The 57,671-nt window shown below is 37.5% G+C and carries 49 protein-coding genes and 4 pseudogenes (2 of these 53 running past the window's edge); 24 read left to right on the plus strand and 29 right to left on the minus strand.

Going from position 1 to position 57,671, the window contains the following annotated elements:
• The 7 genes from ACFILN_RS01820 to thiC form a co-directional block, all read right to left on the minus strand.
• On the minus strand, positions 1-267 hold the 5' end (the start) of the coding sequence (locus tag ACFILN_RS01820; RefSeq protein WP_273791211.1) for a uracil-DNA glycosylase family protein. It extends 573 nt beyond the left edge of the window; the window shows 267 of its 840 coding nt (coding positions 1-267); it begins with the start codon at positions 265-267; the stop codon falls past the left edge of the window.
• A 445-nt stretch (positions 268-712) separates the two neighbouring features.
• Complete coding sequence (locus tag ACFILN_RS01825; protein WP_273791118.1) at positions 713-1,471, minus strand: hydroxymethylpyrimidine/phosphomethylpyrimidine kinase; 759 nt, start codon at positions 1,469-1,471, stop codon at positions 713-715.
• A complete protein-coding gene (locus ACFILN_RS01830) occupies positions 1,462-2,067 on the minus strand; it encodes a thiamine phosphate synthase (protein ID WP_273791117.1) in 606 nt (201 codons plus the stop codon). Before ACFILN_RS01830 ends, ACFILN_RS01825 begins: the two co-directional genes overlap by 10 nt.
• Complete coding sequence (locus tag ACFILN_RS01835; protein ID WP_273791116.1) at positions 2,064-2,837, minus strand: thiazole synthase; 774 nt, start codon at positions 2,835-2,837, stop codon at positions 2,064-2,066. Before ACFILN_RS01835 ends, ACFILN_RS01830 begins: the two co-directional genes overlap by 4 nt.
• A gap of 4 nt (positions 2,838-2,841) precedes the next feature.
• The gene (gene thiS / locus ACFILN_RS01840) at positions 2,842-3,039 is read right to left on the minus strand and encodes a sulfur carrier protein ThiS (RefSeq protein ID WP_273791115.1); all 198 of its coding nucleotides are present in this window, start codon (positions 3,037-3,039) and stop codon (positions 2,842-2,844) included.
• Positions 3,040-3,042: 3 nt separating this feature from the next.
• Complete coding sequence (thiO, locus tag ACFILN_RS01845) at positions 3,043-3,993, minus strand: glycine oxidase ThiO (RefSeq protein WP_273791114.1); 951 nt, start codon at positions 3,991-3,993, stop codon at positions 3,043-3,045.
• A gap of 4 nt (positions 3,994-3,997) precedes the next feature.
• Positions 3,998-5,824, minus strand: coding sequence for a phosphomethylpyrimidine synthase ThiC (thiC, locus tag ACFILN_RS01850; RefSeq protein WP_375670742.1), 1,827 nt, complete (start codon positions 5,822-5,824; stop codon positions 3,998-4,000).
• Between the two features lie 3,354 nt (positions 5,825-9,178).
• On the opposite strand from thiC, the gene ACFILN_RS01855 reads away from it, so the two are divergent.
• Positions 9,179-10,153: a tail fiber protein gene (locus tag ACFILN_RS01855; protein WP_375670744.1), complete on the plus strand. Its 975-nt coding sequence runs from the start codon at positions 9,179-9,181 to the stop codon at positions 10,151-10,153.
• 1,126 nt (positions 10,154-11,279) lie between these two features.
• Here the strand turns inward: ACFILN_RS01855 and ACFILN_RS01860 are convergent.
• The 5 genes from ACFILN_RS01860 to ACFILN_RS01880 form a co-directional block, all read right to left on the minus strand.
• The gene (locus ACFILN_RS01860) at positions 11,280-12,113 is read right to left on the minus strand and encodes a heme ABC transporter ATP-binding protein (RefSeq protein WP_375637393.1); all 834 of its coding nucleotides are present in this window, start codon (positions 12,111-12,113) and stop codon (positions 11,280-11,282) included.
• Positions 12,110-13,207: a FecCD family ABC transporter permease gene (locus ACFILN_RS01865; protein ID WP_375630798.1), complete on the minus strand. Its 1,098-nt coding sequence runs from the start codon at positions 13,205-13,207 to the stop codon at positions 12,110-12,112. The genes ACFILN_RS01860 and ACFILN_RS01865 overlap by 4 nt, the downstream gene beginning before the upstream one ends.
• A gap of 5 nt (positions 13,208-13,212) precedes the next feature.
• Positions 13,213-14,115, minus strand: a complete 903-nt coding sequence (locus tag ACFILN_RS01870) for a hemin ABC transporter substrate-binding protein (protein ID WP_273791109.1) — start codon at positions 14,113-14,115, stop codon at positions 13,213-13,215.
• Between the two features lie 18 nt (positions 14,116-14,133).
• Complete coding sequence (locus ACFILN_RS01875) at positions 14,134-15,177, minus strand: hemin-degrading factor (RefSeq protein WP_375659685.1); 1,044 nt, start codon at positions 15,175-15,177, stop codon at positions 14,134-14,136.
• A 271-nt stretch (positions 15,178-15,448) separates the two neighbouring features.
• Positions 15,449-17,629, minus strand: a complete 2,181-nt coding sequence (locus ACFILN_RS01880; protein WP_375670746.1) for a TonB-dependent hemoglobin/transferrin/lactoferrin family receptor — start codon at positions 17,627-17,629, stop codon at positions 15,449-15,451.
• Between the two features lie 244 nt (positions 17,630-17,873).
• On the opposite strand from ACFILN_RS01880, the gene ACFILN_RS01885 reads away from it, so the two are divergent.
• Positions 17,874-18,644 carry an energy transducer TonB gene (locus tag ACFILN_RS01885; protein WP_375670760.1) on the plus strand — a complete coding sequence of 257 codons (771 nt, stop codon included), beginning with the start codon at positions 17,874-17,876 and terminating at the stop codon, positions 18,642-18,644.
• A gap of 1,039 nt (positions 18,645-19,683) precedes the next feature.
• Here ACFILN_RS01885 and ACFILN_RS01890 read toward each other — a convergent pair.
• Positions 19,684-21,774 carry a lytic transglycosylase domain-containing protein gene (locus ACFILN_RS01890; RefSeq protein ID WP_375657727.1) on the minus strand — a complete coding sequence of 697 codons (2,091 nt, stop codon included), beginning with the start codon at positions 21,772-21,774 and terminating at the stop codon, positions 19,684-19,686.
• 250 nt (positions 21,775-22,024) lie between these two features.
• Between ACFILN_RS01890 and dapA the strand changes: the two genes are divergently transcribed.
• Entirely contained in the window at positions 22,025-22,909 is an 885-nt protein-coding gene (gene dapA / locus ACFILN_RS01895; RefSeq protein WP_273791105.1) for a 4-hydroxy-tetrahydrodipicolinate synthase, read from the plus strand.
• A gap of 18 nt (positions 22,910-22,927) precedes the next feature.
• Positions 22,928-23,404 (plus strand): SsrA-binding protein SmpB, encoded by a 477-nt coding sequence (gene smpB / locus ACFILN_RS01900; protein WP_012231306.1) that lies wholly within the window; start codon positions 22,928-22,930, stop codon positions 23,402-23,404.
• Positions 23,405-23,452: 48 nt separating this feature from the next.
• Here the strand turns inward: smpB and ACFILN_RS01905 are convergent, their stop codons facing one another.
• Positions 23,453-24,121: a uracil-DNA glycosylase gene (locus tag ACFILN_RS01905; RefSeq protein ID WP_273791121.1), complete on the minus strand. Its 669-nt coding sequence runs from the start codon at positions 24,119-24,121 to the stop codon at positions 23,453-23,455.
• 568 nt (positions 24,122-24,689) lie between these two features.
• Here ACFILN_RS01905 and rpoZ point away from each other — a divergent pair.
• From rpoZ to panB, 11 genes are all read left to right on the plus strand, one after another.
• Complete coding sequence (rpoZ, locus tag ACFILN_RS01910; protein ID WP_273791104.1) at positions 24,690-25,088, plus strand: DNA-directed RNA polymerase subunit omega; 399 nt, start codon at positions 24,690-24,692, stop codon at positions 25,086-25,088.
• Between the two features lie 128 nt (positions 25,089-25,216).
• A complete protein-coding gene (locus tag ACFILN_RS01915) occupies positions 25,217-27,442 on the plus strand; it encodes a bifunctional (p)ppGpp synthetase/guanosine-3',5'-bis(diphosphate) 3'-pyrophosphohydrolase (RefSeq protein ID WP_273791103.1) in 2,226 nt (741 codons plus the stop codon).
• A gap of 16 nt (positions 27,443-27,458) precedes the next feature.
• On the plus strand, positions 27,459-28,037 hold the full coding sequence (pyrE, locus tag ACFILN_RS01920) for an orotate phosphoribosyltransferase (RefSeq protein WP_273791120.1): 579 nt from the start codon (positions 27,459-27,461) through the stop codon (positions 28,035-28,037).
• 94 nt (positions 28,038-28,131) lie between these two features.
• The gene (locus tag ACFILN_RS01925) at positions 28,132-28,740 is read left to right on the plus strand and encodes a DUF2062 domain-containing protein (RefSeq protein ID WP_375630786.1); all 609 of its coding nucleotides are present in this window, start codon (positions 28,132-28,134) and stop codon (positions 28,738-28,740) included.
• Positions 28,741-28,767: 27 nt separating this feature from the next.
• Positions 28,768-29,169, plus strand: coding sequence for a holo-ACP synthase (gene acpS, locus ACFILN_RS01930; RefSeq protein ID WP_273791101.1), 402 nt, complete (start codon positions 28,768-28,770; stop codon positions 29,167-29,169).
• 80 nt (positions 29,170-29,249) lie between these two features.
• Complete coding sequence (gene lepB / locus ACFILN_RS01935) at positions 29,250-30,062, plus strand: signal peptidase I (RefSeq protein WP_273791100.1); 813 nt, start codon at positions 29,250-29,252, stop codon at positions 30,060-30,062.
• A complete protein-coding gene (gene rnc / locus ACFILN_RS01940; RefSeq protein ID WP_273791099.1) occupies positions 30,043-30,750 on the plus strand; it encodes a ribonuclease III in 708 nt (235 codons plus the stop codon). The genes lepB and rnc overlap by 20 nt, the downstream gene beginning before the upstream one ends.
• Positions 30,743-31,648, plus strand: a complete 906-nt coding sequence (era, locus tag ACFILN_RS01945; protein ID WP_273791098.1) for a GTPase Era — start codon at positions 30,743-30,745, stop codon at positions 31,646-31,648. The genes rnc and era overlap by 8 nt, the downstream gene beginning before the upstream one ends.
• Positions 31,649-31,674: 26 nt before the next feature.
• Positions 31,675-32,421, plus strand: a complete 747-nt coding sequence (gene recO, locus ACFILN_RS01950; RefSeq protein WP_273791097.1) for a DNA repair protein RecO — start codon at positions 31,675-31,677, stop codon at positions 32,419-32,421.
• A gap of 23 nt (positions 32,422-32,444) precedes the next feature.
• Positions 32,445-33,305: a pantoate--beta-alanine ligase gene (panC, locus tag ACFILN_RS01955; RefSeq protein ID WP_375611217.1), complete on the plus strand. Its 861-nt coding sequence runs from the start codon at positions 32,445-32,447 to the stop codon at positions 33,303-33,305.
• Positions 33,302-34,117, plus strand: coding sequence for a 3-methyl-2-oxobutanoate hydroxymethyltransferase (gene panB / locus ACFILN_RS01960; RefSeq protein ID WP_375670748.1), 816 nt, complete (start codon positions 33,302-33,304; stop codon positions 34,115-34,117). Before panC ends, panB begins: the two co-directional genes overlap by 4 nt.
• Positions 34,118-34,215: 98 nt before the next feature.
• Here panB and ACFILN_RS09685 read toward each other — a convergent pair.
• The 3 genes and pseudogenes from ACFILN_RS09685 to ACFILN_RS01975 form a co-directional block, all read right to left on the minus strand.
• Positions 34,216-34,499 (minus strand): annotated as a pseudogene (locus ACFILN_RS09685) (integrase arm-type DNA-binding domain-containing protein); the annotation flags it as partial.
• 210 nt (positions 34,500-34,709) lie between these two features.
• Positions 34,710-35,327: a YfbR-like 5'-deoxynucleotidase gene (locus ACFILN_RS01970; RefSeq protein WP_375630780.1), complete on the minus strand. Its 618-nt coding sequence runs from the start codon at positions 35,325-35,327 to the stop codon at positions 34,710-34,712.
• Entirely contained in the window at positions 35,320-36,192 is an 873-nt protein-coding gene (locus ACFILN_RS01975; RefSeq protein ID WP_375670750.1) for a YgfZ/GcvT domain-containing protein, read from the minus strand. The genes ACFILN_RS01970 and ACFILN_RS01975 overlap by 8 nt, the downstream gene beginning before the upstream one ends.
• Positions 36,193-36,256: 64 nt before the next feature.
• Between ACFILN_RS01975 and ACFILN_RS01980 the strand changes: the two genes are divergently transcribed.
• On the plus strand, positions 36,257-37,585 hold the full coding sequence (locus ACFILN_RS01980) for a dihydroorotase (protein WP_375630776.1): 1,329 nt from the start codon (positions 36,257-36,259) through the stop codon (positions 37,583-37,585).
• Positions 37,586-38,004: 419 nt separating this feature from the next.
• Here the strand turns inward: ACFILN_RS01980 and ACFILN_RS01985 are convergent, their stop codons facing one another.
• Positions 38,005-38,373, minus strand: a complete 369-nt coding sequence (locus tag ACFILN_RS01985; RefSeq protein WP_375657721.1) for a TIGR02301 family protein — start codon at positions 38,371-38,373, stop codon at positions 38,005-38,007.
• 498 nt (positions 38,374-38,871) lie between these two features.
• Between ACFILN_RS01985 and cysS the strand changes: the two genes are divergently transcribed.
• The 5 genes from cysS (at position 38,872) to pssA (ending at position 44,753) form a co-directional block, all read left to right on the plus strand.
• A complete protein-coding gene (cysS, locus tag ACFILN_RS01990; protein WP_375630772.1) occupies positions 38,872-40,380 on the plus strand; it encodes a cysteine--tRNA ligase in 1,509 nt (502 codons plus the stop codon).
• Between the two features lie 39 nt (positions 40,381-40,419).
• Positions 40,420-41,091 (plus strand): DUF421 domain-containing protein, encoded by a 672-nt coding sequence (locus ACFILN_RS01995; protein WP_375670751.1) that lies wholly within the window; start codon positions 40,420-40,422, stop codon positions 41,089-41,091.
• 114 nt (positions 41,092-41,205) lie between these two features.
• Positions 41,206-43,089, plus strand: coding sequence for an ABCB family ABC transporter ATP-binding protein/permease (locus ACFILN_RS02000; protein WP_375637390.1), 1,884 nt, complete (start codon positions 41,206-41,208; stop codon positions 43,087-43,089).
• 117 nt (positions 43,090-43,206) lie between these two features.
• On the plus strand, positions 43,207-43,905 hold the full coding sequence (locus ACFILN_RS02005; protein WP_273791087.1) for a phosphatidylserine decarboxylase: 699 nt from the start codon (positions 43,207-43,209) through the stop codon (positions 43,903-43,905).
• A gap of 8 nt (positions 43,906-43,913) precedes the next feature.
• Positions 43,914-44,753: a CDP-diacylglycerol--serine O-phosphatidyltransferase gene (gene pssA, locus ACFILN_RS02010; protein WP_273791086.1), complete on the plus strand. Its 840-nt coding sequence runs from the start codon at positions 43,914-43,916 to the stop codon at positions 44,751-44,753.
• Between the two features lie 70 nt (positions 44,754-44,823).
• Here pssA and ACFILN_RS02015 read toward each other — a convergent pair whose 3' ends face one another.
• The 11 genes and pseudogenes from ACFILN_RS02015 to rpsF form a co-directional block, all read right to left on the minus strand.
• Positions 44,824-45,573 (minus strand): SDR family NAD(P)-dependent oxidoreductase, encoded by a 750-nt coding sequence (locus ACFILN_RS02015; RefSeq protein WP_273791085.1) that lies wholly within the window; start codon positions 45,571-45,573, stop codon positions 44,824-44,826.
• A 2-nt stretch (positions 45,574-45,575) separates the two neighbouring features.
• The gene (gene purF, locus ACFILN_RS02020; RefSeq protein ID WP_375630765.1) at positions 45,576-47,069 is read right to left on the minus strand and encodes an amidophosphoribosyltransferase; all 1,494 of its coding nucleotides are present in this window, start codon (positions 47,067-47,069) and stop codon (positions 45,576-45,578) included.
• 82 nt (positions 47,070-47,151) lie between these two features.
• On the minus strand, positions 47,152-47,727 hold the full coding sequence (locus ACFILN_RS02025; RefSeq protein WP_375666857.1) for a CvpA family protein: 576 nt from the start codon (positions 47,725-47,727) through the stop codon (positions 47,152-47,154).
• Between the two features lie 142 nt (positions 47,728-47,869).
• Entirely contained in the window at positions 47,870-49,246 is a 1,377-nt protein-coding gene (gene radA / locus ACFILN_RS02030) for a DNA repair protein RadA (RefSeq protein ID WP_375630763.1), read from the minus strand.
• A 6-nt stretch (positions 49,247-49,252) separates the two neighbouring features.
• Positions 49,253-50,197: pseudogene (locus ACFILN_RS02035) on the minus strand (DnaB-like helicase C-terminal domain-containing protein); the annotation flags it as partial.
• A gap of 516 nt (positions 50,198-50,713) precedes the next feature.
• Positions 50,714-50,818 (minus strand): annotated as a pseudogene (locus ACFILN_RS02040) (hypothetical protein); the annotation flags it as partial.
• A gap of 6 nt (positions 50,819-50,824) precedes the next feature.
• Positions 50,825-52,367, minus strand: a pseudogene (locus ACFILN_RS02045) (replicative DNA helicase).
• Positions 52,368-52,961: 594 nt separating this feature from the next.
• Entirely contained in the window at positions 52,962-53,558 is a 597-nt protein-coding gene (gene rplI, locus ACFILN_RS02050) for a 50S ribosomal protein L9 (RefSeq protein ID WP_273791080.1), read from the minus strand.
• Positions 53,559-53,583: 25 nt separating this feature from the next.
• A complete protein-coding gene (locus ACFILN_RS02055) occupies positions 53,584-54,564 on the minus strand; it encodes a hypothetical protein (protein WP_375630761.1) in 981 nt (326 codons plus the stop codon).
• 148 nt (positions 54,565-54,712) lie between these two features.
• Positions 54,713-54,961, minus strand: a complete 249-nt coding sequence (gene rpsR, locus ACFILN_RS02060; protein WP_375659956.1) for a 30S ribosomal protein S18 — start codon at positions 54,959-54,961, stop codon at positions 54,713-54,715.
• Entirely contained in the window at positions 54,961-55,368 is a 408-nt protein-coding gene (gene rpsF, locus ACFILN_RS02065; RefSeq protein WP_273791078.1) for a 30S ribosomal protein S6, read from the minus strand. Before rpsF ends, rpsR begins: the two co-directional genes overlap by 1 nt.
• Positions 55,369-55,703: 335 nt before the next feature.
• On the opposite strand from rpsF, the gene ACFILN_RS02070 reads away from it, so the two are divergent.
• The 3 genes from ACFILN_RS02070 to fabG all read left to right on the plus strand — a co-directional run.
• A complete protein-coding gene (locus tag ACFILN_RS02070) occupies positions 55,704-56,291 on the plus strand; it encodes an undecaprenyl-diphosphatase (RefSeq protein WP_375625018.1) in 588 nt (195 codons plus the stop codon).
• Between the two features lie 77 nt (positions 56,292-56,368).
• Positions 56,369-57,313, plus strand: a complete 945-nt coding sequence (gene fabD / locus ACFILN_RS02075) for an ACP S-malonyltransferase (protein ID WP_273791076.1) — start codon at positions 56,369-56,371, stop codon at positions 57,311-57,313.
• 18 nt (positions 57,314-57,331) lie between these two features.
• On the plus strand, positions 57,332-57,671 hold the beginning of the coding sequence (fabG, locus tag ACFILN_RS02080; RefSeq protein WP_375670753.1) for a 3-oxoacyl-[acyl-carrier-protein] reductase. Its footprint extends 398 nt past the window's final position; only the first 340 of its 738 coding nucleotides appear in the window; the start codon lies at positions 57,332-57,334; the stop codon falls past the right edge of the window.

Genomic DNA, 57,671 nt, shown 5'->3' on the forward strand with positions numbered 1-57,671 from the left:
TTTTGCACTCTCTATAGCTGTGGATTCATTTTGTATAGTCCTAGAGTTATGCAGCTGATGATGATCTAATTTTACGGTTGGAGATGTTTTGGGAGATGCTTGTTGATTATGAGAAATGTTCACGACAGATATTAATTTTCTCTCTGAACAAGCAGACTGCTTAAAACGATCAATAGGGAAATCCGTCAGAACGGCATCCGCACCACTTTCTTTATAAAAGTTTAAGAGTTCTTCATAGGAAATTGAGCACGGCGTTTGATTTAACATTTTACTTTTTCTAATGATCTAGCGATTATAGATCAAACAAAATTATCCTTCAAGTTTTATTAAATGTATTCGCTAGCCATTAATGTATAAGAACGCTGATAGGATTCTCTCTTTTCACAAAAAAGGCAAATCGTAAAATGCGAGTGTTCGCGATTATATACATCTTTAAATGTACAATTTGTTTAAATTGCGCTATTTCAACTTTTTAAACAGACTAAACTCATTCATAATAAAAGATTTTTTTACTGAATGCAAGTGGTGTTATAATATTTGTTATCATTGTATTATATATTTAATACTTAATTAAAGTTACTTTTGTAGTATTTTATTTATAAAATAAAGTATAATTTTTTTATTATTATATTTTTTAAATAATTTTTATTAAAAAATAAATATATTAATGAATATATAAATATTAATTTTATATGAGAAAAATACTAAGACATTATAAACTATTTTTACAATGGGTTAAAAGCAATGTGTGGATATATTCTTTTGCTTTTTTTACCGCTGAAATGAGAGGTTCATTTAATGCTAAATGCGCTGCAATAGCGCTTGAGAGAATGCAACCTGTTCCTCGCATTGTTCCTTTTAAACGTGGAGTAGAGATATTTATGACTTCAGTTTTGTCAATGAAGCTATCAATTGCAAGAGGCCCCTCCGCATGTCCCCCTTTTACTAAAATAGAGCGAGCTCCCAATGACAAAAGTTTTTTTGCTTGTTGTATTGCTTGCTTATCATGAGATGCCAATGGACTTTGGCTAAGAAGAGCGAGTTCTTCTCTATTCGGTGTTAAAAGATCAACATGAGGAAGCAGTTTATCGATCATAGTGTCGATGATTGTTTCCGTTATTAGTTTTCCTCCTGATGAAGCGACAAGTACAGGGTCCAAAATAACTGGAACATGGGGATAGTCTTTGAGTACGTTACAGATTGCTGCTATAATTGCTTTTGTCCCCGTCATACCGATTTTTATTGCGCTTATTGGATTTGCTTCTAGGGCAGCACGCATTTGCGCAGCGACGAGGTCTCCACGCATTGGAATGATTTCGACAACGCGATTATCATCTTGTACGTTAACACAAGTAATTGCTAAATTTGCTTTTATTTGAAAATGCGCAGAGGTTTCTATATCACGAACAATACCAGCACCTCCTGTTGGATCAGTGCCCGCAACAATAAGAATGGAAGGTATCAACGCCATGTTTGTGTCACTTTTATCCACTGCTGTACACGCTCTTCAGGTTTTTTATGGAGGATAATATCAGTCACAACAGCAGCACTATTTGCTCCTGCTTTTAAAACACCAACTGCGCGTTCTGGTGTTAAACCACCAATACCCACCAAAGGTAAAGCACCAATCCGCTTTCTCCATTGTTTGATTTTCTCTAATCCTTGCGGCATCCATTTCATTTTTTTTAAGATTGTCGGATAAATAGGACCAAGTGCAATATACTCAGGATTAGCAGAGAGTGCGGTATCCAATTCATGTTCATCATGTGTACTAAGACCAACTTTTATATCACTTTTACGAATTGCGTGAAGATCAGCATTGCTCAGGTCTTCTTGTCCCAGATGAATAAAATTGCACTTTTCATCAATTGCTATTTCCCAATGATCATTAATAATTAATTGTGCTCCCAATTTATTGCATATGTTTTTTGCACGCTTGATATGTTGACGGATTATTTGTTGATTTTCATGTTTCATACGCAATTGTACGAGCTTGATACCAAGAGGAAGCAAACGTTCAATCCAATCAGCGTTATCAACGATGAGGTAAAATGGATCCAGTTTCATGAAAATACTGCTTTTCCAATGATTGGCGTTGAAGGGACTGCTACACTGCGTGCTTCGATCATGCCAGCTTTATATCCCATACGTCCTGCTTGAACAGCTTTAGAAAATGCTTCAGCCATTAAGACAGGATCACCTGCTTTAGCAACTGCGGTATTAAGCAGTACTGCATCATAACCGAGTTCCATCGCAATGGCGGCATGTGATGGGCGTCCAATGCCGGCATCAATAACAAGAGTAGCATCAGGAAGGTAAGCACGGATAGAACGCAATCCATCAGTATTATGAGGTCCTTTGGCAGAACCAATAGGAGCACACCAAGGCATAATAACACGGCAACCAATGTCAAAAAGTTTTTCAGCAACAATGAGATCATCCGTTGTATAGGCAAAAATTTTGAAACCTTCATTGTTTAAAATTTGAGCAGCTTCGATTAAGGAAAAAATATTTGGCTGTAAGGTATCTGAATTACCGATAATTTCGAGTTTAATCCAAGCCGTTTTAAAAAGATCTCTTGCTAATTGGGCTGTGGTTACGGCCTCTTTAACAGTATAACAACCAGCAGTATTAGGAAGCACTGTTACCCCAAGCTCTTGAAGAAATTTCCAAAATTGTCCACCTTGTTTTCCACCTGCAGTTTCACGGCGCAAGGAAACAGTTACAATTTCCGTATTCGATTTATGAATAGCATCACGAAGGATTGCTGGTGAAGGATATTGCGCTGTACCTAATAGAAGACGGGAAGAGAATTGTCGTCCATAAAGATTCAGCATAATTTTAGCCTCCTTGCATTGGGCTTAAAATTTCAATTTTATCTCCTTCATGCAAGACAAATTGGCTTCGTGCATCTATGGGAACAACTTCAGCGTTAACAGCAGTTGCAAGCCAATTTCCTTCATATCCCAATTCTTCAAGCAAGAGACCGAGAGTCATAACTTCTGTTTGGACTGTTTCACCATTAACAAATATTTGCATGTTTTATTCCAATGCCAATTCCATTGCTCGTTTTGCCATTTCTGGAGACAACAGAAAACCATGTCTATAAAATCCATTAATAGAAATAAAGTTACCATCTTTATGCACAGAAGGGAAGTTATTAGGATAACATGGACGAACACCAACGCCAGATTCAATAATTTCTGCTTCAGCAAAAGCAGGATGTAAAGTATAAGCCGCGTTGAGCAGTTCCATCATTGATCTTACAGAGATTGCACCATCAAAGTCACTTTCAATCATCGTTGCACCAATCATAAAAATATTATCTTGTCGAGGTACAATGTAGAGAGGAAACCGTGGATGAAGAAGACGAATTGGACGCGAAATTTTAATATCGGTGCAGCGCACGAGAAGCATTTCACCACGTACGCCCCGTATATTTTTATCTTTTCCTAAACGTGCTATTCCTGTCGCATCAATAACAATATCAAATTTTTTTTCAGCTATTTCTACATCAACAAAACAGGCTCCATTGTTGAGAAGCTTTTCTTTTAAAGCCATAAGTGCTTTGCGAGGATCAATATGGGCTTCATTTTCATAAAAGAGTGCACAGTTAAAACGTTCCGCAAGATCTGGTTCAAGATGAGCTATTTCTGTATTATCTACGGTTTTGTGATTATGCGTACGCACAGAAAATCGTTCAAGCTCTCCTCTATCTCGTGTAGGTGCAACCACTAAAGTGCCTTTTTGTATGACAAGGTTGGGGAGCGTTTTACGCCACCATTGTATAGCTTGTACACCAAGATCTTCAACAATTTGTTCTGCACTTTCCCTTTCACAGTAAGGTGCAAGCATTCCTCCTGCATACCAACTAGCACTTCCTATAGGTGAATGAGGGGGGGCCGATACAGTAACAGAAGCACCTTTTTGCTGTAACATAAAGGCAACTGTTAAGCCGCCTACACCTGCACCTTTGATAAGAATGTTTTTCAACTGTTTACTTTCTTTTTTGAGGAGGAACAGTTTCCATATAAAGGTCACCATTTTTCTGATATTTTTCGGCCATGGCGATCATACCTTCCCCTTTTGTTTTTCTTATTGCAGCTGCCTCACGAATATCATGGGAAATACGCATAGAACAGAATTTTGGTCCACACATGGAACAAAAATGCACTAATTTATGGGCTTCTTTAGGCATTGTCTCATCATGAAAGGCACAGGCTGTTTCTGGATCAAGAGAAAGGTTAAATTGATCGTGCCATCTAAAATCAAATCGTGCACGCGAAAGAGCATTGTCGCGCAGTTGTGCTCTAGGCAAACCTTTAGCAAGGTCAGCGGCATGAGCAGCAATTTTATAAGTGATCACACCAGTTTTTACATCATTCCTATCGGGGAGTCCTAGGTGTTCTTTAGGTGTTACATAACACAACATAGCAGTTCCAAACCATCCAATCATAGCGGCACCAATTGCTGATGTAATATGGTCATAACCAGGAGCAATGTCCGTTGTAAGAGGTCCCAAAGTATAAAAAGGCGCCTCATGACAAAGATCTAATTGTTGCTCCATATTTTCTTTAATTTTGTGCATTGGGACATGCCCAGGACCTTCAATCATAACCTGTACATCTTTTTTCCAAGCAATTTTTGTCAATTCTCCCAAAGTTTTAAGCTCTGCAAATTGGGCTTCATCATTGGCATCGGCAATAGAGCCAGGGCGCAATCCATCCCCCAATGAAAGAGAGATATCATATGTTTTTGCAACATCACAAATTTCATCAAAATGTTCATAGAGAAAGCTTTCTTTGTGATGATGGAGACACCATTTTGCCATAATAGAACCGCCTCGTGAAACAATACCTGTTACACGATCAATGGTCATAGGAATAAATGGTAATCTTAATCCTGCATGAATGGTAAAATAATCAACACCTTGCTCTGCTTGCTCAATAAGGGTATCACGGAAAATATCCCATGTTAAGTTTTCGGCAATACCCTGTACTTTTTCGAGTGCTTGATAAAGAGGGACTGTTCCGATGGGCACAGGAGAATTTCGGATAATCCATTCACGAATATTGTGAATATTTCGTCCTGTAGAGAGATCCATAACTGTATCTGCTCCCCAGCGAATGGCCCAAACCATTTTATCAACTTCTTCTTCCATAGATGACGTTACTGCTGAATTACCAATATTGGCATTAATTTTAACACGGAAATTACGCCCAATAATCATGGGTTCGCACTCTGGATGATTAATGTTTTGTGGAATAATGGCGCGTCCACAAGCAATTTCATTGCGAACAAATTCGGCAGTATAAATTTCTGGTATTGATCCAGAAAATGTTTCATTTGATGGTACATTCTGCCGTTCTTTTACTGCTAATCCTTCATTTTCTCGTATAGCCACATATTCCATTTCTTCGGTAATAATGCCTGCGCGTGCGTAAGCCATTTGTGTAATTGCTTTGCCATTTTTTGCTCGTAAAATAGGACGTTTTTGTTTAAAGGCTGGTGTAAGGTTTTTATCAGAAGTCAATCCATTATCTTCAGGTTTAACTAATCGTGCAGGATAAGTTTCAGTATCATCCCGCTTAGAGAGCCAAGGCAAGCTAATTGCCGGCAAGCCTTTTGTAATATCAATGATCATATCTTTATCTGTGTAGGGGCCAGAAGTATCGTAGACGTTTAAAGGTTTTTCACCACTGCCATCAGTCAGTGAAATTTCACGCAATGGTACGCGCACATCAGAAAAGAGAAGGCTCTGTTGATAAATTTTGCGTGAAGCGGGAAAGGGGCTACAACTGATTGATGGAGTATTTTTCTGCACAAACTTTTTCCTTATAGACACAGAGTTCAAAAATAGGTTGCGATGTTAATGGAGTTACGATGTTAATGGAGATGTATTCAAATTATCAATCACGAGCATTCGGGTGAATAGGAATAATATTGCTTTGTAGCAAAGAAAATCCAATACAGCTCAAGCAAAGTTATTTTGAAAATTGATACAATATCTATTCTAATATTTGCATGCCTCCTCCCACTTGAAGTATTTTTGTTAATACGAATATGGTTGGCTTAAATATCTATATTGTCAATCATAAAAATATATTTTAAACGATTTTGGTGTGTTTTTAAGAGTGTAAATAGATATTATGAAGTGATAAACTATGATATTGAAGCTTTTATAAACCAGAATAAAGTTAAAAACGGATTATCAGGGAAAAAGTAGATAGTTTATGGCTCTGATTGAGATTTTTTTCATATTAAAATAATAACTCAGAATACCATAAGATTCTCTCATCATACATCTTTTCATATAAAATCACTTCCTTGCACGTCATAAGTGGGGGCGTATGGGGCAAAACACTTGAAGAAAGGAAGCCAAATGTCATTTAATGAACATTCTAAGATGTGAGGACTGTCAAAACGTGGGGGACAGTAAAATGTATAATGGGTTCCAGCTTGTATCTTCAAAAGCTTAACGCTGATGATCTATAATGGCTTACTATTTTATTATTGATGTGCGCTGTCGTAAAATAAAAGGAGTATATTTTGAGCAATATTTCTTAAAAAAGTGTGTAATATGCAATATCATTATATTTTGTTTGGGGCATTCTATTCTTCATGAGGGGGATGTTCCCATTAAGAATGCGATAAACAAAAGCGTGAAACAATACCTAATCTTTATTATTAAAAATAATATTGTTTTGAATGTTTTGAAAATCGTAAGCTGAATTAAAAAATGATGATGAAAATGAACAAAGGCTTTTTATCTTGAAATTTCATCAACAATTTTAAATAGTTGGAAGAGAGAGGAAAGCAAAAGGATGTATCTCAGCACAAAAGTATACGTAAATTCATTAATTAGTTTGCAATAGAAATGCGTGCAAAGCGCTGTGTTTTAGCTTAAGACGAGGTGAAAATTCATTTTCTGAGACATAAAGCTCTTTGTTTTCAAGGTAAAGTTATTCAAGTGTCATGTGATATCGTGCAACAATATTACAGATAAGAAATCACTAATTATATACAAAAAGCTTTCTAATTATAATGAAGTGCTCTTATTATTATAATACAACAAGAGAAAAATTGAGAAAATTTGCGTCAAAAAAAATTTTAAACACTAAAATAGGTAATAATTAAAATAAACACAAACACAGAATTATTATAATGATGATTAATAAAGCCGAAAACCAATTTTTGAATAAGTAGGGAATTATGAGGAAGAGTAACCAAATTCCCACCAATATTACTATTATTAACAGTATTATAAATGGTAGCCATATAAAAGCTGCAGCTATACAGCCAGTGATGATTGGTGCACCCCAAAGATAGACAAATGTGTTGACAAGAGATTCATAAATAAATTCGTTAGTGAATTCTTTATCTGCAGTATCATAGCATTCTATAATCGCTTTGCATTACCCCACTCACATCATAAAACTCGTTATGCACCTTATGAAGGATATAAAAACAGCTTATCTTTTAAATCTTGTTAAAAAGATCATATTTAAGTAGTGCAATTATACTAAATAATGAGGTAAATGCTGGAAGGAATAGAAAAGGACACCTAAACTATTCTTTTTTCAATTCTACTGTAACGATTTTAAGCATCCCCCCAATGAAAAGATTGTAAACAAAAATCCTAATATACTGCATACGATAAGATCTCCAAAACTCATATTTCCATCTTTCTTTTTGAGTGTTGGTTTTGTTGATTCATCAATACGTATTATATTTTGTAGAATAGATCACATTTTATTCATGTATTGTAAGGTTATATATTAGCGTTATGTATGTAAAAAGTCTGGAATTTCTGAGTTTTTTATTACCTAAAGAAAATGTTTCTGACATTAGAAAATATAGCAATAACTTCAAAAACAGTAAAAATAACCCCATCGAGAGCTGGTAAAGGGTGTAGCTAATAAATGATGTGTATTTTAAAGGGAAGATAGAAGTTAAAGGTGCAGAGAACACTGAAAATAAAGTCGGTAATGAGTGGAGGGGATATTTTATTTGGAAAAAACAAGCCATGGATAGACCAATTGTCTGGCTACTTATGCAAGATTTTGTAAGGTGTTTTCTTTGATAGTTAAGGGTATAGCAAGTGTTAAATCGATGGAGCGTATTTTTTGTTTGGATTGATGAAGCAGATGAGTTAGAAAAACAGTTTAGAGAATGCTTTTTGATATTGCCATGAATTAAGAAGGACACCAATAATTGCAAGATGTTGTTTAGAATGATTTATTGTTCTTGCAAAAAAGATATACATATAATAATATATAGAGGCAGATGTGCTAAGTGTGGGAGGGGAAAAGTTGGTTATGGGGCGTTTAAAAAACAAGGATATTGTTCATAAAAATTGGGGGAGGGCGCTAGGTTATGCTTTTTAATTTTTTCCGGATCGGATACAACCTTCAAATTTTGTGAAGGTGTGTAGTGTTTCTTTAGTATTTCAAAGTATTTCTTTTCAGTTCAATGAAAGCGTGAGGAAATAGCCATATTGAATATATTCTCTATGATGTATTTAGATTGAACAAAAGCTTGTTCAAAAAAACATTGGTGATAATCCTGTAACACAATTTCAGGAATAAATTGAATAAAATAGAACAAAGTATCTGCATGTGAATAAAAACATAATGAAGCATGCAAAAAATTTGAAGCTAATTTTAAAATTTTAATACAAATGATAGCTAAAAGATAGAATTTCTTTGTTTAAAATATATGGTATAAAATATCGACGAGATAGATTTAAACTATTGAAAAAATAAAAAAAGATAATGTTTAAGTCAGAAACTTTCTATGTGGGTGATAAGTTATTACATTCAGTAATGGTTATATTAAATCCATAATAAGAAAAATTTTGAACAGTATTTATAAATTTTGCAACAAGATGCAAGATTTGAGAAATAATTATATAACAACAGCAAAGCAACAAAACAAGATACTGAGTAACCTCAAATGAGGTGGTTACATTACACATTAGAAGAGAAAGCATTAATACTAATGTTATGAAAAGCGTCTGGTGAATTTAGGTTATAAAATTGGAAGGAGTGAAGAGAGATAAAATGCGTAAATACGGATGGTACAGTGGTTATGATGTACCAATCAACAGCGTCCGCACATTTTAGTGCACAGAACGAGAAATTGTTAGAAAAACTATGAAAATAATGGGGGATTTAAAATGTCTAATATTTACGATTGGTCTCTAAAGGCTGATGAAAATGCTTATTCAGATAGTATCATTAATTGGGCAGAAGGTCAGCCGCCTAGTTCTGTTAATGATAGTGCACGGGCGATGATGCAGCGCGTACGTGAATATCTTGCAGATAATGGAGGATCTATTAATTCAAGCTTTACAGTAAATGTGGATGATAAAACAACATTAATTACTTTAAAGACAGTTTCGCCTATAAAGAAATACAACAATGATATCGTCATACGTTTTAAAGCTTGTGGTGTAAATATTGGCGCTACAACCATAACTGTTAATAATATAGAAGAAAAGCTTATCTATAAAGCCACTGATGTGGGGGTTATACCATTAGAAGGTGGAGAATTTCAAACAGATGGCATTTATGAAATGGTATACAATAATGGTGTTTTAATAAAAGAGCATGAGGGTTGGTATTTATTAAATCCTACACCACCAAAGATAGAAAGTTTTCCCGCTGGATTCATTGCAACATTTGCTATGCAAAATGTGCCAAATGGTTGGCTTTTATGTGATGGTAAGGCCTATAAGCGTGAAGATTATCCGCAGTTATTCAAGGCAATAGGTGATAAATGGGGAAAAGACAGCAATAAAACTTTTAAAGTTCCTGATTTTAGAGGCATGTTTTTACGCGGCTTTGATAATGGTCGGGGTTTAGATGGTGGTAGAAAGTTTGCAGATGAACAACAAGATAGCATAAAATTGCATACGCATATTGGGAGCATTGAAAACGCAGGCGAGCATGCACACAATTTTGAGTATCAAGGGGTAGGCTGGCCCGTTGGTGATATTGGGAGACTCCCGAATCATTATACTTATAATGCGACCCTGAAAGGGAGAACAGCTTCTGCTGGTGCACATACACACAAGGTAACTCTTTCCCATACGGGTGAGGCAGAAACGCGCCCTGTTAATACAACCGTTGTCTATGCTATAAAATCATGAGTATGGTCGGGTCCATAAATAATCTATAGACCTTGATAATTTTGTTAACGCGGAGCAATTCCGCGTTATTTTCTATACATATGAAGAGGACATCTATATTGTTAATAGGATACTTGAGAGAGTCAAAAAACAATTTAAAAATGATTGAAAGAAAGAGTTAAGGATATAATTTATTTTATAATTGTATGATAACATAGGGAAAATATGTAAAAATCATTTAAACTGTACCGTGAAGTGATCTAGAGATACATTTTTTCATAAGGTGTTTTGATAGGGGGTAAGGTGATAAAATTATTCAACCTGAGGCATAAATAAAGTACAATATTTTAACGTTTTTTTGTGCAAAAACAGCATACCCCCGTATGAGTTAATTCATCTTATAAAGATATCTCTCACCTTGTTGTCGATTTCATTTCTTTGCATTGCCATGGTGGAGGCTTTATCTGTAAATGATAGTACTCCTTGAGTGGAATCATCATTATGCTTGTGAAGCAGAAGACAAACGCTATTTCTATACTCTCTCCTCATCCCTATATTTCGCATTGTTTTTGCATTAGGGGGCTTACAAGAAGCGTTATTGAGTTTATTTTAAAGTTTTTATTCAATAGGTTAATTCTTTGTGATATGCCAATAAACAATTTTTTAATAGAAAGAGAAAAGTAAAAAATATTAGTATAAATTAATATTTATTTATAAAAAAAGTTAAAGTATATGTGTTATAAAGAAGATGTTACTATTAAAGCTACAAACAAATCTTTTGTGGAGGGGAGAAAAGTACTTGATTTCTATATGGTCCTTAGAAGATATAAATAATACACCCGTTATTATAACAAAGGCATTTGTACGCATTTCTTGAATCATTTTTATAAAGATAAAAGTGATAGAAAGAGTAGGAAAACGCATATTTATGTTGTATAAATTCGTATTATCTAACAGTTTGATAGCAAAACAAAACTTCACATGTTTTTAGTTACGTAAAATCTTGAAAGATTTTAAACTGGTAGTTTTTTCAAAAAATATCTTTAGGGTGCTTGGTCTTCTTTTTTAATGATAGATGACAAAAAGGAGTTCATATAAAAATAAAAAAGATTCTTGAATATTTGCGTGTTTTATTTTGCTATGGACTTTAGTTTTTAGATTGAAGCCGACAGCTTAGAGATCTAATTTCATAGGAGGATGCCGTTTGAGGGAGTATAAAAGGGATATCTTCTTTAGGTAATTCAGAAACGTTTAAAGAACAATGATAAACATTGCGGAGATTTTGTGTTGTCAAAACATTAGTTGCATTTCCTTCGCAATAAATCTCACCTTCCTTGAGCAAGATCATGTTATCTGCATAATGTGCCGCGAGATTGAGGTCATGAAGAACAGCAAGAACGCCGCCACCAGAATAGGAAAATTGTTTAGCAATATCCATAACGATGATTTGATGTTGAATATCGAGGCTAGCAATAGGTTCATCTAATATCATCCAGCGAGGAATCCCATTATGAACAGGTTTCCAGACTTGGCAAAGTACACGGGCAAGTTGTACTCTAGCTTGTTCTCCGCCTGATAATTGGTGATAATACAGGTTGCCATAATCAGAAAGGTCAACGCACTCTAAAGCTTTCTGGATAAGATTTTGCAATTCGGCTGTGGCAAAGGTAAATTGGTTTACAGAAAGACCAAGTCCTACAACTTCATGGACTAAGAATGGAAATACGAGCGTTGTTGATTGTGGTAGTACAGCGCGCATTTTTGCCATTACATGAGTTTTTGTTTGGCATACATTATAACCATTTAAGGTTATTTTTCCACTGTAAGGAATTTCACCACTCAGAGCTTTGATAAAAGTACTTTTTCCTGATCCATTAGGACCAATAATAATGGTAAAAGCGCCACTTTTAGCTTGAAGATTAATGTGTTTAAGAATCTTCTTCTTTCCGCGCTGAACACAAATATTTGTCGCTTCAATCATGAAAAGTCTGTTCCTCGTTTGCATATAAGGATCCATAGAAAGAAAGGTGCACCAAAAAGTGCTGTTACAATCCCAATCGGCAATTCTGCGGGGGCAACAATTAAGCGTGCAAACATATCAGCAAAAATAAGTAATGCTGCTCCCAGGAGAGCAGAGCAAGGAATGAGATAGCGATGATCAGGACCTATGAGCTGACGTAAAATATGAGGAACAATAATACCAATAAAACCAATACCACCACTGACAGCAACAGCACTACCACACATAAGAGCAACAAGGGGAATAGCAATATTTTTGACGCGTTGAATATGGAAACCAATATGGCCAGCAACAGCTTCTCCAAGAGCAAGGGCATTAAGTGCTCGTGATAAAAAGGGAGAGAAAAGAAGACCAATAACGATAAAAGGAAGAACGAGCCATACTTTTAACCATGTAGCGCCCGCAAGAGAGCCAAGACTCCAAAAAGTGATATCACGCAGTTGTTGGTCATTTGCGACAAAAATCAATGTTCCGACAACTGCACTGCTTAATGCACCAAGAGCAATACCAGCAAGCAGCATGGTTGCAATAGAGGTAAAGCTATTATGCGTTGCTATTATGTAGAGAATAATCGTTGATAAAAGTCCACCAAAAAAAGCACCTATGATAACTTTATAAGGCTCTAGAAAAGGTGCAAATGAAACAGGAAAAGCAATGCCGACAACAATTGCTAAGACTGCTCCAAGTCCAGCACCTGCTGATACACCTACAATTCCGGGATCTGCAAGAGGATTACGAAAAAGCCCTTGCATAAGAACACCGGAGACAGCTAAAGCTGCTCCAATCAATAATCCCAAGATAACACGGGGAAGCCTTATGTCTATGAGCACGAGGTAATCACGCGTTTTACTACTTACCGAAAAATCTTGTGTAAGCATCACATGGAGGAGATCAACGAAAGAAACTTTTGCAGCACCATTCAAGAGCCCACCAAAAATACTGAAGATAAGGAAGATTATTAAGCTTAATAATAAAATCTTCCCCTGCTTTGAACGGCTTATTTTTTTACCTTCTTTTGCTTCAGGTAAATGCATCATGGATGTACCGTCTACCATTTTTATCAGCTCTTACCGTTTTGATTTGCACCATAAAGTATCTCAATAAGCTCTCTTGATGCGTCTGCAGTGCGTGGACCAAATCCCAAAAAATACATGGCATCCATCTGTTTTATGGCATGATTTTTTGCTGCAGTTGTTGCTTGAACTGCCGGTATGGCTAAAATCTTATCAATGCTGGTTGATCTTGCACCATGTTTTACAAGTAAGATAACATCGGGATCTGATTTCAATAACGCTTCGCCGTTGAGAAGTTTATATCCTTTATAATCGGTGATAGCATTGATAGCGCCTGAAAGTTTTATCATACTATCAGCTGCAGTACCTGTTCCAGATGCCATGACGCGTCCATTTTGCACAGAGAAAACAAAAAGAACACGCTTTGGTCTTGTTACTTTCGCCAAAAGCGCATCGTTATCTAAAAAATTACGCTTCAATTTCTCAATTAACGCCGCGGCTTGCACTTCCCGATGAATGGCTTGACCAACGAGGCGAATCTTTTCTATCACATTTTCACGGGAGTAGTCTTCTGGTATGATCACCAGAGGTATCGATGTTTTTTTGAGAATATCAATTGTTGAAGCGGGACCGCTTCCTTCAACAAGCAATATACCCTCTGGAGCAAGTGATAAAACACCCTCAGGTGAAAGAGCACGCATATATCCAAGCACAGGAAGCTTGAGCGCTTCTTGTGGGTAGACACTTGTACTATCACGGGCGACAAGTTGATCTTGGGCTCCTAATGCATAGACAATTTCTGTAAGTGCTCCGCCGATAGAAACAATTCGAGCATTTTCAGGAAAACGCGTTGCAGGTTCAGCAATTACTTGTTTAGAAAAACAAGTAAGAGAGAGCAGTAAACACATAAGAAAAAGGTTTGATAACCTATGTAAAAGAGATATGAACATGTCCAACCTTACCTTATCTTAGTTACTGCTGTTTTCTTGGCATGATGGCAAACTATTCAATAAAGAGCGCCAATCGTCACGTTCTTTTTGTCCCTCCTTGCGTACGCCAAAGAATTGAATAACCATCTCATCAGCTTTATCGAAAACTTCAAGTGAGCTGACATACCCATCAATCGTAGGCTTGCGAACACGCCATACCTTATAAAATCCAGAAACGAGTAAATGGAGGTGAAATTTCTGATCGAGAACATTAAGCCAAGGTCCCATTTGCTTAATGTTCTTTACTTGCCCAGTGAAAATTTGAATACATCCTTTATTACCAACAAAACACATAATTGGTAACTCTTGTTGTGCAACTTGTCTGAGCATCATTTCAACAGCTTCTATTTTTAACTCATCGGCAAACTCATTTCCGACATGTTTTACAGCATCATGTCGATTAATTTTCAGTTCAGAAATAATCTCATGAAGTTGATGTACATCAGTCATCTGGCGCCAACGATCTCGGAACTTTTCAACATCCAGCTTTGTCGTATCACATTGTACTGGAGTAAGAACGGGAGAAATATCAAGTACAGGTGATTGATCGTCATGAAGCAACTTTTCAACAAGTGCAGCCCATTCATCCATATTTGTTGCGTCTTTAGAATAGAGTTTGAAAATGGCAATGCCATATTGATCAAAGAATTGCAAACTTTTCATAGGTGTTCCGAGAATAATCACATCATGCTCGAAACCAAACTTCCATTTTTTTGAAAAAACACGCAAGTCAATTTCACCGAGTGTTATCGGGATATGCTGGCTTTGAACAATTTTCTCAAAACATCCTGTTATTTCATGGACAGCATTATCATTCCGTGTCAATGCCATAACTGTGCCAAGTTTAGGAGCATTTTCCAAGAGAGTAGCGACATCAGCGCGTAGTTTTTTTGCTTTTCCAATTGTACAATAAGCCGCAATGAGTTCTGCTTCGGATATACCAATAGAGTCCGCGAAATCGCGGTTACGCATCTCTTTTTTTTCTTCACGCAAGCGAATAATCATTTCGGCTGTGTATGACATGGGCTTATCCTTATGTTACCTGTTTGAGGGTTAATTGTTTAATTTTTCAACTCAAAGACAGTAAGTCGAACCACTATCAACTAATGGTTCAACCTACTACCAAATAAGCCCTTTTTTTATTAACAGTAGAACAATAAAAACCGATAAATTGCAAAAAGCTAAAGCGTAAACCTCAAAATCTGTTGTTTAGAGAACAAGAAGAACAGAAACACAATAACTTATTCTTTATCGATCTAACCTTTTTAATTGATCTAATGGTTAACAAAAGTAACTAAAATTTTTGCACGAACGAAACTTTAAAGTTGCGACCAGGCTGAGTATAATAATCCTTCGGCGTTGAGCTTTCACCGGAAGGAAGATCTGATACATTCCAATATTTTTGATTGAACAGATTATAAACACCAGCCCTTATAACAGGACCCTTTTCACCAAATGGCTTCAACCAACCTGACACATCAATAATATTATAACCTGGAATTTTTTGATAGTCCGATTCCTTAGCAACTTTATCGCGTTTGGCAGATGAGGTAAGAACAACGTCTGCTCCCCAGATTTCTTTTGCATATCCGATCCCAACAATCGCTTTTAAAGCTGGAATTGAGTTAAGATATTCATCTTTATCAAGATCTTTTCCTTGCGAATAGGCAAGAGCAAAATTGCTATGGAATCCACCATTAAGAGCCAAATGTATTTTGGCTTCAGCACCATAAATACGCACATTCGCACGATTTATGTAATGGCGACGCGCAAATTTGAATTCCTCTGATGGCCCTTTATCTATAGTATCTATGAAGTCCTTGTATTGATTAAAAAAGGCACTGACTGAACCGCCGAAATTTCCATTTCCATACCTTATACCAACATCATATCCATTGCTTGTTTCTGCTTTAAGATCAGGGTTTCCCTTCACATAATAAGCAGAGGGTTTTATATAAGAGACATAAAGTTCTGGAATACGTGGTGCACGAAAAGCTTGCGCCCATTGAGCATAAAGTGTTACTTGATTACGAACATCCAGCTCCATACGTAATTTGGGAGAAAAACGTGAACCATTTCTTTCTGGAGGAAATTTGTCAGAAATCAGAGCTTTCTCATAAGAGGACGTTTTTTGAGGGATATATTTAAACCAATCATAACGAACTCCAGGTGTTATACGGAAATGGTTATCAGCAAAGCCAATTTCATCTTCGAAAACAAAACCCAAATTATAGCCATTCGCATCTGGTGAATCTGATCGGTTAGCGGGCACAAAGAGACAGCCCCGTGCATTTTCCGCCAAATGACAATTATCTTTCCCTAACAAATAATGATGAAATTTAGATGATAAAACATTAGTGGCAAGCTTTAACGTATGATCTACAGTGCCAATATGAACTTTCTTGAGAGCATCAGCATTGAAACCATAATTAGTATTACGTAAAAAATTATCTCTCAAAAAATCCCCTTTGGGGGCCCTAACACGAAATCCGGTCAGAATATGACGATTTGACTGTCTTTGCCAATAAATCTGCCCACGAAATGCATCAAAAAGTGCTTCTTCATTGCCGTTATAGTCATAAGAAAGAGAAAGGCGTTCACGAAGTTTGTCGTCCTTATCATAAACAGAACTAGGGGCATAATATCTCTCAGAAGCATTCAATGAATGTGTATCAATGGTGTGACCAAAACGCTCGGCGGTAAAACCAAGTCGGTGATTATCATCAAGGTATTGGTGAATTTTAAAGAGCAAATTATTTTGATCAAAATGAGCAGGGTTTTTACGTGTGCGCTCTCCATAGCCTTCTAAGGTTCCCATATTTTTGCGCTCATGACCTTCCGCATAAGAACCTTGGAAAAGCAAAAACGTTTGTTGAGCACGCATTGCAACAGCTTGATCTACGTGCCAACTATTATCAACAGAATGATAACCACCTTTTATAAGACCACCCCAATTTTTTCCTTCTGTGATAAGATCTTCAGGATCAAGAGTACGCAAAGCAACAATTCCTCCTAGCGCACCAGATCCATAAAGGCTAGAATCCGATCCTTGAATAATATCAAGTGTGGAAAGTGCACCAAAATCAAACGTTGTGTTACCACTATTTCCGCGGAATATATCGTCCAACCATGGAAGAACGATACCATCCATTGTTGTAAGAATACGGCTTGCCTCTAAACCACGAATGACAAAACTGTTATTCCCTGGGTTATAGGATACAGATGGATCAAGGCGATTAATATCATAGGCATCAGTTATTTGTTTTTCACGAATATCTTTCGCGGTTTTTCGACTCGTCAAAATAGTAACCGAATCCAAGGCCGTCCCTATTTTTTTCTCTTCAATAACAATTGGTTTGAGTTCAGTGACAGAAGATCCATCATTACTTCGTGCGAAAACAAATGAAGGTATACAGACCGATAATGCACTTAAAATCACACAGCTTTTATAGATATTTTTTCGTCTTATTTGCATAACACATCACAACCCTTTTAACGTCCCCTCTCTGTTTTGAAATTTTATTTACATACAAAAAGGCTGGACCCGCTGATTAAAACTTGCCAGCCAAGTAGAAATGATTTTGAAAACAACACAAAATCACTGGAAAACCATATTAAACATGACAAAATCAGTCAAGAAAAAAGTTGCAATTTCAAAATAGCCTGTTTTAATGAGATTGAACACCAATATTAAGCTTAAAATAGTGGCAGAAAAAACGATGAATTTTGCAAATACGAAGCAATTATTAACTCTTTGGATTGGTGCATTTGTTGGAGCTTTCTTTTTGCATGTATTATTGGGAGCGCAGTTTTATTTTCAAAGTATTGGTGTAAGTAATGGCTTGCTCTCGTCGGAGATTATGCTGACTTTTGCGCAAGAAACTGTATATCCGGATGTTGATACAGATTGGCCAGATATTCATACAGAGTCGGATATTAATACAGAGCCAGAAGTATTACAGTCTGATCTCCTAGAGCAGGAGTTAGAAGGATTGCAATCCGTGGATGAAGTTCAATCGCAAGAACCTCAGCATATAGTAGAACAGGATGACTTAAAGTCTTTAGAAGACCCCCTTCCTCAAAAAGTGGAGCATAAAGCGTTTATCAAAAAAACAATACCGATGCCAAAGGCTGTAGTAAAGCGCTCCAATACAAAGGCGGTACGTTCTTCTTCCACCAATAAGGGCGGTGTTACAGCAGGGACTGAAGATATGTTGTTAATGGAGTGGTTAGCAAAGGTACAGTCACAATTAGAAAGGCAAAAAAATTATATTGTGGGACAGCGTACCAGTCATACAAAAGGAACGGTGAAGTTAGAATTTATGGTACATGAGCAGGGGAGTATTTTTTCTAGTCGTGTAGCAGTATCTGCTGGTGATCCGGAACTTGATCGATTAGCGATGGCAGCACTTCAACGCATTGGTTCTTTTCCACCACCACCACCATCAAAAGTGAATAAAACAATCAGAGTATCCCTAATATTTAGCTGATTTCTTATGCGGGGCGCTTTTCTTATAATATATTGATTTATAATGATTATTTATAATTTTAATGAAAGTTAAAATATAGTTTGTTCTAATTTTTTTGACGTTGAATTAATCAAAACCATTCGCTTACTTATGATATAAGTTGAGGGGGGAGCATGGATAAAAACTTCTAAAAAGCAGCGAATATACTTCTTATGAATGCTCTAAATGAAAGGGTTGTTGCAACATTGGGAGTTATGGGATGATAGAGCTATAGCTTTTATTAAGTAATTAAGTAAAGGTTAATCGTGTCTAATCGATTTTTATACCGTTCGTGAGAGGATTTTCGTAAGTACTTTCCAGATACACCGTTGTGAAATAGACTTAGAAACATTAAAATAAAACAAGAATATCAATAAGAAAAACATACTATTTTGGGATGCTCTGTTTTTGTGTGAAGGATGTGAACTTATATGTAAAAATGAGAAAAACAAAAAGCAAAGCTTCATCTTCATCATTAAAAGATATTGACATATTTAAAAGTCGTAAAACCGAATGAAAGGGAAGGGGCAGAAGAAAATTGTTTGTCTTTAAGGCTTTCTAACTCAATGAGTTTGTCTTTCTGTTATCAGAGATAATCCAAACGATATATATAACAACCTACTCTCTATTTGGTATAGAAATGTTATAAGCAGAAAAAAATAGTTTTAAAATATGCTGTTTCACAAGATTTGAATATTGACTAATAAGCAACAGTAAAAGGATGAGCTATTTGTTTCACTCTTCTCTTATATTTGTAATCTCTATGATATTGTCGTTTATGTTGAGAAGAAATGAACTATTTGTATGACATGTTGATTTATAATGATAAGTCATCATTTTGTATTTAGAATAAAAGACCCGAATAGCGCAGGGTTTTCTTATTTTGAATTTATTGATACTGAATCAATTAAAATTACTTGCTTATACATCATAAGAAGGCTGGTATGTGGGTACTATTTAAAAAGGAATAAAAACACTTCTTATGAATGCTTTCAAATGCTATTTGGGAAGTTAAGGCATATTATTTCTGTCGACCAGAAAGCAGGTCGGTTTTTATATCTATTTTCCCAGTGAGTCTTGCTTTGTAGACACCATAATTTTCCATGACACGCATCACGTAATTACGTGTTTCTGTATAAGGAATACGTTCAATCCAATCAATGACGTTATCGAGAGATTGTCCTCGAGGATCGCCATAACGTTTTATCCATTCATTGACTCGACGGGGACCCGCATTATAGCCAATAAGAGTTAGTATATAGGATCCATTAAAACGTTCTAATTGTTCATTGAGAAAATGGGCACCTAATGTTGCATTATAATGAGCATCACTGCTAAATTTTTTAGGAGACCATGCGATTGAGTATTTTTTTGCCAGTGCTTTTGCTGTTGTAGGAAGCAATTGGAGTATACCTTGTGCACCTGCTTTTGATATGGCTGTTGGATTAAATTCGCTTTCTTGGCGTGCAATGGCATAGATAAGCGATTTTTCTTCTATAGAAATATTAGCAGAAGCTGGTATAGCTCCCAGAGGATGAGAGAGTGCACCAACATTTTTTCCCTGAAAAGCAGCCATTTTTCCAATTTTGAGGCTGGTATAATAGTCTCCATTTTTTTCTGCCATAACAGCCAGAAGAGCTAATTCACCGGGGCTTTCTATTCTTTTTCCGAGCTCTCTATAAAAAATTTTAGCAAAATCAGCATAGCCGGCTGCTTCAAGACGTTGAATTGCTTTGATCGCTTTTCGTGCACTAAAATGTTGTCGCTCAGCGGTTGTTGGTTTGGGAAAGAAAACTTTAAGCTTTTTTTGGTTGAGTCGTTCAGCGGCTAATTGACCATAGTAAGTTGCACCAAAATGAGCTGCACGATGAAAGTATTGCTGAGCATTTTGATGTTCTTTTAGCGTTTCTGCTGTTCGTCCCATCCAGTAATATCCACGTGATGCATAAAAAGGTAAAGAAGAGAGTTGAGGAATACGTGAAAAATGCTGCATTGCTAATTTAGGGTTATGAAGAAACCGTAGTGCATACCATCCTGCATGAAACTCAGCATCGACGGCTAATGCAGATGTTATACCAGTGTGCGTTGCAACGAGTTGATAAGCAATTTTTGGTTTGTTTAAATCGAGCATTTCACGAGAAAGGGCGCGTTGTTCTTTCCACAATGAATGAGGGTTCATAAGGCGAAATGCATCGTTTGATGTTTTCATCATGAGTGCTGCGGCTGCATCATATTGCTCTGTTCGTCGAAGATGGCGTATTCGAGCAAACTGAAAAAGAGGATCTTTTTGCCATGATCTCTCTACAGCTTTTAATTTTTGTGTAGCTCTAGGATCATTTTTTTCAACGGCCACAAAAGCATTAAAAAGAGATTGAGCATGGGCTAATTTTGCAACGCGTGCTGCTGAATCAAAACGATGTGCATACAGCATAAACTGCATGCGTTTCAAATGATCAATAGGTTTTAATGCAGCGCTTGCATTTTTAAGAACAAATACTTCTTCTTTTGCACTGAGTTGTGTTTTATGCCACCATGGAGCAATAATGTGTTGAGCACGAGTGGTTTGTCTGGTTTCGATAAGTGCTTTAGCGAAGAGAGCCATCCCTTGTGCTGTTTGGGGCGGGTGATGAGAAAATTTTTGGATGATTGCGCGTGTAACGTTGGTTTCGTTAAGAAAAGCACGTTCAGCATTGCGTTGCATCGTTTCTATACCTGGCCATCCTTTTAGCATGTTGATTGCATTAAATATTTCAGAACTTGGTATATTCGCTTGGTTTGATACCCCCAGCGCCCATGTCAAAATATGACGATCAAGGCTATGTTTTTCCATTGAATTACGAAGATTTATTGTTTTTGCAATATTGTTGTTTGCTAGTGCATCTAGCCCAGCTTTCAGTTGCTGAAGTGTAGCAGTATTGTGTGATGTCGTGTGTATCTGTTGAAGAGAGTCTTGAGCTTCTTTTGTGGTAAAGGGAGTAGGGCGAACCAAAGGGATTGGCGCTTTCCCTTGCAAAAGGGGTGTTTGCGCGTATGCACTTGAAAATAAAATTCTTATTGCCAGTATAAGTGCAGTAAAGGTTGATACGAAAAGAGAGGTGGAGAATACACGCATAGAGAAAAGACCTTGAGACCTTGCTTTTTGTAAAAACTTAAGGATTTATAGAACACAAGCGTGAAAAACGCGTTAATATAGACGGCTTATTTTAAAGAACTGTTCAACATTTAAGGAGGGGCATTTTCATCTTATGAGGGCTTTTTTTGAAATTCATCTTGCTTCAATGATAGAGCAAGATTATGCTCTATTTAAAATTTATAAAAGGCGATTATAAAAAAATAAAAGCAAACATTATAGGGAGTTTATCATGCTCAAGGGAGCTATAACTGCGCTTATCACACCGTTTGATAACAAGGGCGCAATTGATGAGAAGGCGTTTTGTGATTTTGTTGAATGGCAGATCACACAAGGGATTAACGGTGTAAGCCCTGTTGGGACAACAGGTGAATCAGCAACGTTAAGTCATGAAGAACATAAGCGGATTATAGAATTGTGTGTTGAGCAGGTTGCAAAGCGTGTTCCTGTTGTTGCTGGAGCGGGATCAAATAGCACAAGCGAGGCTGTAGAGCTTGCACAATACGCGCAAAAAGCTGGTGCAGATGCAGTTTTGGTTGTCACTCCCTATTATAATAAACCAAATCAATCTGGTTTATACAAGCATTTTTCTTCCATTGCCAAAGCTGTTTCTATTCCGATTATAATTTATAATATTCCTGGTCGTTCTATTATCGATATGGCTGTAGAAACGATGAAAGACCTTTATCAAGATTTTAACAATATCATTGGTGTTAAGGATGCAACGAGCAGAATTGAGCGCGTTAGTGAACAAAGTGAAAAGTGTGGAAAAGATTTTGTGCAGCTTTCCGGTGATGATTGTACGGCGTTAGGTTTTAATGCACATGGAGGTATGGGGTGTATTTCAGTTTCCTCCAATGTTGCTCCGAAGCTTTGTGCAGAACTTCAAGCAGCTTGTTTTCGTGGTGATTATAAAACAGCACGAGAATTAAATGATCGCTTGATGCCTCTTAATCGTGCTGTGTTTATTGAACCTAGTCCGGCAGGTATTAAATATGCTGCTGCAAAATTAGGATTTTGTGGTGATACTGTGCGTTCTCCTATTGTTCCATTAACAGAAAGAACAAAGAAGATTATTGATGCAGCCCTCAGTCATGCTGGTCTTTTAAAAGCATAAAATGATATTGACAAAGCCATGAATAAAAAAAAGAACGCGCCCGTACGGAAAATAATTGCTGACAATCGTAAAGCACGTTTTAATTTTGAAATCCTTAATAATCTCGAGGCTGGTCTTGTCCTTCAGGGAGCGGAAGTGAAGTCCTTACGTTCTAATCATGCCAATATTGCTGAAAGCTATGCGAGTTTTGAGAATGGGGAATTATGGTTAGTAAACAGCTATATTCCTGAATATACGCAGGCTAATCGTTTTAATCATGAACCACGACGTTTGCGCAAATTATTACTTTCAAAACGTGAGATGGCACGTTTTTTTAATGCAACGTCTCGTGAAGGAATGACACTTGTTCCTCTCAAACTTTATTTTAATGAACGAGGGCGCGTTAAGTTGGAGATCGCTCTAGCGCGGGGGAAAAAGCTTCATGATAAGCGCGAAACGGAAAAAAAACGTGATTGGGGACGTGAAAAAGCAAGACTTTTAAAAAGATATGGATGATGGATGCAATTTCGATATTCTTTATTTATAGCACTTTTTAAAACAGTTTTAGCATTGATCTAAGTATGTTTTTGCTGCTTGAAAGATTTGGTGAAACATGGCGTCTGTCAAGCGCCCAGTATTTGTATTATAACGAGAACAGTGATAGCTCGAAAAGATGCGTAATCTGCCGATGTTATTGATTTCACCATGTCCAAAAGGGTGAGATAAAACTTTTGCATTAAGGGCACGTATCGTTGAATGGTGCGCAATGGTGCCTAAGGTAATAACGGCTTTAAGTTTGGGAAGATTTGTTAAAAGAGGTGAGAAGAAATAGCGGCACGTGTTAATTTCTGCACCGGTGGGTTTATTTTCTGGTGGAACGCAACGAACAGAGTTAACGATTGCTGCATCAATAAGTTCAAGAGTATCGTCTGCTCTTTCTTCAAAGGTTCCTTGGGCAAAACCAAACTTTTTTAAAGTTGAATAAAGTAAGTGCCCAGCATAATCACCAGTAAATGGACGTCCAGTTCGATTTGCTCCGCGCAATCCAGGAGCAAGCCCAACAATAAGAAGGCGTGTTGTGTCGGGCCCTTTATGAGGAAAGAATGGGCGCACCGGTGCGTTATACCAACTTGGTTCTTTTACACGCCAGCCAGCGATAAATTGATGAAGCCTAGGACATAAATTGCAATTTTGGGGTGGTTCTGGGCAAAGTGATGTTAATTGGCTATTCATGGTGTTAGGCATCAATCGTTTTTCTATTTTTTTGAGTCTTTTATAGCGTATATGACGGGTTATGTTTTGATAAACAATCTATAATGAATATAAATAAACTTTTTTAGAAGAAAGTTTAATATAAACTTATTGCTAATTATTGTGTAAGAGGTCATCTTTCAGTAATTTATTCGATGAATAAGAGTGCAATACACATGATGTTCAAAGAAAAAAAGTTTTCTCTTTAGATAAAGATATTATCATAAAAAGTATGCGTAAGGCTGCCGTTATTGCAAAGGATTTTAAATAGCTGGTATTCCTTTTAAAAGGATGAATACTCCAGACAAATATTTTGTCAAGAAAGACCGTCCTTTGTTTGAAGTCAATCTATTGGAATGCTTTTACGAGAAACTTTGATAACGAGCATGAATAGGTTATACATTTTTATAAATTTTCCAAGAATTTTCTTAAATAAGTTCTTTAATCAAAAAATATAAAAGTTTGTGTTGTTTTTCTTGTGTTTTATTTTGATTATTGTATATACTCCTTTATCCGCTATTAAATTTTTTTATTTGAGAAAGAGGCATAAATGGCCCGCGTAACGGTAGAAGATTGTATTGATAAAGTTGACAACCGCTTTGAGTTGGTACTTTTAGCAGGTCATCGGGCGCGTCAGATTTCACAAGGAGCGCAGATTACGGTTGATCGCGATAATGATAAAAATCCAGTTGTTGCTTTGCGTGAAATAGCAGAAGAAACATTGTCGCCTGCTGATTTAAAGGAAGACCTTATTCATTCGCTGCAAAAGCATGTGGAAGTAGATGAGCCAGAAATGGCAAGTGAATTTATTACCCATTCAGGTGAAGCTGAAAGTGTTTTTAATACGTCATCGCAAGAAGAAGGTACCTCATTTGATCATATGTCAGAAGAAGAGCTTTTAGCGGGTATTGAAGGTTTGGTTGTTCCAGAAAAAAGTGACGATTATTAATTGCAGCAATTTATGTTACAGGAGTAAAGATACTTTGTCATGTGAGGAGCAATTATTTTTCGTGTCTTTTATTAATAGGACGTGTTCAATAAAGATTAGGGGTGTGAAAAGATAAAGGATATGCTCGTATGATGCGTCAGTGTGAGCTTGTTGGACGTGTTCAACGTTACAAGTCTGACGTAGATGAGGCTCTTTTAAACAGGGCCTATGATTATGCAATGAAAAAGCATGCACATCAAAAGCGTGCGTCAGGTGATCTTTATTTTTCTCATCCTTTAGAAGTTGCTGCTATTTTGACAGATATGCGGTTGGACGAGGCAACGATTGCTGTTGCTCTTTTGCATGATACAATTGAAGATACAAGCGCTACACGAGCAGAAATTGATCAGCTTTTTGGTTCTGAAATTGGGAAGTTGGTTGAAGGGCTTACAAAGCTTAATAAGCTTGATCTTGTATCAAAGAAAGCCGTACAGGCAGAAAATCTTCGTAAACTTCTTATTGCTATTTCTGATGATGTTCGTGTTCTTTTAGTCAAACTTGCTGACCGTCTTCATAATATGCGTACCCTTGGTGTTATGCGTGATGATAAACGTCGGCGAATTGCTGAAGAGACGATGGATATCTATGCGCCACTTGCAGGCCGTATGGGTATGCAGGATATGCGTGAGGAATTAGAGGATCTCTCTTTCTTTTATTTAAATCCAGAAGGTTATCGTACGATTACCAATCGACTTTCTGAATTATTGAAACACAACCGTGATTTGCTTTCCACAATTGAAAATGAATTGACAAAACTTTTTTTGGAGCATGGCATTAAAGCAGATGTTAAAAGCCGTCAGAAAAAATCTTATTCAGTCTTTCGCAAAATGGAAAGTAAAGCATTATCTTTTGAACAATTATCGGATATTTTTGGATTTCGTGTGATTGTTGAGTCCGTGAATGATTGTTATCGTGCTCTTGGTGTCATTCATACGACATGGCCAATGGTTCCTGGTCGTTTCAAAGATTATATCTCTATACCAAAGCAAAATGATTATCGTTCTATTCATACAACAATTGTTGGCCCTTCAAGACAACGTGTTGAGTTGCAAATTAGAACGGCTGCTATGGATGAAGTTGCTGAATATGGGGTTGCTGCTCATTCCATATATAAAGAGCGCGGTTCCAATTATTCGACTGTGAAGTTATCAAGTGAAACGAATGCCTATGCATGGTTGCGTCAAACGATACAATCTTTGTCTGATGGAGATAATCCAGAAGAGTTTTTAGAACATACAAAACTTGAGCTTTTTCAAGACCAAGTTTTTTGTTTTACGCCGAAAGGTCGATTAATTGCTTTTCCTAAAGGAGCTACGCCTATTGATTTTGCTTATGCCGTCCATACAGATATCGGTGATTCTTGTGTGGGTGTAAAAATCAATGGTCGTATTATGCCTTTAATGACCAAATTAAAAAATGGTGATGAGGTTGATATTATTCGCTCACACGCTCAAATTCCGCCAGCAGCATGGGAATTTCTTGTTGTCACAGGTAAAGCACGTTCAGCTATTCGACGAGCAAGTCGTGCAGCGGTACGTAAACAATATTCGGGTTTAGGATATCGTATTCTCGAGCGTTCATTTGAATATATGGGAAAGCAATTTTCAAAAGACCTTTTGAAGAAAGTTTTGCCACGTTTAGCACGTAAAGATGTAGAGGATGTATTGGCTGCTGTTGGGCGTGGAGAGCTGTTTTCTGCTGATGTGATTAAAGCGGTTTATCCTGATTATCAAGATCACCGTGTGGTACAAAAGTCATCTTTTAGGCCTGGGGAAGAAGGTTGGTTTAATATTGAAAATGCTCAAGGTATGATTTTTAAAGTTCCAGAAAATGAAAAGAATGCAAAGGTCGAGAATCATCAATCTAAAGCATTGCCTATTAGAGGAACCCATGGAGATATACCCGTACGTTTTTCACCGGAAGGAGCAGTACCTGGAGATCGGATTGTTGGTATTATGCAGCCAGGAGCTGGGATCGTTATTTATCCAATACAGTCTTCAGCTTTGATGGCGTATGATGATCAGCCAGAACGATGGATTGATGTTCGCTGGGATATTGATGCCCAAATGAATGAACGTTTTCCTGCACGGATGAATATTTTGGTTGTAAATAGTCCTGGTTCTTTGGCTGAAATTACACAAATAATTTCTGCTAACGATGCCAATATCCAAAATTTATCTTTTATCCGTACAGCACCAGATTTTACAGAAATTATGATTGATTTGGAAGTGTGGGATTTAAAACATTTGAATCGTATTTTTTCTCAATTAAAAAAGGCAGGTTCAGTAAGTACAGTACGGCGGGTTCATGGATAAAAAGAAAGATTTAGCAATGAATACACAAGATGTCATTGATATTTTTAAACAAGCAGATGCTATTCTAGAAGGGCATTTTATTTTAACATCGGGGCGCCATAGTGCGACTTATATGCAAAAAGCGAAAGTATTCATGCATGCTGACTTGACAGAAAAGTTATGTCGTGGATTGGCTGAAAAAATCAAAAAATCTATCGAGGAAAAAATTGATTATGTTGTTGGGCCCGCAATTGGCGGTCTTATTCCTTCCTATGAAACTTCACGTCACCTTGGTGTTCCTTCTCTTTGGGTAGAGCGTGTAAATGGCATCTTTGAATTGCGTCGTTTTGAAATCAAGAAGGGTGCACGGGTTGTTATTGTTGAAGATATTGTGACAACGGGTCTTTCCATTCGTGAGACTGTTGAAGCGCTTGTTGCAGCAGGAGCAGAGGTATTGGCCAGTGCATGTATTCTTGATCGTTCTGGTGGTAAGGTCAATGTTGGAGTTCCATTGATTGCGCTTGCTGAATACGAGATAACCTCTTATGCTAGTGATGCTCTTCCTGCAGAGCTTTCTGTTCTTCCAGCGATTAAACCAGGCAGTCGAAATATTTAATTGTCTTTCTATTTTTTTTTGTGCAAAAGCTTAAAAAGATTAATTTGGATGATATAGGTTATTTCATTATCAAAAGATGTATATTGAGAGTCATATGCTTTTTCGTCGTCGAGAACCAATAGATTTTGTAACGCGTATTCGACTTTGGTTATGGCCACGTCGTTCATTTTCTCGCTCATTTTGCTACATATATAAACGTATTTTGCGTATATCAGCAACACCGCATGAAGTAGCATTAGGGGTTGCTGTTGGCATTTTTTTAGCTTGTTCCCCTTTCTTTGGGCTGCATATTATTTTGGCAATATTTTTTTCTTGGCTTTTGCGTGCAAACTTTGCTGCCGCAATCATTGGGACGATTTTTTCTAATCCACTCACATTTTTATTGATTATCATGGCTGATTATAAAGTAGGGTATTTTTGTTTATCACTTTTTAGCGATGTCAAAGAGATTTCTCTTTCGCAAATTCGTGCTCTATTTAATGGTTTGACATTGTCAAATCTCTCTCTCCTCTTTAAAGGCGCATGGGACACAATTATGAGTCCTATGATTTTAGGTGGAACTCTTTTAGGTATTGTTTTTGGTGGTTTATCTTATATAGGTGTTTACAGAGCAACGGTTCGTTTTAAACAAAAGCGATATCAAAAGATTATAAAAAAAAGGCGTTTAAAGAAGCGTTCATCGCCTGTATTAAAACAGAAATAAATTTGAGAAAGATCGGGTTAATATCTTATGATTATTGGTCTTGGAAATGATCTGGTTGATATACGACGTATTGAGAAAATGTTGGTTCGTTATGGTGAGCGTTTTATCCAACGTATTTTTACGGATATTGAAAAAAATAGATCTGAAAATCTCAAAAAAAGCTCCTCTTCCTATGCAAAAAGATTTGCTGCTAAAGAAGCATGTGCTAAAGCCTTAGGAACGGGAATCGCTTGTGGTATCAATTGGAAAGACATGGGGGTAGTTAATTTGCCATCTGGTAAACCAATAATGCAATTAACAAATCGTGCGCAAATGCAACTTCAAAAGTTATTACCTCCTCATCATGATGCAGTTATTCATCTTAGCATAACAGATGATTTTCCTTGGGCACAGGCATTTATTATTATCGAAGCACTTCCACGTGGATAGATGGCGTGAGAGATTGTGCTTTTGTTATTTGAATATTATGATGAAAAAAAATTATATCTGTGATGAGAAGGCAGTTGGTGATGATCCAAAAAGATAAAGTGCATAAAAAAGAAAAAAAAGGTGGGATTCGTGAATTTATTTCTGTTTTAGTACAGGCTCTGCTTTTAGCAGCGTTTATTCGGACACTTTTTTTCCAGCCGTTTAGTATTCCTTCCGGTTCAATGCGTCCTACTTTGTTGGTGGGAGATTATCTGTTTGTTTCTAAGTATGCATATGGGTATTCTCATTTTTCCATCCCCTTTTCTCCCCCTCTTTTTTCTGGACGGATTTGGGCATCTCAACCTCAACGTGGAGATGTGGTCGTTTTTCGCTTACCAAGTAATCCGAAGATTGATTATATAAAACGCGTTGTTGGGCTACCAGGTGATCGTATACAAGTCCGTCAAAGTGTTCTTTATATTAATGATGAGGCTGTTTCACGTCACTTTATGGGGGAGATTAATAATTCTGATATAACAGAGGTTAACTATCCTGTTGAGGTTTATCGCGAGACAATGCCTAACGGTGTCAGTTATGATACACTTGATTTAGCTTTCATCCCGAAAGTTGATGATACAAAAGTTTTTGAAGTTCCTCAAGGACATTACTTTATGATGGGAGATAACCGCGACAATTCAGATGATAGTCGTTTAGATGTAGGCTATGTTCCAGAAGAAAATCTTATTGGTCGCGCGAGCGTGATTTTCTTTTCTATCAGTAACGGTTCAAGTGCTTGGCAGATTTGGCGCTGGCCATTTGATGTGCGTTGGAAACGTTTGTTTTCTTTCATAAATACGGTTCATGATTTGCCGCTTATCAAGCAAGGAAACAACGATGAAACGTCTCATGATTGATCAGCTTTTCAAGCTGACGGGGCATCGTTTTAAAGATGAAGAGAGGTTAACGAAGGCATTAACACATTCGAGTGTACAAGATTCGGAACAGGGAAATTATGAACGACTAGAGTTTTTAGGGGATCGGGTTTTAGGGCTTTTGATTGCGGAAATGCTGTATCAACTTTTTCCTCAGGCAAGTGAAGGTGAATTATCAGTCCGTTTGAATCATCTTGTCAATGCGCAGACATGTGCTGATATTGCGCGTGAAATGAGGCTTCCTGATATGATCCGTGTTGGTTTTGAGATGAAAAATTTCGAGGGGCGTCGACTTATCAATATGCATGCAGATGTCGTGGAAGCTTTGATTGCCGTGATATATCTCGATGGAGGATTGGAAAGCGTTCGCCCTTTTATTCAAAAATATTGGCAAAGTCGGGCAAAGAAAATGGATGCTGGTCGACGTGATGCCAAGACAGAATTACAAGAATGGGCGCATATCCAAGGCAATGCACAACCACATTATCAGGTTATCAAACGTTCAGGTCCCGATCACGATCCTGTTTTTATGGTAGAGGTCAGTATTTCTGGGTTTGCTTCAGAGATTGGGCAGGGAAGCTCCAAAAGATATGCCGAAAGAATGGCAGCTGAAAAAATTTTGCGACGAGAGGGTGTATGGAAAACAGTGGGAAAAAATGATCATGAGTGACGTTATGAAAACGCGTTCTGGATTTGTTGTGCTTATTGGGATGCCTAATGCCGGTAAATCGACACTGGTTAATCAATTGGTTGGAACAAAGGTTTCAATTGTAACGCATAAGGTACAAACAACACGAACTTTAATCCGCGGTATTGTCATTCATGATGATGTGCAAATTGTGTTGGTCGATACACCGGGTGTTTTTCGTCCCCATAAGCGCTTAGAACGAGCCATGGTCTCTGCTGCTTGGGGAGGGGCTAAGAGCGCTGATGTTCTACTCGTTTTAATCGACGCTCAAAATGGTCTTTCGGATGAAGTTGATATGATGTTAGATATTGTAAACAATCTGAAACAAGAAAAAGTTCTTGTTCTTAATAAGGTTGATACAGTTGTTAAATCATCTCTTCTAGCGTTAACCACTAAAATAAATGAACGTGTAAAGTTTGCGCAAACATTTATGATTTCTGCTCTAAACGGTTCTGGTTGCAAGGATTTACTTCATGCGTTGAGTAATATGATGCAGGAGGGGCCATGGTATTATCCGGAAGATCAAATTTCTGATATGCCCATGCGTCATCTTGCTGCTGAAATTACGCGTGAAAAACTTTTTCTTCGTCTTCATGATGAACTTCCTTATTCCTCAACGGTTGAAACAGAAAGCTGGGAAGAGCGTTCAGATGGTTCCGTTAAAATTAATCAAGTTATTTATGTCGAGCGTGAGAGTCAGAAAAAAATTGTCTTAGGAGCAAAAGGCGATACAATTAAAGCGATTGGACAAGCAGCACGTAAAGAACTCATGGAAATTATGGATCAAAAGGTTCATCTTTTTCTCTTTGTGAAAGTGCGCGATAATTGGGATACCGATCCAGAACGTTATCGCGAAATGGGATTGGATTTTTTAAAATAAGATTTTAAAAAAATAATTAAAGTAAAATGAAGTGGAAAGAACAAGCCGTTATTCTTGGTACACGCCAATATGGTGAAACAAGTGTTATTCTTGAGATTATGACACGTGAACATGGTCGTTATATGGGGGTGGTAAAAGGGGGGCGGTCGCGTCGTATGGCAGCTCTTCTTCAACCTGGAAATTTTGTGGAGGCTGAATGGTGGGCTCGTTTAGACGAACATTTGGGACTTTTTCGGCTTGAAGCTCTTGATTTACATGCGGCACGATTAATCTGTCTACCAGAAGCACTTTATGCTTTGCAATTGATAGCTTTTCATTTGCGGCTTCTTCCCGAACGTGATCCGCACCCCATTTTATATGATATTTTACACCTTTTTATGCAGAATTTTGATGAACCATTTGTAAATGCAGAATTGCTTGTACGTTTTGAAATGCGGCTTCTTGAAGAACTTGGTTTTGGTCTTGATTTATCTTGTTGTGCTGCAACAGGTCGTCAGGAAAGGCTTCATTACGTATCACCAAAATCTGGACGGGCTGTCTGTGAAGAAGCAGGGGAACCTTGGAAAAAAAAGCTTCTCATTCTACCACAGTTTCTTGTACAAAGAACGACTCGTCCTGCTGATTTTAGTGACATAATAAATGGTTTTATACTGACGGGTTTTTTTCTTATGCGTCATGTCTGGGAGCCACGAGATATAAAGCAGCCGTCAGTGCGCATGAATATGATACAATTGTTTGAGCGCCAATTTGGTGTGCAGGCATTAATTGGTTGATCTGATGATAATTGAATGGGAAAATGAGAATTTTAAAGACAATTGCTGAAGTCCGCCAATATACTTCAGAGGAACGACGTTTAGGTTTTTCGATTGGTTTTGTTCCAACAATGGGGGCATTGCATGATGGACATCTTGCATTAGTACAGTATGCAAGAGCAATGTGTGATCGCGTAGTGGTTTCTATTTTTGTCAATCCAAAGCAATTTGGACCTCATGAAGATTTTTCTCAATATCCAAGAGATTTGAAGGGCGATTGTGCTTTGTTAAAAGAAGCAGGTGTTGAATGTGTTTTTGCTCCTTCTGTAGATGAAATGTGGCCACTGGGAAATGATACAATTGTACAAGTGAAAAAATTATCACGTATTTTGATGGGAAAATTACGTCCGGGGCATTTTTGTGGTGTAACAAGCGTTGTTGCTAAACTTTTTAACATTGTCCAACCAGATAAGGCTTTTTTTGGGGAAAAGGATTTTCAACAAATTTTAATTATTCGGCGTATGGTTGAAGATTTGGCTTTTCCTATTGAAATCGTTGGAGTTCCTATTCTACGGGAGTCAGATGGTGTAGCTTGTTCTTCACGCAATCAGCTTTTAACATTAGAAGATCGTAAAGCTGCCAAAATTATTCCTGAAAGTGGAAAAGCTGCTGAAAAGCTTTATCATGAAGGTGAACGGTCGGTTGATAAATTATGCAAAACTGTTCGTGATATTTTACAACAAGAAACGCGTGCAATCATTGAAGCGATAGATTTACGGGATATGGAAACTTTATGCGTGGTTAAAGGAACATTGAATAAACCGGCGGTTTTACTCCTTACTGTCCGCTTTGGTGAGGTAAGGCTGATTGATCAATATATATTGCAAGAGAAGAGTGGAAAATGAGTGTACATAAAACCGTAAAGCGTATAACATCTTCCGAAATACGTGCAAGAAAGGGACAACAGCCAATTGTTTCTTTAACAGCTTATCAAGCTTATACTGCGCGGATTGCTGATCCATATTGCGATATCCTTTTGGTTGGTGATAGCGTTGGGATGGTTGTGTATGGGTTTGAGACAACGCTTCCTGTTAATTTAGATATGATGATTTCACACGGGAAAGCCGTGGTGCGTGGATCTCAAAAAGCTCTTGTTGTTATTGATATGCCTTTTGGTTCTTATGAGGAAAGTCCAGAGCAAGCTTTTTTAAATGCATCGCGCATTCTTGCACAAACGGGGTGTGGTGCAGTTAAGCTTGAAGGGGGCGTTTATATAGCCGAAACAATAGATTTTTTGTGTAAACGTGGCATTCCAGTGATGGGGCATATCGGTCTTACACCCCAAGCAATGAATCGTTTTGGTGGTTTTAAAACACAAGGACGCAAGGAGAATGATTGGCAAAGAATTGAAGCAGATGGAGCAGCGATTGAAGAGGCAGGTGCTTTTGCTGTTGTTTTAGAAGCAATGGTCGAACCTTTAGCGGTGAAACTGACAGATAAGCTTTCTATCCCTACGATCGGTATAGGGGCGTCCAATCAATGTGATGGGCAAGTATTGGTTATGGAAGATATGTTGGGCTATGGTTCTCATGTGCCAAAATTTGTACGCCGTTATGGAGACCTTGAACAAGCCATGGAAACTGCAATAAAGAATTATGCAGAGGATGTCACATCTCGTGCTTTCCCAGCGGATAATGAAGTTTATAAACTAAAATAAACTTCAGTTTAAGATGAAAGGTTTGACAAGAGAACATTTGTTATTTTGATAATGAATGTGCATTTTTAATATATTTTGTATGCAATTTGAACTGTGATTTTTTCCATTTCTTTAATGAAGTCACGCCTCTTATGCAAAACAGAACGCCATTGGGTCGCTAATTCACGTGCTTTTTTAAAGAAAGCTTTCTTAAGGTACCCAATCCTATTTCGCGACGGCGTTCGTGAATAGTATAGTGGTAAGTCCCTTATGAAGTGTATAAAATTTATAGAGCACTCCCGTCTTTACGCTTCATAAGAGAGCAAGCCGGCATCATCACGCACTTTGCCAATTTTCAATGTTGCGACAGCGCTTAGCACTTGAGATGGTTCATAAGAGGCATTTTAATTCTTTCTTTAAAAAATTTTATCTACACGCAAGCCCCACTTGTGGTGTGCAAGAGAATGATTTTGATTGATTCAATATAAACAGATTTGAAATGAGTGAAGCTTACGATATTAGGAGCCCTCATTCAAAATGAAAAAACAATGAATTATTATTATAAGTCAGTGTGATGATTCTGTAATGACAAGGAATCAACAATGCGAAGAGTCTATAATCTTTGGGCATCCAAGTCATTAAAGCGTGTTAAAAATGCGTTTTCAATGTGTTGTGTAGAATAGGGGGATAAATTAAGATCATCGGGTAGAATATTATTGGGAGAGCCAAAATAGCGAAGGGCTTCTTCTGTATTAAATCCAGCAAGCGTAATCGCTTCATAATAGGCAGCAATACGGTCGGCTTGTTTAATTTTTTTTAAAAGTTTTTGAGAAAGATCAACGGGAAGAGAAAAGCGCATGTGGATAGCATCTTGGATGCGCTTTTCAACGCGTTCATATTGTTTTCCTATGACAGCTTTAAAAGGGGAAATCATATCGCCGATGACATATTCTGGAGCATCATGAAGAAGGGCATAAAGACATTCGTTGCTTCCCGATTGTGGAAAAAGTTTTTGAAATATTTGTTCAACCAAAAGTGAATGTTGTGCAACAGAATAGGCATGCTCTCCTCGTGTTTGACCGTTCCAACGTGCCACGCGAGAAAGTCCATGGGCAATATCTTCAATTTCAACATCAAAAGGAGAAGGGTTGAGAAGATCAAGTCGCCTTCCAGAGAGCATTCTTTGCCAAGCGCGGGCTTCTCCATTTTTTAATAATTCAGCTTTAGCCATGAGTGTTTTCTATAGTATTTTCAGGAAAGGTAAAATTCATATTTTCAGCAATGCTTATAGTGACAGGAATGTTTTTTACAGTAAAGGGGATGTTATGATCCATAGCATCTTTGACGTGGTCAATACGCATTAAAGCAAGAGCCTCATTTTCTACACATGTTCCCAAGTAGCCAATTACTTTTGTTTCTGCTTCAATGCTAGATTGAGGGGTTAATTCACACTGGCCTTTTACAATAAAAATACGGCGACGTGCTGCACGGCGGTGGTGCATTCGTGAAACAATTTCTTGTCCAATATAACATCCTTTATTGAATGCAAGTCCATTGATTTGATCGTAATTAATATCATGAGGAAAGACTTTGCCAACTTCATAGTCTTGACCACTTTCCGCAATTGCATAACGGATACGCAATCGATTCCATGTGTCATGATATTCTGAAGTTAAAAAAGGTTTTTTGCCATAGATTCGTATTATTTTTTCTTGTTGTGGGAAGCGTTTATCAACAAAACTTGAATCAAAATTTAAAGAATCTGATTCATTATTCAAAGAAACTGTAACAAGCTCTTGAAATGGTTGTGTAATTTTTACTTTTTTGCGCAGCTTATAGAGCAACAGACGCTTATGGAGCGTATCAGCTAAAGGCATCCTGATATCAATCAGGTAACCATCTTCTTTTTTTCCGATAAGAAAATCAGCAAGAACCTTTCCTTGTGGGGATAAAAGGGCTCCAGGGAAAAGTTCCTGTGGACTGATTTTTTTTACATCTGTCGTGATCAGGGATTGTAGAAAATCTGTTGCTTCTTCGCCTGTAATTTGAATAAGCCCGCGGTTTTTTAAGCAAATGGCATTTTGTTTTTTAATCATGGTTCTTGCCTTTCTGCTCAAAGTTACATAATCGATAAGTGAGCAATATGTAAGGAGCGTGGTTATGTTTAAAACATTTGATACAATTTTTAAAGGTGCAACACTTGTGAATCATGATGGAAGAAGCAAGCGTGATATTGGTATTACAAATGGTCGTATTGCTGAAATAGGCGATCTTACATGTGCATCGGCTAGTGAGGTCATTGATTGTACGGGGCTTCATATTTTACCAGGAATTATTGATAGCCAAGTGCATTTTCGTGAACCAGGAAATGAATATAAGGAGGATTTGGAAAGTGGCTCGTATTCTGCTGTGTTAGGGGGGGTTACGGCAGTTTTTGAAATGCCTAATACCAGTCCATTAACAACATCAGAAGAAACATTAAGCGATAAGGTTAAACGCGCATTTCATCGAATGCATTGTGATTTTGCATTTTGGGTTGGAGGAACGCGTGAAAATGCTCATGAATTGTCTGAATTAGAAAGACTTCCTGGTGCGGCTGGAATTAAAGTCTTTATGGGGTCCTCTACCGGTGATCTTTTGGTTGATGATGATGAAAGTGTACGCCTTATTTTGAAGAATACACGCCGTCGTGCGGCTTTTCATTCTGAAGATGAGGCGAGGCTCAAAGAGCGTAAAATATTGCGTATTGAAGGTGATGCATCGTCACATCCGATTTGGCGTGATGAAGTTGCGGCATTAAAATGTACGCAGCGTTTGGTAAAAATTGCTCATGAGACGAAGGCTCGCATTCATGTGTTACATCTTTCGACAGAAGAAGAAATTGATTTTCTAAAAAAACATAAGGATGTTGCAACAATTGAAGTGACACAACATCATTTGACACTCACGGCTGATGATTATAAGAAGTTTGGTACATTAATTCAGATGAATCCGCCTATTCGTGAATTGCGCCACCGTGAAGCTCTTTGGTACGGTGTTCAACAAGGAATAATTGATGTCTTAGGCTCAGATCATGCGCCTCATACTCTTGAAGAAAAACTTCAACCTTATCCCTCTTCACCTTCAGGTATGACAGGCGTGCAAACAACAGCAGCAATTATGTTGACACATGTGAATGCAGGAAAAATATCTCTTGAACGTTTTGTTGATCTCACTTCACATGGCCCTAGTCGTATTTTTGGTATAAGCTGTAAAGGGCGCATTGCTGTTGGGTTTGATGCTGATTTAACCATTGTTGATCTTAAGAGAGAAGAAATTATTACGAATAGCTTAATTGGTTCTCGCGCCGGTTGGACACCTTATGATGGTCAAAAAGTTAAAGGTTGGCCTGTTGGGACTATTATCCGTGGTATGCGCGTTATGTGGGAAGGTGAAATTGTCACACCTTCACAAGGAGAGCCTGTTAAATTTATGGAAACTTTGGTGTAAACAGATTAAAATTATAAGTATGCCGTAAAATACCATCCTTTAGAGTGGTGATATAGGGTATGTCAGCCTCTTTGATACATAAGTGTTTTTTTAATGCGTGGTGAATATTCTTAGGCTTGTTTGTAGAAACTATGCAGCAAATTACATGCGTTAGAAGCTAAGAGGAACCTTGTTCAACAAGAACCTAGATTATTTACAGAGCAAATTTAGTTAAAAATCTTCGTCCTTTGAGGTGTGGGGAGGAAGCCAAAGAGCGATTTTGTATGGGGAAAAAGGCGCTCATACGAATAAAAGCGTATCGAGACATTATTCTTTAAACGTCTCTCTATTTTCAGAGCTGGTTTATTGCTCCCCGCATTTGTGAAAGGAGTATCATTGATACCGCTAAAATTGAGAGAGATACTTTTTGTATAGATTAATTATTTATAATGCATGAGGAGGTTTTCAGATAAAGTTCTTCCTTCCTCAATGTATCTTTGATTGGCTTCAATGGCTTCTTGTGTACAATGATGATAATTTTCTGAGAAAGCACGATACGCTTCATTAAACGCTTCATAAAAATAAGCACGTCTTTGTGGAATGGGGTGTTCTGCTTCAATCAGTGCATTCATATAGTCATACCATTGGTTTGTTGGAGGCTCGCAAAGATTTTGGAGAGAATGCAATGATCCCAAAATTTCTGCTAGTCGGAGTAATTTTTTTTCATAAGGTGGAGATTGTTGTGCAAAGGTTGGCATTGAAATGACAAGAAATATTAAAATAATGATGTTCATCAATCTATTACGCATTATTTTTATTGCTTTCTTTGAATAAAACTCTGTAAAGATAAAATAATTTTGTCATGAGAACGGTGTAAAAAATAGAGTTAATTGCTACATTATTCTCAATTATTGATTATAAAATATAGGGCGTAAGAGGCTGTAAGGAACCCATTGTGGAATATTGAAAATACTGATGAAGCTTTGTGTAGTTTAAAATTTAAGATTTTCTTTCTGCAAACTATCTATTTTTCACATAGATTTATATTGTATTACCTATAGAATTTTTTCTAAGTTCGTTTTCTTTAAGGAGGGAAAGCATTTCTAATGATAGAATGCTTTTGTCCAATCAAATAAAATAGATTATTTTTATGATAAATGATGGATACAGCCGTGAATACAATGGGAAAATGGTAAGAAGAATTTACTATAAGATAAAAGTTTTTAGCCTAAACAGCGTAATACAATAATTTGAGATAAGATACATCTAAAAGGATCGGTGCATAATATCGTCCATGGAGTCAATAAATGAAAGAGTTGCGATTTTATAATACGCTGACACGTAAAAAAGAAAATTTTACACCAATAGATGCGACAAGAGTACGTCTTTATGTTTGTGGTCCGACAGTTTATGATTATGCGCATATAGGAAATGCACGCCCTGTCATTGTTTTTGATATTTTATTTCGTTTATTGCGTCATGTTTATGGTAATGAGCATGTTCTATATGCACGTAATATTACAGATGTTGATGATAAAATTAATGCACGAGCAGCTTGCGAATATCCAAACTTGTCATTGAATGATGCTATTCGTCAATTAACAGAACGTACATATTCTCAGTTTCAGCAAGATACAATAGCACTTGGTTGTCTTTTGCCAACCAGCCAGCCGCGCGCAACCGAGCATTTAGAGGAAATGCGCTCTTTAATTGAAAGATTGCTTGAAAAGGGGCACGCTTATAAAGCGGAAAATCATATATTGTTTTCTGTAAGTAGCATAAAAAATCCTCCCCATTATGGGGCATTTGCAAATCGTTCTTTAGATGAAATGAGGGCGGGGGCGCGTATCGATGTTGCTGCTTATAAAAGGGAAGAGATGGATTTTGTTTTATGGAAGCCTTCTGTGGAAGGAGAACCAGGTTGGGAATCACCGGGCGGAATTCCTGTTTTAGGTCGTCCAGGTTGGCATATTGAATGTTCTGCAATGTCAATGGCAAAGTTATTAGCGCCCTATGGCGGTGGTTTAACCTGTGATGATCCGACCGCCAATGTTTTTGATATCCATGGTGGTGGAATTGATTTAATTTTTCCTCATCATGAAAATGAGATTGCACAAAGTTGTTCAGCTTTTGGGACGGAGCGAATGGCTAATTTTTGGCTGCATAATGGTTTTTTACAAGTTGAAGGCAAAAAGATGTCGAAAAGCTTTGGCAATTTCATAACTATTCGTTCTGTTTTAGAGAATAATTTTTTGGAGTTTAATGGTATTTTAACCGATGAAATGAAGCAAAATTGGGCTGGTTTGTCTGCGCGTTTTTCGATGTTGCAAACGCATTATCGTGAACCACTAAATTGGACAGCGCAGCGTTTAATACAATCGAGCAGCGAACTGTATCGTTGGTATGAATGGCTTCGCAGCAAAAAGAGTGAGATGAAAAACAATGAAGCAATTGATGATACTTTGATAGATGCACTTAGTGATGATCTTAATACTCCAAAAGCACTGACTCTTTTGCGAAAATTTTATAAAGAAGGAAATGCTTTGGCTCTTGTAAATGGGATGAATTTATTAGGACTGTTAAGACAAGAATGGATTAAAGGAATAGACTGCCCATTATTTATGAGAAAAACTTTCCTTGATACAAAATTTATTGATCAGCGCATTGCCGAAAGACTAAGACTTATCCATAATAAAGAGTGGGAAGCTGCGGATACAATTCGTGATGAGCTTGCAGCCGAGGGGGTTCTTTTAAAAGACAGTAAGGATCCGCAGAGTGGTGAGCGCATAACTGTGTGGGAAATAAAGCGACACTAATGTCTCTATTCCAGCAGCTCCATAAAAAAGGAGAATATGATGGAATTTTTATATCATTATGGATATATCGCGCTTAAGCTGGCTGTAGGTCTTGTTGCCTTCTTATTTATTTTAAGAACGACGGGGCGGGGGAGTCTTAGTCAAATGACACCAGTTGATTTGGTCAGTAATTTTGTTATGGGAGGTATTATTGGAGGCGTTATTTATAATCAGAATATTAGTAGCATTCAATTATTGCTTGTTTTACTCATCTGGCAAACCCTGATTACATCTTTTAATTTTATTGCACGTTATTCAGTTTTTTTTCGTCGTCTTATTGCAGGGCGGAATGTCACATTAGTTTTAGATGGAGTTTTCCAAATGGATAAGATTAAGAACTTGGGGATCAATATTAATGATCTCATTACGATGTTACGTCTTAAAGGGTGTTACTTACATGAAGCTGCTTTTGTTCGTTTGGAAACCAATGGTGATTGCACTGTCATTAAAAAGGAAGAGGGAAAGAAATCGACGATTTTAATAGAAAATGGTGAAGTTATTGATGATGGACTTAAAGAGATTGGTAAAACACAAAAGTGGCTTCAGGCAGAATTGAAAAAAAAACATGTAAAAGTTGAAAGTTTATTCGCAGCAGAGTGGTATGAAAATACAGATCAAAATAATAAATTGTATAGTGGATTATTTCTTGTTCCTTTTTCAAAAACAGTCTAACTTCAAAAAACGGGTAGGTATAGCTTATTGGAAGTATAATAAAGAGATAAATCTATAAATAACCACAGAGGGTATTTTGCCTGTTTGTGCGGATGATAGAGAAGTAAGGACTTTATGAAACGCAATGAAATGACAAAAACTGTATCATCAGATACAGGGAAGACTCTGCACACACTTTACAATTTATGGCCCTATATGTGGCCGGTAGGTCGGCGTGATCTAAAAATGCGTGTGCTATGGGCAATATTTTATCTTGTTTTGGCTAAGCTCGTTCTCATATCTGTACCGTATTTATTTAAATATTCTACGAATGTGCTTGATTCAAGCTTTCAGCTACCTGAATGGTTCCCATCCAGTTGGATTATTCCCATCATGCTCGTTTTGGCATACAATGTCGCGCGTATTATGCAGGCTGGATTAAATCAATTACGCGATTCCCTGTTTGCCACTGTTGGTCAATACGCTGTTCGTCAATTAGCTTATAAAACCTTTGTACATATGCATGAGTTATCCTTGCGATTTCATTTGGAACGCCGAACAGGTGGGCTTTCTCGTGTGATTGAGCGTGGAACAAAAGGAATTGAAGCGATTGTAAGATTTTCAATTCTTAGTACAGTACCGACAGTTTTAGAATTTATATTAACGGCACTGGTATTTTACATAAGTTATGGGTGGCATTATCTTCTCATCGTTGTTGCAACGGTTGGATTATATATCTTATTTACCATTAAGGCGAGTGATTGGCGTATTCGCATTCGACAAAAAATGAATACAGCGGATACTGAGGCGAATACTCGCGCTGTTGATTCTCTTTTGAATTTTGAAACGGTCAAATATTTTGGTAATGAAACTCTAGAAGCCGATCGATTTGATGCTTCTATGGTAGGTTATGAAAAAGCCGCAACGAAGATTTGGACATCGTTAAGCTGGCTTAATTTTGGTCAGACTCTTATCTTTGGTATTGGAATGACGATCATGATGCTGATGTCAGCTTATGAAGTTTTTTATAAGACACAAACTTTAGGAGATTTTGTTTTTATTAATGCGCTTTTAATGCAACTTTCTATTCCACTAAATTTTATTGGGTCAATGTATCGTGATATTCGACAAGGTTTAACGGATATTGAAGCAATGTTTGATCTTTTAGATGTTCAGAAGGAGATCGTTGATAAATCGGATGCTAAACCGTTAGAGATAAGCGATGGGACCATTTGTTTTCATCAGGTAAAGTTTTCCTACGATTCGAGACGTCAGATTCTCAGAGATATTGATTTTGAAGTTCCGGGAGGAAAAACAGTCGCCATTGTTGGTCCATCGGGTGCCGGTAAATCCACTATTTCTCGGTTGCTTTTTCGGTTTTATGATGTTGATGCGGGCTCTATCACAATTGACGGGCAGGATATTCGTGACGTAACACAAAAGAGTTTGCGTGAAGCGATTGGCATGGTCCCACAAGATACGGTGTTATTTAATGATACAATTGCCTATAATATTTGCTATGGGCGTCCAAGTGCTACAGATGAAGAGATGCGCAAAGCTGCTGAAATGGCACAAATATCAAAATTTATTGAAATTTTACCGGAAGGTTTTCAGTCTATGGTAGGAGAGCGAGGTCTCAAATTATCAGGTGGTGAAAAACAACGCGTGGCTATTGCCCGGACACTTTTAAAAGCTCCCCCACTTCTTATTCTAGATGAAGCAACGGCGGCTCTTGATACGGCGACGGAACAGGAAATTCAACAAGCATTAGATATTGTAAGCCGTGGACGTACAACATTGATTATTGCTCACCGTCTTTCTACTGTTATCAATGCTGATGAAATTTTAGTTCTTAAAAGTGGTCGTATTATTGAAAATGGGACGCATACAGAGCTTTTACGCAAGAAAGGTCTCTATGCTTCAATGTGGAATAAGCAGCTTGAAGCAACGAAAGCTGAAGAAAAGTTACGTAAAATGCGTGAAGAAGATGAGATGAGTGTTGTTAATCGTAAAAAATAAATAGAGCAAAATGTAATCTATATCTTTATATGGAGTGATTGATTAAATACATAAAAAGACACAAGAGGAACAAAAAGATTTGTTGCTTGTTTAAGTTTACGATGAATAGGAAATTATATGAGTATTCTGCAATCTTTCCATAATAGCTTTGTATCGGTTCATAAAGAAGGCTATCCTTTTATTGTAGCGTTTTTTGTTATTTCGCTCATTCTTGGTTGGATATGGAGTCCGTTGTTTTGGTTTGGTCTCATTCTCACGGTGTGGTGTGTATACTTTTTCCGTGATCCAGATCGTGTGATCCCTTTGAATTCAAATTGGGTTATGTCGCCTGCAGATGGGCGTATTTCATTTGTGGAATCATGTGTTCCACCTGAAGAATTAGGATTAGGGAAAGATGAAATGATCCGTATTTCCATTTTTATGGATGTTTTTTCATGCCATATTAATCGTATTCCTATCAGTGGTACAGTAGAGTCTATCGTTTATCAGCCAGGTCGATTTACTAATGCTGACTTTGATAAAGCTAGTCAGTTTAATGAGCGTAATGGGATGGTAATTGATAGCAAACATGGTAAAATCGGTATCGTACAAATAGCGGGAATGGTTGCACGCCGGATTGTTTGCTGGTCAAAAGAAAATGATGCCGTTATGACTGGTGAGCGATTTGGATTGATTCGTTTTGGTTCTCGCCTTGATATTTATATACCAACTGAAATGAAAGTGCGTGTTGCAGTTGGACAGACAGCAATTGCTGGAGAAACAGTTTTGGGTTCTTTTGATGATAAGAGTGCCACAACGGATTTCAGATACGATTAGGACTCACAATGAAAAATTTTTCGCCATTTTCTTCATTCAATCCTGAGGGGCAGCATGATGAAGGTGCAAATCGGCGGCGTTCACCTACATCGATGCGGTATGTCATTCCCAATATCATTACTATTTTAGCAATTTGTGCAGGGATGAGCAGTATTCGTTTGGCTTTTGAACATCGCTATGAAGCTGCTATTTTAATGGTGCTTTTGGCCGCAGTTTTAGATGGTGCTGATGGTCGCATTGCCCGTTTAATAGATGGTAGTTCATCTTTTGGGGCACAGATGGATTCTCTTGCTGATGTTATAAATTTTGGTGTTACCCCTGCACTCATTGTTTATTCTTTTATCTTGAATCAAGCAAATCACATTGGTTGGGTTGCTGCTCTTGTTTATTGTGTTGCTTGTTGTTTGCGATTAGCACGTTTTAATGTGATGTTAGATAACCCCAATATACCTAAGTGGCAGAAAAGTTATTTTGTTGGTGTTCCAGCACCAGCAGGAGCATTATTACTTTTATTGCCTACCTATTTAGGCACTCTTGGTTTGGTTCCCAATTGGGGGTGGGCATTATTTTTTAGTCTTTATACTGTAATTATTGCTTTTCTTTTGATTAGTCGTTTACCGGTATGGAATGCAAAAACAATTGATCAAAATTTAAGGCGCGATATCGTTATACCGTGCATGTTGGTCATTGTTATTTATGTCGGTTTTCTTGCGACTTACACATGGGAAACTTTATTGATTACAGCTGTTAGCTATATGATTTTTCTCCCCTGTAGTTTTATCGCTTATAATAAACGTGCTACTTTAGAAGAGAAAAAGGCTGATGCTAAAGCTATCCAAGAATCATAAAGTGCTTCATGCTTCTGTCGAAGAGCACAGAAAAAAGAGAGAGTCAAACGATTTACTTCTCATATGATGATCAATCAGGTATGTGATAATTTACAAACCGATTTTTATGGACATTAAAGAGTTTTCCAGTTTCCTTTAAATCAGGTGATAACAAATGTACGATCTTTTTTGCGACCTCTTGTGGTGAAGGCAGAGTTTGTGGATCTTCACCAGGCATAGCTTCAGCGCGCATGGCAGTGCGTGTGGCACCAGGGTTGACACAATTAATCTTAATAGGGGTTTGTTTGAGTTCTTCTGCCCAACAACGGGCAATCACCTCTAAAGCCGCTTTAGAGGCTGCATAAGCTCCCCAGAAAGGGCGCGCAGCATGCGCAACGCTTGAGGATAACAGGATGGCTCGTCCAGCATCAGATTCACGTAATAAAGGCTCAACGGCTTTCATTAAGCGCCATTGGCTGAAAAGATTTATTTGAAAAACATCTTCAAATACCGTGTTTTCTATATGCGCTATTGGTGAGAGTGTTCCAAGAATTCCTGCGTTTGCAACGATAATATCAAGTTTTTTCCAGCGTTTGGCAATTGAGATAGCAAGAGTATCGATGTTTTCCATATGATGCAAGTCAAGGGGAACAAGGGTTGCATGAGCTCCTTTTTCTCGGATTTGATTATCTAATTCAGTAAGTCCACTGACTGTTCGTGCAAGAGCAATAATATGAGCCCCGCGTGCAGCAAGCTCGAGTGCCAAATAATAGCCAATCCCTCTTGATGCGCCAGTAACAAGTGCCACACGCCCATGGAGACTAAAATCACATTTTGCCATCATTAATCTCTTGTTTTAAGAACAGATGATTGATGAATTTTGGAGAGATTTTCTTGATCAACCAGATGCGTAGGATAATATCCAGTAAAATAATGGTCAGTAAATTGTGGATCGGCGTTATTCCGTTTTTCCCCTGCTACAGCAAGATATAATCCATCCGTTGAAAGAAATTCTAATGAATCCGCTCCAATAAAATCACACATAGATTTTAAATCTGGATATTGATTTGCTAAAAGATTTTCAGCTTTAGGTGTATCAATACCATAAAAGTCAGGATAAAAAATCATAGGGCTAGAAATGCGCATATGAACTTCTTTTGCTCCTGCATCGCGAAGCATTCGTACAATTTTAAGGGATGTTGTTCCACGTACAATAGAGTCATCAACCAGAATAACACGTTTTCCTTCAATCACAGGACGGTTTGCCGAATGTTTTAACTTGACGCCAAAAGCGCGAATTTGTTGTGTTGGTTCGATAAAAGTGCGGCCAACATAGTGATTACGAATAATACCAAGCTCGAAGGGAATTCCAATTTCTTGTGCATAGCCAATTGCGGCAGGCGTTCCTCCATCAGGAACAGGAACCACAACATCACCCTCACAAGGGGCTTCCTGTGCTAAATGGATTCCCATATTTTTGCGTGTTGTATAAACACTACGTCCTCCAACGATTGAGTCTGGGCGGGCAAAATAAACATATTCAAACAAGCAAAGTTTTTCTGGTTTTGTATTTTCTGGTTTTATAATTTTTTTCGTAATTTCCCCATTTTTTTGTATTTCACATATGATGATTTCTCCATTTTTAACATCACGGACATATTTTGCTCCAATAATATCAAGAGCACAAGTTTCAGAACAAAAGATAGGCTTACCATCAAGTTCCCCCATCACGAGAGGTCTAATTCCTGTTGGATCGCGTGCCGCAATAAGCTTTGTACGTGTAAGCGCTAACATAGCATACCCACCTTCTACTTGCCGAATCGCATCAACAAAACGATCAGAGGACGATTCATAACGTGAGCGGGCAATAAGATGGAGAAAAACTTCTGAATCTGACGTTGATTGACAGATAGCACCAGAAGCGATGAGTTCACGGCGTAATGTGAGACCATTGGTAAGATTACCATTATGTGCAATAGCAATACCTCCAACTTTCAATTCAGCAAAAAGGGGTTGAACATTGCGTAATGCCACTTCTCCAGTTGTTGAATAACGGGTATGTCCAATAGCACGATTTCCTGGTAAGCGCGCAAGTGTTGCAGGGTTTGTATAGTGATCACCAACAAGACCTAAATGCTTTTCTTGATGAAATATTTTATTATGGTAAGAAACAATCCCAGCTGCTTCTTGCCCACGATGCTGAAGTGCGTGGAGTCCAAGAGCTGTTAATGTTGCGGCATCTTCATGCCCAAGAATACCAAAAACTCCACATTCTTCATGAAGGGTATCATCATCTAATGAAAATTCTTGACAGAAAACATCGCTTTTTATCATCATATTCTTTCAGTTGTGATATGGAGGAATCATTAATATCACATTTTACATCATTTAGTTCTCTTTCCTCATGAAAAACTATTCTCTATTTTTTGAAAATTATCTTTTCATGAGAGTGTTGCTCATACGTATGTTTATTGCTGTCTTTAAACAAATTTTCAGCCTTTTCGAGAACAGATCCAATATCTTTTGGGAGTATTTCCCAAACTTTTTGTCCCAATGAATCTAAAATGGGCCTTGTTTTTGCATTTTTTAACCAATTCGCTTGAAGCTCGGGTTTAATCAGTGCATTAATCAGCAACATACCGATGACCATGATAAGTAAACCACGAAGTGCTCCAAAAATAAAACCAATAGCACGGTCAAGGATACCAATTCGACTATCAATAATAAAATCAGAGATCTTCATTGTAATAATTGAAGTAATAATGAGAACAATAATAAAAATTGTGACCAATGTTGTGATCAATGCAATCATTTTATTAGAGAGATATTGTTCAAAGAAAGGTAAGACAGGTTTGAATAAAAACAGTGTCGTAACAGCTGCAACTGCCCAAGAAATCAACGATAACACTTCACGTGAAAATCCTCGAAGCATAGCAAGAAAAGCGGACAACAGGATGATTACTACGACAATTCCATCAAGGATTGTTATGATCATTTGTTTGTTCCTTATACATAAAGTTGCGTTCTTTTAAGTCTGTGTGCAAATATATTTTTTGTTATGCCATTTTTTGTTCTTATAGCAAGGATCTTTTGTATGTTATAGAGTTTTTTCTATATTATCATATCTGTGGTGCAGATCATTTTTTACTTACGGTAAGAGTAGCAACGAGTTCGGGAAGGTCGGAGAAAGTTTTTTGTTTAAAGTTGAGCGACTTCATCATTTCGGTTGTTGTTGTGGGATGAAAGGCTCCTTGAAAGCCGAGTTTTTTGGCTTCATTTATGCGCTGTGCTGAATGTGCAACAGCGCGGGTAGCTCCTGAAAGACTGACTTCACCAAAATAGACATAATCCGTTGGCAATGCGATATTGGCAAGAGAAGATACCAAAGCAGCGGCTACAGCTAAATCAGCAGCGGGTTCTGATATGCGATAGCCACCTGCCACGTTCAGATAGACATCATGCTGTCCAAAACGAATGCCACAATGGGCTTCTAAAACGGCAAGAATCATAGAAAGACGATTTCCATCCCATCCGACAACCGCACGTCTTGGTGTCCCAAGGGAAGAAGGAGCAACAAGCGCTTGAATTTCTACGAGTATCGGGCGTGTTCCTTCCATACCGGCGAAAACAGCAGCGCCTGGGGCTTTTTCATTACGTTCTCCTAAAAACAATTCGGATGGATTTATCACTTCGCGTAATCCTTTATCAGACATTTCAAAGACACCAATTTCATCTGTTGGTCCGAAGCGATTTTTTACAGTTCTAAGAATGCGATAATGATGTCCTCCTTCACCCTCAAAATAGAGAACGCCATCAACCATATGTTCAACGACCCGAGGACCAGCAATTTGTCCATCTTTTGTAACATGCCCAACAAGAACAACGGCGGCTCCTGTTTTCTTGGCAAAGCGGATCATTGCCTGAGCACCGATACGTACTTGTGTGACAGTGCCAGGTGCTGAATCTGCTGTATCTGACCATAGGGTTTGAATCGAATCGATAATCACCATATCAAGGTTTTTATGTTCGCTTAAGGTTGCCAGAATATCTTCAACATTGGTTTCAGCAGCAAGTTTCACCTCTGTATTGTTAGCTTCAAGCCTTTGTGCGCGCAGACAAATTTGCGCAATAGCCTCTTCACCTGAAACATAGATGACATTATATCCTTTACGTGATAAAGCAGCAGCTGTTTGTGTCAGCAATGTTGATTTACCAATACCCGGATCACCTCCAACAAGGAGTGCCGATCCACGGACAAAGCCCCCACCGGTAACACGATCAAGTTCCGCAATACCAGAATAAATACGTGGAGCATCTTGGATATCTCCAGAAAGAGATGTAAGGGCAACGATGCGTCCTTTACGCGTATTCTGCTTAGGACCACTTCCTATGCCGCCATTTATATTTTCTTCGATAAGGGAATTCCATTCTCCACAAGCACTACATTTTCCTGCCCAACGAGAATGGACAGTTCCACAATTTTGACAGATAAATTGAATACGATTACGCACCATGTTGATTTAACCAATTTGCTCTGGAAGATAATCAATATCTTCTAGGTCACTGAATCGTGTGAAAGAAGACTGAAAGGCAAGGGGCACGATTCCTGTCGGTCCATGACGTTGTTTTGCAACAATAACATCAGCTTTTCCAAAAGCTTTGTCCATTATTTCTTGCCATTTTGTATGTTCCAAGCTACCTAACTTTGGTTCTTCATTTTTGAGGTAATATTCTTCACGATAGACAAATAAAACGATGTCGGCATCTTGCTCAATAGAACCAAATCCACCTAAATCTAAAAGTTTTGGGCGTTTATCTGTTCTGTTTTCAACTTGATGTGAAAGTTGTGAAAGAGCAATAATAGGGATATTTAATTCTTTAGCTAAGGCTTTTAATTCTGCAGTGATTTCTTGAATACGATATTCAGATGTGTATTTTAAATCACTTGTCATGAGTTGGATATAATCAATAATTAAGACGTCCAAACCATGTTTTTGCTTGAGACGCCGAGCACGGGCAGCCAGTTGTGAAACTGATATTCCTCCAGTTTGATCAATATAAAGGGGTGCCTTTTGGAGCTGATTTACCGTACGAATAATTTTTGAAAATTGTTCATCTGAAATATGACCACGTCGAATATCAGAAGAAGAGACTTCCGTTTGTTCAGAAATAATACGTGTTGCAAGCTGCTCTGAGGACATTTCAAGTGAGAAGAATCCTACAACACCGCCTTCATTTTCTTGGATATTACCATTATGATTATAAGCATTGGCAATATTAAAGGCAATATTGGTAGCAAGTGAAGTTTTACCCATACCAGGGCGCCCCGCAAGGATAATTAAGTCGGATGGTTGTAATCCTCCCATTTTTTCATCAAGTGTTTGAATATGAGTCGCTATCCCTGATATTTGCGAAGAGCGCTTTTTTGCAGCACTTGCTATATCAACAACTCTTTTGATAGCTTCATCAAGACTGTCAAATCTACTATCGCAGTCTTCTTTTTTTTCTAGCATAATTATACACTTTCCTTTTGTTAGATATCAGTTTTTATGCAATTTTATATCAAGAATATTTTGCATGTTGTAGAATTTTCTCTGTGCTGTAGTATTTAAAACACTGCTTGTTTTTTTATATTGCGGTGATTAGGGTAATTTTTCAGATAGATTAGAAAATATTTTTGTTAAAAGGTTAGAGATTATCCAATAAAGAGGAAATTTTCTGATATTCTACATAATAGTCAGCCTTGCACAACAGCAGCAATTACTTTTGGATTTAAAAACAAGAAAATGAGTATCTTGTGAGAAGGAGTTTTTTTAAAGAAGGAACAATATAGAAAGATTTAGATTAGCTATAGATTTTGGATATATGTATCCTACTTGCAACACTAAAAGATGTATTATCTTCTCATATTATTAAGATTAATATTGTTCAAGAGCTTTTTAGATAGCAAATAATGACGGCCAAAATCATCGAAAAATAACTTTTATAAAAAAATTCCATTCTTCACAGGCGCTACATTTCCCAGCCCAACGAGAATGGACAGTTCCACAATTTTTACAGATAAATTGAATACGATTACGCACCATATTGATTTAACCAATTTGCTCTGGAAGATAATTGCTATCGGCAAGATCACTGAATCGTGTGAAATCAGATTGAAAGGCAAGGGGCACGATTCCTGTCGGCCCATGGCGCTGTTTTGCAATAATAACATCAGCTTTTCCAAAAGCTTTGTCCATTATTTCTTGCCATTTTGTATGTTCCAAGCTACCTAACTTTGGTTCTTCATTTTTGAGATAATATTCTTCGCGATAGACAAAAAGAACGATGTCGGCATCTTGCTCAATNATAATATTCTTCGCGATAGACAAAAAGAACGATGTCGGCATCTTGCTCAATTGAACCAGATTCACGTAAATCTGAGAGCTGTGGACGTTTATCTGTTCTATTTTCTACTTGACGTGAAAGTTGAGAGAGAGCGATAATAGGAATATTCAATTCTTTCGCTAATGCTTTTAATCCTGTGGTAATTTCTGTGATCTCTTGGACACGATTTTCTGATGAACGCTTTGAACTGCTTGTCATGAGTTGGATATAGTCAATAAACAAGATATCTAAACCATGTTGCCGCTTGAGACGCCGCGCACGAGCAGCTAATTGCGTAATTGATATTCCCCCAGTTTGATCAATATAAAGTGGTGCCTTTTGTAGTTGGTTCACCGCACGAATAATTTTTGAAAATTGTTCATCTGAAATATTACCACGCCGAATATCAGAAGAAGAGACTTCTGTTTGTTCAGAAATAATACGTGTTGCAAGCTGTTCGGATGACATCTCAAGTGAGAAGAATCCCACAATGCCGCCTTCATTTTCTTGGATATTGGCATTACGATTATAAGCATTAGCAATATTAAAGGCAATATTGGTAGCCAGTGAGGTTTTACCCATACCAGGGCGCCCCGCAAGGATAATTAAGTCAGATGCTTGTAATCCTCCCATTTTTTCATCAAGTGTTTTAATATGGGTGGCTATCCCTGATAATTGTGAAGAGCGCTTTTTCGCAGCACTTGCCATATCGATAGCTTTTTTAATAGCCTCATTAAAATTTTCAAATCCACCTCCATATTTCCCTTTTTCTGCTAGCTCAAATAACTGATTTTCAACAGTTTCAATTTGTTGGGTAGGCGTGAGTTCTACAGGAGCATCAAAGGCTGTATTGACAACTTGAGTTCCAAGGTTAATCAAAGACCGTCGGATAAAAAGATCGTAAATGACGCGTCCATAATCTTCAGCGTTAATAATAGTGACTGCCTCTGTGGCTAAGCGAACAACATATTGGTATACAGTAATATCTCCAATTTTTTCTTCCATTTGGATATAGGGCTTGATTGTAACTGGATCTACACGTTTTCCTGTTTTAATAAGGTGAGATAAAACATGATAAATTTTTTGATGCAATGGTTCAAAAAAATGTTCTGGTTTTAGAAAATCTGAAACGCGGTCAAGAGAATCATTGTTGATAAAGATGGCACCAAGCAATGCCTGTTCAGCTTCAATATTATGCGGAAGTTGCCGAAAAGAAGGAGAATCCTCTTTCTTTGAAGAGCTGACATTAACAACGTTAGTTTCTTCCATAATATTTTTCCACTAAAATTCTAAGTCTAGCTACTTTAGGCGATAAATTGAAAATCGTATAATTAAAAGAATAGAGCGACAAATCTTCATTTTAAGTTAAAATTATATAATTTTTTAAAACTCTCTTTTCGTTCCTCATTTATCATTTGTGTATTATTTATATAACGTCTATCTATTTTATTTTATAATATGTGATTTTAAAGTGGAAGTTTTGCTACTCTAAATTTAAGTATTTTTAAGTTACTTAACCTTAAAATTCCAATATCTGTGTAAGTAGAATTATTTTTTTATAACTGAAATTATTTCAGATCATGTGAGGATATAATCAACTTAACGCTCATACAAACTTTAGCCTTAAGGGTAGGACTTTAAATTATTTTTGCTTTATATGCTGGAAGACAAAAGACATTTCCTCTTAGTGATATTATCATTCTCGGCATATAATGCCTTTAAATAATATATTTCTAATTCTTTCATAAAAATTAGATTATTTATGTACGATAGCCATAAAATACTCACTTTTAAAGTGTGAGTATTTTATGAACAATATTTAAAATGGAATAAAAAATATAAAACACAAAGAAAAAATAGCAATTAAGCTTCTTGATGAGAACTGTTTATATCGTTGTCATTAATTTCTTCTGCCAATAATTCTTCCTGACTTTCTTCTAATAATTCTTCTTGAATATTATATATTTCTTTAGCCGAAGTGAGAGTTTCACCTTCTGCTTGGCGTTGTGCTTCACTGGTAGAACGCGCAACGTTAATAATCACAGAAATTTGAACCTCTGGATGTAAGCTAAGAGTGATAGTGTGAAGACCGATCATTTTTATTGGATGATTAAGTTCGATTTGATTTCTTCCAATAGAAAAGCCTTCATCTGTTATGATTTCAGCAATATCACGTGTTGACACAGAACCATAAAGTTGTCCCGTTTCACCAGCAGAACGAACAACAATGAATGATTGTCCATCAAGTTTTTCAGCAATTTTTTGCGCTTCACTTTTGCGTTCAAGATTACGTGCTTCAAGTTGTGCACGTTGTACCTCAAAATGTTTTTTATTAGCTTCATTTGCGCGTAAAGCTTTACCTTGAGGCAAGAGAAAATTACGCGCATAACCATCTTTAACTGAGACAATATCACCCATCTGACCAAGACGAGGAATGCGCTCAAGTAAAATAATATCCATAGTTTTTCCTTTCGAACAAATAAATTTAGTGGAGTTTTTTGCGTGATTGAAAATTGTATTGAATAGCAGCCCAAATTCCCATCAAAAGCATCATGAAAACAATAGGTGGAGTAAAAACGATTGTAAAAATAGCAATATAAACAAGAGAAAGTATAATAATTCGACCGTTTACCCCTTTTGTAATATTGTGAAGATATGCTAGACCGCTAATTAATATGATGACAATGTATGCAGTGCTAAAGACACGGGTACTCAAGTTAAGAGAAGCGCTCAGCTCAATCATCGATGCTATGCAAACAATAATGAAAATAATAATTCCAGAAATTGGAAGGCGGAGAGTTTGGCTCCAATCATCACGGGGTCTTTTCAGCCATTTCATATGTTGTGCTGCTATCATGGAAAAGTAAAGGTTACCAATGAGAAAAACCAAACTATAAATAGTCAAAGAAAAAGCAGTAAAAGTTGCTGTATGCGTCATTAAAAGCTCACTAAAAGCGCGTATATCGGCTTCTTTTATTGACTGTGATTGTTGCAGAGTTTGTGCTATGTTTTCGGTGATTTTTTTTGCAATGACGGGTGTGGATGGACGGGTTTGAACATAGAGCCCAATGAAAGTTGCTATAAGAGCGATAAAATTAGTTAAATGAAAAATAACCGATGATAATGGATACCATATCAGTTCGTTTTCTTTTTGCGCTGGTCGTGCAAGCCCAAGAAGCCAAGAAGCATAGACAGCAGGAAGGAAAAATAAGAACATAGAGCCAAGAGCAATATAGGTATTAGTGGTTATGATAAGAACAACAGTGGCACTTATGAGGGCGATGAGACTGGCTAATGTTCCTTGACCGAACGCAACAATAAAAATTGGCAATGAAAGAAAGCAGCCAAGAAGAAGAGAAAAAAAGGGCGCGATATTTGCAACACTGATGATTGCCATTCCTATCACAACAGCAAATAATCCTGCCAAAATACCGGTTAATATCTCATAAGTACGATTTTTTTTCATTTATTGCTGTCCTGCTTTCTGCAGTTAGAGGCGTGTCAATACCCCAACTTTGACATTTAATAGCTTAACATAGGATACAACAAGCTATTTTTAACCATATAAGAAAAGCAACTGGAGAAACTCTCCAGTTGCATAACATATTGATCGCTTACTTTATAACGTACGGAAGTAAACCTAAAAAGCGAGCACGTTTGATAGCATTAGCTAATTCACGCTGTTTTTTCTGACTAACAGCAGTAATCCGTGAAGGAACAATTTTCCCACGTTCGGAAATATAACGTTGTAACAACTTGATGTCTTTATAATCAATTTTGGGAGCACTGGTCCCTGAAAAAGGACATGTTTTACGACGACGATGAAAGGGGCGACGTGCAGAGTTTTGATTAGTATCAGTCATCATTCTACCTCTTCTATAGCATTTTCACGTTGACGACGTGGAAAACGAGGACGCTCTTCATCGTGTCCAATGTGACTATTGCGATCAAGGTGTGAGAGCATAGCAGATTTTTCTTTTTCGTGTTTTTCTACGCGAATGGTCATATAACGCAAAATATCCTCATTGATGCGCATCTGACGCTCCACTTCAGCAATTGCTGAAGCTGGTGCATCAATATTGACCAAGACATAATAAGCTTTACGGTTTTTACGAATACGGTAAGCAAGAGGACGAAGTCCCCAATTTTCTATACGCCCAACTTTTCCACCATGCGCTTCAATGACACCTTTGTAGAGACTCAAAAGTTCATCAACTTGCTGCGGTGCGATGTCTTGTCGGGCAAGGAACATATGTTCATAAAGAGCCATTGTTTTGCCTTTCTTCAATTAAATTTCACCGGCTTTAGCGCAAAGCCTCTGCGACTTGTCTTTTTTGGAAATCCAAAGAAGAAAGGACGCGTTTACAATTCGAGACATCTCAGAGCGGAGACACGGGAGGCCGGAAACATTGTATTTCCTACTGATATTTTACAGCCCTCCGTTCAACCTCCAGCTAAAGTGCCGGCAACGAACATTTCACATTTACAGGTTATCTTTTAAAATAGCAAGTTTATGCACATAAAAAAATTGATTTGTTAAATCTTGATATATTTCCTTCTTCTACAAAAAGATAATACTGTAATATAAAGGTAAAGGAGGGAAAAATGGACTTTTTAAACCAGATTGATGTTACACTCTTTGAAATGTTTGTCGGCAATCATCACGCTTGGTCGATTGTAGTTTTTTTTAGTATTTTTTGTGCAAAGTTTTTAATTTATATTATTCCTCTCCATCTTTGTGCGTTGTGGTTTTGTGGTGGGGAGAGGGAACGATGTGTCGTGCTAAGCATTTGCATGAGTATTTGTGCGGCTCTTTTCATAGGTTATCTCATTTCTCTTTTTTATTTTCATCCTCGCCCATTCGTGGTAGGGCTGACGACACCGCTTATTCAACATCGTGCGACAGCTTCTTTTCCTAGTAATCATGCCTTGACCATTGCATCTTATGCAGCTAACTTTTATTTTTACCGATACAAAGTTGCTTTTAAATTTGCTTCGGTATTTTTATGTTTGATCTGTTGGGCGCGCATCTTTGTGGGTGTACATTATCCCTTTGATATTTTAGCAGGTGCAATTTTAGGAAGTCTCATAAGTTTGGGTGTTATTCAGTTTATAGCACCCTATTTCCCTAAGTTTTTATATCAAATTCCGCCCTTAAAATATAATTTTAAGTGTGGTATTCGTTTTAAATAAAGGGCTTTATCTTGATTTGTGCGGATGAATAAGGTCAAAAGAAAATAATTTAATTGTACAGTTTTAGGAGTTGATAAATGGGTGCAGCTTTTATTTTTCCAGGGCAGGGGAGTCAACTTGTTGGTATGGGGAAGGCGCTTACAGAGCAATTTATTGCCGCACGGATGGTTTTCGAGGAAGTTGATGATGCTTTGGGTGAGAAATTATCAAAGATCATTTTTGAAGGACCAGCAGATGTTTTAACGTTAACAGCAAATGCACAACCGGCATTAATGGCTGTATCTATGGCTGTCATTCGTGTGATGAAACAATTAGGGCTTCGTATAGAAGAAAAGGTAAGATTTGTTGCTGGTCATTCTTTAGGCGAATACTCGGCTCTTTGTGCTGCTGGTACATTTACTCTCACAGATACGGCAAGACTTTTGCGTATTCGTGGCAATGCTATGCAGGCTGCTGTCGCGGTTGGTGAAGGTTCTATGGCAGCATTAATTGGTTTAGAAGAGCACATTGTGGAAGAAATTTGCGAAACTGTTTCTGGAGAAGGATTATGTCAGATTGCTAATGATAATGGTGGTGGGCAAATTGTTATTTCCGGTAAAGCAAAAGCAGTTGAGGCAGCGGTAGAGATTGCATCAACAAAAGGTGCAAAACGTGCACTTCTTCTTCCTGTTTCTGCACCTTTTCATTCATCTTTAATGCAACCTGCTGCTGATGCCATGAAGAAAGCACTTTTGACTGTTAACAAAATGTCCCCTATTGTTCCTTTGATTGCCAATGTTTCTGTTGCACCTGAGAGCAATCCAGAGCGTATTACTACTCTTCTTGTCCAACAAGTGACTGGGAGGGTGCGATGGCGTGAAACAATAGAATGGATCGCTGCTAATGGAGTTGATACGCTTTTTGAAGTTGGTTCTGGAAAAGTATTAACAGGTTTAACGCGTCGTATTAACAAAGATATAAAGGGGGTAACCATTGGAACAGTTGATGAAATAGAATCAGCGCTAGGTATGCTCGGCGTTTAATCTATAAGGAGTTAAAAGATGTTTAGATTAACAGGACGTAAAGCTCTTGTAACGGGGGCTTCGGGAGGAATTGGTGAGGCAATTGCACGCTGCTTTCATGCACAAGGAGCCATTGTTGGACTTCATGGAACACGCGAAGAAAAGCTTAGAGAAGTGGCGGCAGAATTAGGGCAGAATATTTTTGTATTTCCCGCTAATCTTTCTGAACGCCAATCGATTAAACAATTGGCTGAAGTTGCAGAAAGAGAAATGGATGGTGTCGATATTTTGGTTAACAATGCGGGAATCACTAGGGATGGTCTTTTTGTGCGTATGCAAGATAAAGACTGGGATGATGTTTTAGAAGTTAACCTAACAG

Origin of the sequence: Bartonella sp. CL434QHHD (assembly GCF_042195145.1) — a bacterium.
Lineage (GTDB): Bacteria > Pseudomonadota > Alphaproteobacteria > Rhizobiales > Rhizobiaceae > Bartonella.

Excerpts from the sequence above, each read along its gene's own strand:
- ACFILN_RS01825 (WP_273791118.1), bottom strand. The coding sequence starts at position 1,471 with ATGGCGTTGATACCTTCCATTCTTATTGTTGCGGGCACTGATCCAACA.
- ACFILN_RS01830 (WP_273791117.1), bottom strand. The coding sequence starts at position 2,067 with ATGAAACTGGATCCATTTTACCTCATCGTTGATAACGCTGATTGGATT.
- ACFILN_RS01835 (WP_273791116.1), bottom strand. The coding sequence starts at position 2,837 with ATGCTGAATCTTTATGGACGACAATTCTCTTCCCGTCTTCTATTAGGT.
- thiS (WP_273791115.1), bottom strand. The coding sequence starts at position 3,039 with ATGCAAATATTTGTTAATGGTGAAACAGTCCAAACAGAAGTTATGACT.
- ACFILN_RS01855 (WP_375670744.1), top strand. The coding sequence starts at position 9,179 with ATGTCTAATATTTACGATTGGTCTCTAAAGGCTGATGAAAATGCTTAT.
- ACFILN_RS01860 (WP_375637393.1), bottom strand. The coding sequence starts at position 12,113 with ATGATTGAAGCGACAAATATTTGTGTTCAGCGCGGAAAGAAGAAGATT.
- ACFILN_RS01865 (WP_375630798.1), bottom strand. The coding sequence starts at position 13,207 with ATGGTAGACGGTACATCCATGATGCATTTACCTGAAGCAAAAGAAGGT.
- ACFILN_RS01870 (WP_273791109.1), bottom strand. The coding sequence starts at position 14,115 with ATGTTCATATCTCTTTTACATAGGTTATCAAACCTTTTTCTTATGTGT.
- ACFILN_RS01875 (WP_375659685.1), bottom strand. The coding sequence starts at position 15,177 with ATGTCATACACAGCCGAAATGATTATTCGCTTGCGTGAAGAAAAAAAA.
- ACFILN_RS01880 (WP_375670746.1), bottom strand. The coding sequence starts at position 17,629 with ATGCAAATAAGACGAAAAAATATCTATAAAAGCTGTGTGATTTTAAGT.
- ACFILN_RS01885 (WP_375670760.1), top strand. The coding sequence starts at position 17,874 with ATGAATTTTGCAAATACGAAGCAATTATTAACTCTTTGGATTGGTGCA.
- ACFILN_RS01890 (WP_375657727.1), bottom strand. The coding sequence starts at position 21,774 with ATGCGTGTATTCTCCACCTCTCTTTTCGTATCAACCTTTACTGCACTT.
- dapA (WP_273791105.1), top strand. The coding sequence starts at position 22,025 with ATGCTCAAGGGAGCTATAACTGCGCTTATCACACCGTTTGATAACAAG.
- smpB (WP_012231306.1), top strand. The coding sequence starts at position 22,928 with ATGAATAAAAAAAAGAACGCGCCCGTACGGAAAATAATTGCTGACAAT.
- ACFILN_RS01905 (WP_273791121.1), bottom strand. The coding sequence starts at position 24,121 with ATGAATAGCCAATTAACATCACTTTGCCCAGAACCACCCCAAAATTGC.
- rpoZ (WP_273791104.1), top strand. The coding sequence starts at position 24,690 with ATGGCCCGCGTAACGGTAGAAGATTGTATTGATAAAGTTGACAACCGC.
- ACFILN_RS01915 (WP_273791103.1), top strand. The coding sequence starts at position 25,217 with ATGATGCGTCAGTGTGAGCTTGTTGGACGTGTTCAACGTTACAAGTCT.
- pyrE (WP_273791120.1), top strand. The coding sequence starts at position 27,459 with ATGAATACACAAGATGTCATTGATATTTTTAAACAAGCAGATGCTATT.
- ACFILN_RS01925 (WP_375630786.1), top strand. The coding sequence starts at position 28,132 with ATGCTTTTTCGTCGTCGAGAACCAATAGATTTTGTAACGCGTATTCGA.
- acpS (WP_273791101.1), top strand. The coding sequence starts at position 28,768 with ATGATTATTGGTCTTGGAAATGATCTGGTTGATATACGACGTATTGAG.
- lepB (WP_273791100.1), top strand. The coding sequence starts at position 29,250 with ATGATCCAAAAAGATAAAGTGCATAAAAAAGAAAAAAAAGGTGGGATT.
- rnc (WP_273791099.1), top strand. The coding sequence starts at position 30,043 with ATGAAACGTCTCATGATTGATCAGCTTTTCAAGCTGACGGGGCATCGT.
- era (WP_273791098.1), top strand. The coding sequence starts at position 30,743 with ATGAGTGACGTTATGAAAACGCGTTCTGGATTTGTTGTGCTTATTGGG.
- recO (WP_273791097.1), top strand. The coding sequence starts at position 31,675 with ATGAAGTGGAAAGAACAAGCCGTTATTCTTGGTACACGCCAATATGGT.
- panC (WP_375611217.1), top strand. The coding sequence starts at position 32,445 with ATGAGAATTTTAAAGACAATTGCTGAAGTCCGCCAATATACTTCAGAG.
- panB (WP_375670748.1), top strand. The coding sequence starts at position 33,302 with ATGAGTGTACATAAAACCGTAAAGCGTATAACATCTTCCGAAATACGT.
- ACFILN_RS01970 (WP_375630780.1), bottom strand. The coding sequence starts at position 35,327 with ATGGCTAAAGCTGAATTATTAAAAAATGGAGAAGCCCGCGCTTGGCAA.
- ACFILN_RS01975 (WP_375670750.1), bottom strand. The coding sequence starts at position 36,192 with ATGATTAAAAAACAAAATGCCATTTGCTTAAAAAACCGCGGGCTTATT.
- ACFILN_RS01980 (WP_375630776.1), top strand. The coding sequence starts at position 36,257 with ATGTTTAAAACATTTGATACAATTTTTAAAGGTGCAACACTTGTGAAT.
- ACFILN_RS01985 (WP_375657721.1), bottom strand. The coding sequence starts at position 38,373 with ATGCGTAATAGATTGATGAACATCATTATTTTAATATTTCTTGTCATT.
- cysS (WP_375630772.1), top strand. The coding sequence starts at position 38,872 with ATGAAAGAGTTGCGATTTTATAATACGCTGACACGTAAAAAAGAAAAT.
- ACFILN_RS01995 (WP_375670751.1), top strand. The coding sequence starts at position 40,420 with ATGGAATTTTTATATCATTATGGATATATCGCGCTTAAGCTGGCTGTA.
- ACFILN_RS02000 (WP_375637390.1), top strand. The coding sequence starts at position 41,206 with ATGAAACGCAATGAAATGACAAAAACTGTATCATCAGATACAGGGAAG.
- ACFILN_RS02005 (WP_273791087.1), top strand. The coding sequence starts at position 43,207 with ATGAGTATTCTGCAATCTTTCCATAATAGCTTTGTATCGGTTCATAAA.
- pssA (WP_273791086.1), top strand. The coding sequence starts at position 43,914 with ATGAAAAATTTTTCGCCATTTTCTTCATTCAATCCTGAGGGGCAGCAT.
- ACFILN_RS02015 (WP_273791085.1), bottom strand. The coding sequence starts at position 45,573 with ATGGCAAAATGTGATTTTAGTCTCCATGGGCGTGTGGCACTTGTTACT.
- purF (WP_375630765.1), bottom strand. The coding sequence starts at position 47,069 with ATGATGATAAAAAGCGATGTTTTCTGTCAAGAATTTTCATTAGATGAT.
- ACFILN_RS02025 (WP_375666857.1), bottom strand. The coding sequence starts at position 47,727 with ATGATCATAACAATCCTTGATGGAATTGTCGTAGTAATCATCCTGTTG.
- radA (WP_375630763.1), bottom strand. The coding sequence starts at position 49,246 with ATGGTGCGTAATCGTATTCAATTTATCTGTCAAAATTGTGGAACTGTC.
- rplI (WP_273791080.1), bottom strand. The coding sequence starts at position 53,558 with ATGGATATTATTTTACTTGAGCGCATTCCTCGTCTTGGTCAGATGGGT.
- ACFILN_RS02055 (WP_375630761.1), bottom strand. The coding sequence starts at position 54,564 with ATGAAAAAAAATCGTACTTATGAGATATTAACCGGTATTTTGGCAGGA.
- rpsR (WP_375659956.1), bottom strand. The coding sequence starts at position 54,961 with ATGACTGATACTAATCAAAACTCTGCACGTCGCCCCTTTCATCGTCGT.
- rpsF (WP_273791078.1), bottom strand. The coding sequence starts at position 55,368 with ATGGCTCTTTATGAACATATGTTCCTTGCCCGACAAGACATCGCACCG.
- ACFILN_RS02070 (WP_375625018.1), top strand. The coding sequence starts at position 55,704 with ATGGACTTTTTAAACCAGATTGATGTTACACTCTTTGAAATGTTTGTC.
- fabD (WP_273791076.1), top strand. The coding sequence starts at position 56,369 with ATGGGTGCAGCTTTTATTTTTCCAGGGCAGGGGAGTCAACTTGTTGGT.